This is a genomic window from Cyanobium sp. ATX-6F1 (genome assembly GCF_047395825.1).
In the GTDB taxonomy this organism is placed as follows: Bacteria; Cyanobacteriota; Cyanobacteriia; order PCC-6307; family Cyanobiaceae; genus ATX-6F1.
The window spans coordinates 108952-163857 of record NZ_JBCEBF010000001.1 but is presented as its reverse complement, the minus strand read 5'-3'; the positions used below and the strand labels follow the sequence as shown (position 1 = coordinate 163857).

Below are 54906 nucleotides of genomic sequence, written 5' to 3'. Positions count from 1 at the left end.
GTGGTGGCTGAGGTGCTGGTGGAACGCAGCTGCCGCTGTGCCCGCGACCAGGGCCTCGGCACCGTGGTGATGGTGGGTGGCGTGGCGGCCAACCAGCGCCTGCGCGCCTTGATGGAGAAGCGTTGCGCTGCTCTGGGGCTGCTCTGGCGTGTGGCCCCCTGGCCTACTGCACCGACAACGCGGCCATGGTGGGGGTGGCGGCGGCCCAGCGGCTGGCGGCCGGGTCGCGCAGCTCGCTCAAGCTCGGGGTGACCCCGCGGCTGGCCCTGGAGCAGGCCGATGACCTTTACGAACCACCCACGGGCCTTTCCTTGCCCATCCCCTTAGGGTGAATCTGCCAACCCTGCGGCCGGCCCCATGGCCCCTGCTGACATGCGTGAGAACGGCGAGGGCCCCACTCCCGTGGGACGGGACGAGCTGAACGCCTGGCGGCGGGGATTCACCCCCAGGCCGAGATCTGGAATGGCCGGCTGGCGATGCTGGGTCTGTCGTTGGGCATCGGGGTGCTGCTGCTGGTGCGCCTGCTGAGCAGCTCACTGACGGCCGCGAAGTGACTGGGCCAGTTCGTTCGGTTTGAGGCTCTGGGCCAGGGCGTCTTCAGGGTCGACTTTTCCGGTTTGCACCAGTTTCAGCAGCGCCTGGTTGGCGCTCTGCATGCCGTCGAAGGCACTGCGCTCCATGATCTGCTCCACCTCGTCCATCTTGGCCTGCTGGATGTAATCCCGGCAGGCATCGGTGTTGATGAGGATGTCGTGGAAGGCGGCCCGTTTGCCGTCAGTGGTTTTGATCAGCCCCTGGGAAATCACCGCCAGCAAGGCTTCGGAGACGGAGCGGCGCACATTGTCCTGGTCTTCAGGGGGTACATGCCCAGCACCCGTTCCACCGTGCGCACGGCGGAGTTGGTGTGGAGGGTCCCAAACACCAGGTGACCGGTCTGGGAGGCTTCAAGGGCGGTGGTGAGTGTTTCCCTGTCCCTGATTTCACCGATCAGGATCACATCGGGATCCTCCCGCAGGACTGCCCGAAGGGCATTGTGGAACAGCTTTGTGTGGTGCCCCACTTCCCGCTGGCGCACCATGGAGCTCTTGCTCTGGTGGACGAATTCGATCGGATCCTCGATCGTGACGATGTGACGTTTCTGGTTGCGGTTGATCCAGTCGATCATCGCCGCCAAGGTGGTGCTCTTGCCCGAACCGGTGGGCCCGGTCACCAGCACCAGGCCCTTGGGCCGCTGACAGACCTCCTCAAGCACATCGGGCAGGTTGAGGTCCTGGATTGTGGCGATTTTCTGGGGGATCAGCCGCAGCACCATCGCCGGCCCAAGCAGGGTTTCCAGCAGGTTGATCCGCACCCGCACGAAGGGGAACGCGAAGGAACCGTCAAATTCCTTGTCGTTCTGGAATCGATCGATTTCCACCGGAGTGAGCATCTCCCGAAGCCAGCCGTTGAAGGTGGCCTGATCAGCCACAGGCCAGCCGGTGTGCCGCATGTCACCCCGCACCCGGTAACGGGGTTCTTCCCCCACCCCGAGGTGGACGTCGGAGAAATTGCGTTCGTGGGCGATGCGCACGATCTCCTGCAGGTTGCTGGGCTCAGGGGGCAGGTCGAGACCCTTGGACGCTTCCTCGCTGGAGGTGATGGCCTGAGTGGAGACCGCCTCGGGGAGCGGCGCGGCCGGGGAGGGGATCGCCGGGATGGAGGGAATGGGCGGCAGATCCGGCACGGTCGGCGCCGCCAGGGGGGGGAAGAGGGAGGAGGGAGCCCCTGGTTCGTTGGCGGACATGGTGACGGCGTGCTCAGTCGTTGCACCAAGCTTTGCTTGAATTCGCGCCGTTGTCATGGGTCTGCGGCGCCCATCTTTAGGATCCGCCCGATTGCTGCGCCGTTTTGACCCCTCTTCCCCTGGTCACCATCGTGCTCGGCACCCGGCCAGAGGCGATCAAACTGGCGCCGGTGATCATGGCCTTCCGCGCGGCCACTGATCTGCGCACCCGGGTGGTGCTGACCGGCCAGCACAGGGAGATGGTGAGCCAGGTGATGGATCTGTTCGGGCTCACGGCCGATCTGGACCTGGCGCTGATGGCCCCGAAGCAGACCCTCACCCACGTCACCTGTGCGGCCTTGCAGGGGCTGCGTGAGGAGTTCACGGCCCATCGGCCCGATCTGGTGCTGGTGCAGGGGGACACCACCACCGCCTTCGCCTCGGCCCTGGCCGCTTTCTACGAGCAGATCCCCGTGGGCCACGTGGAGGCGGGCCTGCGCACGGACAACCTGCTGGATCCCTTCCCCGAGGAGGCCAACCGACGTTTGATCTCCCAGGTGGCCCAGCTGCATTTCGCTCCCACCCGCGTCTCTGAGGCCAATCTCAGGGCCTCCGGCGTGGTGGGGCGCGTGCTGGTCACCGGCAACACGGTGATCGATGCCCTGCTGCTGATGGCCGAGCGCGCCCCCAGCTGGTGATCCCCGGCCTCGACTGGCAGCGGCAGCGGGTGATCCTGGCCACGGTGCACCGGCGCGAGAACTGGGGCCCCCGTCTGCAGGACATCGGCCATGGCTTCCTGGAGCTGCTGGAGCGCTTCCCCGACACCGCCCTGCTGCTGCCCCTGCACCGCAATCCCACCGTGCGGGAACCACTCGAAGCGCTGCTGGGCAGCCACCCCAGGGCCTTCCTCACCGAACCGCTCGACTACGACCGTCTGGTGGCGGCGATCCGTGGCTGCACGCTGCTGCTCACAGATTCCGGTGGTCTGCAGGAGGAGGCACCGGCCCTGGGCAAGCCCGTGCTGGTGCTGCGGCGCACCACGGAGCGGCCTGAGGCGGTCGATTCAGGCACCGCCCGCCTGATCGGCACCGACACCGCCGACATCGTGCGCGAAGCCTCACAGCTGCTGGAGGATCCGGCCGCCTACGCGGCGATGGCCCAGGCCCACAACCCCTTCGGCGATGGCCAGGCCAGCGGCAGGATCCTGGAGGCCAGCCGGGCGCTGCTCAACTCCCGGGTCGCTTCTTAGCCCAGGGCGGCAGGTCGATGAACACCTTCGTGCCGGGGTTCAGGCCGCTGAGGATCTGGGTGTTCCGGCCGCTGCTGTTACCCAGTTCCACGGGCTGGAAGGTGGGTTCGTTGCCCTTGCCCACCAGCAGCACCCCCGGCTTGCCGCCTTCGGTGACCACGGCCACGGTGGGCACCAGGGTGCGCACCGCTAGCTGGCCGGTCTGGAAGTCGATGTCGGCGGTCATGCCGATGCGCAGCTCCGGCGGCGGATTGATCAGCTGAAGCTTCCACCTCGAAGGAGGTGACGTTGTTGGTCTTGACCGCCCGCGGGGCGATCTGTTTGACCTGGGCGGCGAAACGCCGGTCGGGGAAGGCATCCACCCGCAGGCTGGCCGCCTGACCCACCCGGATGCGTCCGATGTCGTTCTCGGGCACCTTGGCCACCGCCTCGAGGCCCTGGGCCAGTTCCACCACCGAGGAGCTGCTGGCCCCGGCGTTGGCCGAGGCCGCCGTGGTCGGGGTGACGAAGGCGCCAGGATCGGCGAAGCGCTGGGTGATCACCCCGTCGAAGGGGGCGCGGATGGTCAGTTCGGAGCGTTCCACGCCGCGTTGGCCGCTCCGCTGCCGGGCGGCGTCGAGGGCGGCCTGGCTGGTGGCCAGGCGGGTGTTGAAGGAGATGAAGTCGTCCTGGCTGATGGCGCCCTGGGCGTAGAGCTTGCGCCGCCGTTCGAACTCCGAGCGGCTGCGGCGGTATTCCGCCTGCGCCTGGCGCACCTGGGCCTGGAATTCGCTTTCGCGGTCCTGGAGATCGCCGCTGTCCATCAGGGCGATGGGCTGGCCCGCCTTCACCCGCTCACCCTCGTCGATGAAAAGGGTCTGCAGCACGCCACCGCGCTTGGGGCTGACGTTGACGCTGCGCACGGCCTTCAGTTCACCGCTGGCGCTGACGATGCCGGGCAGGCTGCCGCGCTCGGCGCTCACGGTGTAAGTGCTGAGGTTTTTGGAGCGCTCAGCGCTGCGCCGGCTCGACCAGAGGCTGAAGCCGCCGATGGCGACCGCCAGGGCCAGGGCGCCGGCGGCCCAGACACGTTGGCGTTGCCGGCGAGGGCGCTTGATCGGACCCGTTGGCTTGGTCTCCCCAGCGACCCTCGGGGCTGGTTGGAGCATGGAGGAAGGAATGGGTCGGATGCGGCGGTGGCCCCAGTCTTGATGGTTCCGGCCGCGAATGGCGAGCCCGAAGGTGGCGAAGACCGACCCGTTTAGATTCCGGCCCATGCTCAAAGCCGGAATCGTGGGGCTGCCCAACGTGGGCAAATCCACCCTCTTCAACGCTCTGGTGGCCAACGCCCAGGCCCAGGCCGCCAACTTTCCCTTCTGCACGATCGAGCCGAACGTGGGCATCGTGGCCCTGCCGGATGCGCGCCTGGCCAAGCTCTCGGCGATCTCCCGCTCCAAGGAGCTGATCCCCACCCGGGTGGAGTTCGTGGACATCGCCGGGCTGGTGGCCGGCGCCAGCCAGGGGAGGGTCTGGGCAACAAGTTCCTCGCCAACATCCGCGAGGTGGACGCGATCGTGCACGTGGTGCGCTGCTTTGAGGACGACGACGTGATCCACGTTTCCGGCAGCGTTCAGCCGGTGCGGGATGCCGAGGTGATCAACCTGGAGCTGGGCCTCTCGGACCTGGCCCAGGTGGAGAAACGGCGCGAGCGACTCAAGAAGCAGGCCCGCACCAGCAAGGAGGCCCAGGCCGAGGATGCCCTGCTGGGGCGCATCCAGCTGGTGCTGGAGCAGGGGGCGCCGCCCGCAGCCTGGGGCTGAGCGAGGAGGAGCAGAGCCTGATCCGGCCCCTGGGGCTGCTCACCCTCAAGCCGATCATCTACGCCACCAACGTCAGCGAAGACGACCTGGCGGCCGGCAACGACCACAGCCGCGCGGTGCTGGAACTGGCGGGCCGTGAGGGGGCCGAATCCGTGCGCATCTCCGCCCAGGTGGAGGCCGAACTGGTGGATCTGGGCGAGGAGGAGCGCGCCGATTACCTGGCGGGCCTGGGGGTGAGCGAGGGGGGCTCAAGAGCCTGATCCGCGCCACCTACCAGCTGCTGGGCCTGCGCACGTACTTCACCACCGGCGAGAAGGAAACCCGGGCCTGGACGATCCACGCGGGCATGACCGCCCCCCAGGCCGCCGGCGTGATCCACACCGATTTCGAGCGGGGCTTCATTCGCGCCCAGACCGTGGCCTACGAGCAGCTGATCGAGGCCGGTTCCCTGGCCGAGGCCCGCAACCGCGGCTGGTTGCGCAGCGAGGGCAAGGAGTACGTGGTGGCCGAAGGAGATGTGATGGAGTTTCTGTTCAACGTCTGAGTCGGCCGCGGCCGGCTCAGCTCCTGTCGAAGCGATCCAGGTTCATCACCTTGCCCCAGGCGGCGCCGAAATCGCGCACGAACTTCGCGCCCGCATCGGCCTGGGCATAGACCTCCGCCAGGGCGCGTAGCTGGGAGTTGGAGCCGAACACCAGATCCACGCGGGTGCCGCTCCAGCGGAGTTCGCCGCTGCGGCGGTCACGCCCCTCGAACAGATCGCCGGCCTCCGATGTGGGGCTCCAGACGGTGCCGATGTCGAGCAGGTTCACGAAGAAATCGTTGCTGAGCACACCGGGCCGATCGGTGAACACCCCATGGGGGAGGCCTCTGTGTTCGCCCCCAGCACCCGCAGACCACCGATCAGCACGGTCAGCTCGGGGGCGCTGAGGGTGAGCAGCTGGGCCCGATCGATCAGCAGGTGCTCCGCCGCCACGCTGAAGGCCCGTTGTTGGTAATTGCGGAAGCCATCGGCCTGGGGCTCGAGCAGCGCGAAGGAGTCCACATCCGTCTGCTCCTGGGTGGCGTCGCTGCGGCCAGGACTGAAGGGCAGCTCCAGGCTGTGGCCAGCGGCCCGGGCGGCCGCTTCCACGGCGGCATCACCGGCCAGCACGATCAGATCGGCCAGGGAGACCCTGGTGCCATCGCCCTGGGCGCCGTTGAACGCCGCTTGGATGGTTTCGAGCACCCCGAGCACCCGCTTCAGCTGCCCGGGCTGGTTGACGGCCCAGTCTTTCTGGGGCGCCAGACGCAGGCGGGCGCCGTTGGCACCGCCGCGCTTGTCGGAGCCCCGGAAGGTGGAGGCCGAGGCCCAGGCGGTGGCCACCAGCTCGCCCACCGACAGCCCCGAGGCCAGCAGCTGGGCTTTTAGCCCGGTGAGGCCGGCGGCATCGATCAGGGGGTGATCGACGGCGGGGATCGGGTCCTGCCAGAGCAGCACTTCGGCGGGAACCTCCGGGCCGAGGTAGAGCGTCTTGGGTCCCAGATCGCGGTGGGTGAGCTTGAACCAGGCGCGGGCGAAAGCGTCGGCGAAGGCCTGCTGATCCTGGTGAAAGCGGCGGGCGATCGGCTCGTAGATCGGATCGAAGCGCAGCGAGAGGTCGGCCGTGGTCATCATGGGCCGGTGCTTGATGCCGGGGTCGTGGGCGTCGGGGATCAGGTGCGCCTCGCTCACGTCCCTGGCCTGCCATTGCCAGGCGCCGGCGGGGCTTTTGGTCAGCTCCCACTCGTAACCGAACAGCATCTCGAAGTAGCCCCGGTCCCAGCGGGTGGGGTTGGGTTTCCAGGCCCCTTCGAGGCCGCTGGTGGTGGTGTCGGCACCCTTGCCGCTGCCGTGGCGGTTGCGCCAGCCCAGGCCCTGCTCCTCCAGCGGCGCCCCCTCCGGCGCCGGGCCCACCAGCTCGGTGGAGCCGGCGCCGTGGGCCTTGCCGAAGGTGTGCCCGCCGGCGGTGAGCGCGACGGTTTCTTCGTCGTTCATGGCCATGCGCTTGAAGGTTTCGCGCACATCGCGGCCCGAGGCCACCGGGTCGGGCACCCCATTCGGGCCTTCCGGGTTGACGTAGATCAATCCCATCTGCACGGCGGCCAGGGGCCGCTCCAGATCGCGGTCGCCGCTGTAGCGCTGATCGCCCAGCCAGGTGGTCTCGTTGCCCCAGAAGATGTCCTCCTCGGGCTGCCAGATGTCAACGCGGCCGCCGCCGAAGCCGAAGGTCGCCAAACCCATCGATTCGAGGGCGCAGTTGCCGGCCAGGATGATCAGATCGGCCCAGGAGATGGCATTCCCATAGGCCTGTTTGATCGGCCAGAGCAGCCGGCGGGCCTTGTCGAGGTTGCCGTTGTCAGGCCAGCTGTTGATCGGTGCGAAGCGCTGGTTGCCGGTGCCGGCGCCGCCGCGGCCATCGGCGGTGCGGTAGGTGCCGGCGCTGTGCCAGGCCATGCGGATGAACAGACCGCCGTAGTGGCCCCAGTCCGCCGGCCACCAGTCCTGGGAGTCGGTCATCAGCGCCACCAGATCGCGTTTGAGGGCGGCGTAATCGAGGCTTTTGAAGGCTTCGGCGTAGTCGAAGTCGCGCCCCAGGGGATTGGAGGCGGGGGCGTGCTGGTGAAGGATGCTCAGATTCAGCTGCTGCGGCCACCAGTCGCGGTTCGAGGGGCCCCGGCCGGCGGCGCTGCCTCCCCCATGGCCGCTGAAGGGGCACGGACTGATGGCGGTCATCGTTCTGGGTCCTCTGGGGCGGAGGAATCGTCCGCTGCCTGGACCGTAGGCAGACCCCCCGGCGCAGTCAGGCCGGTGTCACATCCCTCAAGGGCGCTGGGCCGCCAGCAGGGCCGCCAAGCGCCGAAATTCCTCAGCGCCGGGGCCCCACCGCCGCTCCTGGGTGGCGAAGTCGACGCCATACAGACCGAAGCGCAGCGTGTAGCCATCGGTCCACTCGAAGTTGTCGAGCAGCGACCAGTGGAAGTAGCCCTTGACCGGGATTCCTTCCGCCATCGCCCAGGCCATGGCGTAGGCATGGGAGCGCAGGTAGGGGCCCCGCAGGCGGCCGGCGGCATCGGCCACGCCGTTTTCGGTGATCATCACCGGCAGCTGGTAACGGTTCCAGACCCGCCGCAGGATCGTCAGCAACCCCTGGGGATGGATCTCGACGCCGGCGTCGCTGAGCGGTCCCGGGCCCGATCGCAACTCCACCATCGTCGGGGCCTCAGGAGCGAAGCGCACCAGGTGGCGCCGGTAGAAGTTGACGCCCACGAAATCGGCGGAACCGGCGAGCTCGGCCATCGCCTCATCGAGCACGGGGAATCCCGGCAGCCTCAGCTGCAGGGCACCCCGCTGGATCGAGTCGTAGAAGGCCCAGTTGAAGCCGGTTTCCAGCAGGCGCGTCGCCAGGCGATCCAGCGGCCACCAGCGCCGAAGGGGCTCCGCGACCACCAGATGCATGGCGGCGCCGATCTGCGCCCCAGGGCAGGCCGCCCGCAGGGCACGGGCGGCGAGGGCATGGCCCCGCAGCAGACCGGCGAAGGCCCGGACCGCCAGGGCTTTATCCCGCAGACCCGGCGGCCATAGGCCGTTCACATAGCCGTAGAACATCTGCACATTCGGCTCGTTGAGGGTGCACCAGAAGCGCACGTCCGCACCGAGGCGACGCCCGGCCTCGGCGGCGAAGCTCTCCAGGCGCTGGGGAAACTCCTCAGCCACCAGCCCGCCGCGCTCCGCCAGCCATCCGGGCAGGGTGGAAGTGCAGCAGGGTGAGCATCGGCTCGATGCCAACCGCACGCAACTGGGCGATCTCGTCGGCGTAGTGGTCCCAGGCCCGCTGATCCCAGTGGCCGGGGGCGGGCTCAAGGCGGCTCCACTCGATCGAGAACCGGTGGGCATTGGCCCCCAGCGCCTTGATCAGCCCGACGTCTTCGGAGACACGGTTCCAATGGTCGGCGGCGGCTCCACTGCGGGCGCCGCCCTTGATCATTCCTGGAATCGTCTCGAAGCGGGCCCAGTCATTGCCGCTGGTGTGACCCTCCACCTGATAAGCCGCCGTGGCCACGCCCCAGAGGAAGTCCGTTGGGACCGGTGTGATGAAGGGGTTGGCCGGAATCGACTGAAAGGAGGGATCGTCCATGACCTGAATGCTTCACGCCTGCGGATGGCGCCGATCGTCGGTGAGAATCGGTGCAACAGATCCCGGCTGGCCATGAGTGTGAATCACGAACCCGCTGCGTCCAGATCAGCTGCCTCCGAACCCGCTGCCCCGGAAGAGCATCCCCACAACTTCGAGGTGCAGAAGGAACTGCACCAGCGCATCCGCAACGACCCCGATTACGACGACTGGGAGTACGGCACCGAACCGCTGCCCCACGAAGCCTGGGTGCCTGGTTCAGGTGCCAAGCCTGACCCTGGGGCGTAACTGCCTCACCAGCCCCAGCCCCGCCAGACAAAGCACCCCCATCAGCGACCAGAGCCCCACCCCGTGGCCCTGGCGGTCCAGCAGTTGGCCGGCCACCAGGGGCGCCACGAAGGCACTGAGGGCAAAGCACTGGGAGAACAGGGCCATCGCCAGACCCTTGTGCTCCGGCGGGCTGAGTTCCACCACCGCCTCGGTGGCGGTGGGGAGGAACGCCGCCTCCCCCAGGGCCAGGGGCAGCTGGGCCAGCAGCAGCACCGCGGTGCTGGCCTGCCCAAAGGCGGAGAGGGCCAGCAGGCCATTGCCGAGGGCGAAACAGATCAGGCTCAGTCCCAGGCCGAAGCGCACCGGCCGGTCCGCCAGGGCACGGCCCACCGGCCACTGGAGCAGCAGCAGCAGGACCAGTTGCAGTCCGATCAGCAGGCTGCCCAACTGCTCGGCCATCGGTGCACGCGCAAGCCCGCCGCGCAGCAGGTCGAGGGGCAGGGCGCTCTGCAGCAGGACCGGCATCGCTGTGGCCAGCACCGTCACCCCCAGCATCGGCAGCAGCGCCAACCACCAGCGCCCTGAACGGCCGGCGGCGGCGGCCAGGGGTTGGGCCACAGGCAGGGGCCGCAGGGCCAGCACCAGGATCAGCACCACCATGCAGGCGATGTCCACCAGGTAGATGCCCCGCAGCTTCCCGAGCTGCGACAGCAGTGCCCCCGCCAGTGCCCCCGTGGCGATGCCGGCGGCATCGGCGCTGCGGGCGAGGGCGAAGCCCCGGCTGGAGGGGAAGGATCCACAGCTCTGGGCGACGGCCAGTTCGATCGCGGGCCAGTAGAGCCCCATGGCCACCCCCAGCAGCAGCTGACCGCGCAGGTAACCGCCGAACCCGTCGGCCAGCAGCAGTTGCGTGTCCGCCAGCAGGGAGAGCAGCGCCGCCAGCTGCACCGGCACGGCGCCGTTGAGACCCCGGTCCAGCAACCAGCCACTGAAGAATCGGCTCAGGGTGCCGGCCAGGGCCGCCGCCGCCAGACCGCTGCCCACGCCGGTGGCGGAGACGCGCACGGCGTGGAACACCATCGGCGTCAGATAAAGCACCCCGCCCGCCCCCACACTGGCGATCAGTCGGATCAGGGCGACTTCACGCAGCGGCACGGGAAACTGGGACCACCAGGCCCTGGCCCTGGTTCCCGCATGAGGCTGTGTCAAACCGCTCCCGCTGGCTGCCTATCGCGCTCAGCAGTCTGCTGCTGGGGGGCTCGCCCGCAGGGGCCGCCGAGCATCTCGATGTGCGCCTCGATGGGCTCACCCTGCCCCTGGACCTGCGTCAGCTGGAGGCCTGGAGCCGCTCCCCCGACAGCCGCCAGGGGGATCTGGGGGTGTGGATGGAGGTTCTGGACGCCCGCAGCCGCCAGGACCTGGCACGGCTGCTGCGGGCGCCCTTGCTGCGGGATCGCACCTTCGGCCAGCAACTGCTGCAGAGCTGGGCGGGACGCCAGGTGGCGGCGGAGGTGGGGGAGCTGATCAGCGCCGAGGGCGACGGCGGCGGTGACGTGCTGCTGTCCTCGTTGCGGGAGCTGTTGGGGCGCCAGGCGGAGGTGAACGTGCTCGATCTGCTGCGGGCGGTGCCGGTGAACCGGCTGACGCTGCAGCTCGATGGTTTGATCGTTCTGGCGGCCGAGTGGCGCCAACAGTTGCGCGACCAGGGACGGGCCATGGAGCGGCTGCGCCAGCTGCCCCTGCCGGCGGCCCCCGCCCTTGCCGAGGCTCCTTGGAACCCGCCGGTGTTCCCCGCCCGCAGGGCCAGGGACGCCAGGCTGTAGCCCCCGGCAGCCGGAGCGGCTGCTGCTGCCCGTGGCCCACCGGGCGGTGCCCCTGCCCCTGGAGCTCTGGCGCGCCCAGAGCACCCGCCATCGCAGCTGGGTGGTGCTCATGCCTGGGCTGGGTGGCAGCGCCGAGCAGATGGGCTGGCTGGGGGCTGAACTGGCCGCCCGGGGCTGGTCGGTGCTGGCCTTGGAGCACCCCGGCAGCGATCAAAAGGCCGTCAAGGAGCTGCTGGATGGTCGCCGGCCCCTGCCTGGGGCGGAAACCCTGCCCGATCGTCTGGCGGACCTGGAGGCGGTGCTTTCCGCCGAGCGCAGCGGCCGGCTGCCCCGGCTCGGCGACTCGGTGGTGTTGATGGGCCATTCCCTCGGCGGTCTCTCCGCGCTGCTGGCGGCGGGCCTGCGTCCGGAACCGGGCCTGGGCCGCCGCTGCCGTCGGGCCCTGAACTCGATCCCGCTGATCAACCTCTCGAGGCTGCTGCAGTGCCAGCTGAATCAGGTCAGCCTGCCGCCAGCCAGGTCGACCGTGCCGGTGGCGGGGGTGGTGGCCTTCAACAGTTTCGGCAGCCTGCTCTGGCCCCATCACGGCCTGGAGCGCCTTCCGGTGCCGCTGCTGCTGCTGGGGGCAGCCTCGATCTGGTCACTCCGCCCGTGTCCGAGCAGCTGGATCAGTTCCTGCCCGGCAACCATCCCCTCAGCCGGCTGGTGCTGGTGGATGGGGCCAGCCACTTTTCGCCCGTGCGCCTCCCCTCCGCGGATCAGGCCCTGTTCAAGATCGGTGACGCCTTCGTGGGGGTGGAACCCCGGCAGGCCCAGGCCCTGATGCTGCAGCTCACCGGTGATTTCCTTGCGGGCCTGGAGCTCGGCCAGCCCCTGCCCGCCCAGAAGCTTCAACGGGAGTCCGTGACGGCCTACGTGCTCGATGCTGGGGCCGCCCAGCGTTGGCGTCAGGGGCTCTGAGCCTCAGAAGCGGATGCGCGGATCCAGCAGGGCCACGAGCACATCCACCGCCACGCTCACCAGCACCACCAGAGCCGCCACCACCACCACGATCCCCTGCACCAGGTTGTAGTCCCGCTGGCTGATCGCCTCCTGCAGACGGAAGGCGATGCCCGGCCAGGAGAAGGTGACCTCGATCAGCAGGGCGCCGCCGATCAGTGAGGCCACGGTGATGCCGGTGATCGTGAGCACGGGCAGCAGGGCGTTGGGCAGGGCATGGCGCAGCACCACCTGCAACTCCCCGATCCCCCGGCTGCGGGCCGCCTCCACGTAGTCGGAGCGCAGGGCGCGGCGCAGATTCAGGCGCAGGGCGTTGTCAAAGATGCCGCTGAGCAGCAGTCCGAGGGTGGCCGCCGGCAGCACCAGGTGGCGCAGGCTGCCGAGCAGCTGTGGGCCGTTGCCCGCCAGCAGGCTGTCCAGCAGGTAGAAGCCCGTGCCACTGGGGGGCACCAGGGTGGGGAGAAGCGGCCGCCCACGGGAAACCAACCCAGGCCCACCGCAAAGATCAACTGCACCACCATGGCGGCCCAGAAGGGAGGCAGGGCATAGGTGCCGATGCCATACAACCGGCCGGCCAGATCGAGCTTGCCCTCCGGCCTGGCGATGCCGCTGAAGCCGGCCGCCAGACCCAGCACCGCCGCGATCAGCAGCGCCACCACCCCCAGCTCCAGGCTGGCGGGCAGGCTCTGGCGGATCACCTCGGCCACGGGGGTCTGGTTGGTGAGCGATTCGCCCAGGTTGCCCTGCACCAGATCGGCCAGGAAATGGCCGTACTGCACCAGCAGCGGTTGATCAAGCCCCAGCTGGTGCCGCAACGCGGCCCGGGCCGCCTCCGGGGCGCGGGTGCCCAGCAAGGCATCGATCGGGTCGCCCGGGGCCACCCGCAGGAGCAGGAACACGAGGCTGGCGATCAGCCACAGCATCACCGGCGCCAGCGCCAGGCGGGCGCCGACGTAGCGCAGCAGTTCCCGGCGGCGGCTCATGGCGGGGACCCTCCAGGCCCGCGTCTCTGCAGGCGGCTGAGCACCACCCGGCCGGAGCCATCGAACTCCGGCGCGCTGATCCGCGGCAGGCTCCAGGCCCGTGGTGACACCAGCCACACCGGCAGGTAGGGCACGGCCGCGGCGGCCTCGGCCTGGATCGAGCGCAACAAGACCGCCCGCGTCGGCCCCGTGAGCCCTTCGCTGCGGCGCAGGTCAGCGTCGAGGCCGGGCCGGGTCCAGAAGCTGCCGCTGGCGGCGCTGGCCCCCTTCAGGCAGCGGTTGCCCTGGGCCTGATCGCAGCCCAGCAGGGGGGTCAGGTAGTTGCCCGCATCGGGGAAATCCCCCATCCAATCCAGCAGGATCATGGTGAACGCCCCATCCCCCAGCTGGCGGTAGGCGGTGGTGGCCTCCATGCCCGTGATCTCCAGGCGCACGCAGTCGCCCAGATCACGCTGCAGCTGGGCCTGCCAGATCAGGGCGAACAGGCGATCGGAGGGGACGTTGGAGCGGAAGGTGAGGGGCAGGGCCAGGGCCCGTCCGCCGCAGTAGCCCGCCTGGCGGTAGAGCCGGCGCGCCCTGGCCGGGTCGTAGCTGGGCCAGGCCCGGGGGCTGGAACCTTTCAGGCTCGGCGGCACGAGGTCCCGCAGGGGGCACGCAGGCCCTGGCTGACCCGTTCGCTGATCAGCCTCCGATCCAGGCTCAGGGCCACTGCCTGGCGCAGGCTGGGGTTGTCGAGGGGGGATGGTCGGTGAGCAGGCTCAGGTAGCCGATCTCCAGGGCGGGCCCCACCCCTCGTTCAGCTGGCCCCGCTGGGCGGAGTGGTGCAGGGCCATCTGCTGGTCCCCGTCGAGGCTGGTGGAGAGCAGCACATCCACCTCGCCGCTGCGCAGGGCGCCATAGAGGGCGGTGGAGTTGGCGAGGCTGACCAGATCCAGGCCCCCATTGGCGGGACGCTGGCCCCAGTAGTGCTCAAAAGGCTCCAGCCGTTGCTGCTGGTCGTTGGCGCTGGTGAGCTTGTAGGGGCCCGTGCCGACGAAGCGGTCGTTGAGGAAGCGTTGGCCCAACGGCCCGTAGGCGGCGGGTGAGAGGGGCGTGAGGTTGATGGCGCTGAGCAGCTCCGGCAGGGCCGAGAACGGCCGCTTCAGCCGCAGCTCCAGTTCGTAGGGCCCACTGGCGCGCACGGCGGTGAGCCGATCGCCCACCAGGTAACTGAGCTTGCCGATCGCCATGAACCGCTTCAGCGTGAACACCATGGCGGCGGCATCGAAACGGCTGCCGTCGTGGAAGCTCACGCCCCGGCGCAGGGGCACCCAGGCGGTGAGGCCATCGGCGCTCAGCCGCGGCAGGGCCGTGGCCAGCCGGGGCTCGATCCGGCCCTCGGCCGTGATCACATACAGGGGATCACCAATCGCACTGAGCAGTTGCATGGCCCCGAAGCTGTAGGCCTGGGCCGGATCCACCGAGTCGATGCGGTTCTTGCTGGCCACCACCAGCCGACCGGAACTGCGCGGGGTCTGGCAGGCCGCCAAGGGGACGAGCAAGGCCCCCACCATGGCCATTCGGGCCAGCCTGTTCAGCGCGCGCAAGCCCGGAGGTTCAACAGGCCGCCATTCAAGACGGCTGCAGGCTGCGGCGGGGCAGGGGGTGGCGTTCGTTGGCCAGCTGTTGCAGGGAAATTTCAAACACGGGCGACCCGTCGGGGGCCAGGGGCCAGGCGCGGACCCAGCAACGGTCGTGGCGGTCATCGACGCCGATCACCTGGTACAGCTGGTCGTCGGAGTGGAGGCGGATGCAATCGCCTTGGTGGAGCGTCATAGGGCGCGTCGCGCAAAAGAGCCTGGGCTCGTGGGTGGGTGGACGGGAACGGGGTAGAGAGTGCTAAGGCCGGGTGGGTCGTTCGGCGGCGGGACCGTTGAACGGACCGGGGCTTGTCAACGAACTCTTAAGGATTGCTTCCATCGTGCCCCACGACCTGGGAGGGCGGCCACTCCAGGCGCCTTATGTCAGAGAGTCCTGAGCGTTGCGGCCACCGCCTGCACCTCCGGAAGCTCGTCGATGGCGCTCAGGGCGGAGCGGAAGCGGGCCTCGCTCACCTCATGGGTGATCACGACGATTTCGGCGGCCCCGCCAGAGGTTTCGAACTGCACAATCGACTGGATCGAGACCTGCTCGCGGCCGAAACAGGTGCCGATCTGCCCGATCACCCCCGCCTCGTCGCTGGTTTGCAGGCGCACGTAGTTGCGGTGCTGGGTGCTGCCGCTGTCCACCAGTCGGCACTGGCGCCAGCTTCCGGCCGCCAGCAATGGATCGAGGGCACCGTCCGCTCCGGAGGCCTGACGGATGCCGGCGATGTTCAAGATGTCCGCCACCACCGCCGATGCCGTGGGCCCGGCGCCGGCCCCGGGCCCGTAGAACATCACCCGGCCCACGGGATCCCCCTCCACAAGGATGGCGTTGTTGACCCCATCGACCCCCGCCAGGGGGTGCTCCTTGGGCAGCAGGGTGGGATGGACACGCACGTCCAGCCTCTGGGTGCCGTCGGGGTCACTGCCCAGGTGCTCGGCCACCGCCAGCAGCTTGACCACGAACCCCAGCTGGGCGGCGTAGTCCACATCACGGCCCTCCAGGCGGCTGATGCCCTCCGTGGGAATGGCGCTGCGCTCGATGCTGCCCCCGTAGGCCAGGCCGGCCAGGATCGAGATCTTGTCGGCGGCGTCGCCCCCTTCCACATCGGCGGCGGGGTCGGCCTCGGCGTACCCCAGCCGCTGGGCATCGGCCAGCACCTCGCCATAGGCCGCCCCTTCGGCGGCCATGCGGCTGAGGATGTAGTTGGTGGTGCCGTTGATGATGCCGCTCACCCTCTGAATGCGGTTGGCCCCGAGCGATTGCTTCAGCGGTTCGATGATCGGGATGCCGCCGCCCACGGCGGCCTCGATCAGCACGTAGACCCCGCGAGCGGCGGCGGCGGCGGCGATCTCCTGGCCGTACCGGGCGATCACGGCCTTGTTGGCGGTCACCACCGGTTTGCCGGCGGCGATCGCGCGCAGGATCAGGCTGCGGGCCGGCTCCAGCCCACCGATCAGCTCCACCACAATCTCCACGGCGGGATCGTCCACCACCGCCTCGGCGTCGGTGCTGAGCAGGTGCTCGTCCAGCGCCAGGGGCCTGGCCCGACCCGGATCACGCACGGCCACCCGGCGCAGCTCCAGCTGCTCCACCAGCGGATGGCGCCCGGAGGGGTTCAGCAGGATGTCGGCCACGCCGGCTCCCACCGTGCCAAGACCGAGCAATCCGACGCCGATGGTCATGCCTGTGGAGCCTTCAAGCCCCTGATCCTAGAAATCGACCGGCCGGTGGGAAGCCCAGCGGCTCAGGCGACCGATTCCAGGCCACGGGCCTGGGCCTGCATCAGCTTGAGGATGTTCAGAAAGCCGTTGGCCCTTGAGGGGGTGAGGCTCGCCTGCAGGCCGGTCTCGGCCAGGAAGGCGGGGTCGATCGCCGCCGCCTCGGCTGGGCTGAGGCCCTCGAGCCCCGCCATCAACAGGGCCAGCAGCCCCTTGGTGATCTGGGCGTCCGCATCCCCCTGCCAGTGCAGACGGCCGTCCACCAGCTGGGCCACCACGTACACCTGGGAGACGCAGCCGCGCACCTTGAAGACCTCCTGACGCAACTCCTCGGGGAAGGGGGCGAGCTTGCGCGCCAGCCAGAGCACGTATTCGTAGCGACGTTTGGGGTCCGTGCTGCCCTTGAGCCGCGCCACGATCTGATCGAGAGCCTCACTGCCGGTGGCCATCGCTCAGGCGCGGGGGGACGACCGGCGCCCCTGGCGATGGGCGATCAGCACGCCCCCGAGGCTGCCCAGACCGCCCAGCATCAGCAGGCCATGCAGGGGCGAGAGACCGAAGGGACCGCCGGCTGGGTTGGGCTGCTGGCTGAGTCGATCGAGCTGGGCCTGACCCTTGCGCACCGGCAGTTCGAGGTAGTCGCGGTGGCCGGGCCCTCCATCCACCTGCACCTCCCAGGTGCCGTTGCTCCCCTTGGGCAGGGCGAAGCTGAGGCGGCCACTGGCGTCGGTGCGGCCCACCTCCACGGCCTCGGCACCATCGGGGGGCACCAACCGCACCAGGGCATTCGCGGTGGGTTCGCCACTGGAGAAGTGGCTCTGCAGGGTGAGCCCATCGCGCACCGACTGCAGGCGCTCCAGACTGCTTTCAATCGCGTGGGCCCGGGCGGCCCCGCCTTCCACCGCCGTGATCAGGGCCACCCCCAGGACCAGGACGTTGATCAGGCCGGGGCCAACGCGAGGTGGGCCGCCAGGGCTGACTCCGTGGCAAAACGATCCGACCAATGATGATGGGCGGGACATCGGGCGGCTCACGCTGTTCCTTGAACCAGTCAAGCGCAGCTCAGGAGGTGGACCAACGGCCGTTGCTGGTCTTGCCGGCCTGCACCATGCGCACCATGGAGCTCACCATCATCGAGAGCGCTTCGCTGGTCTGATCCCGGTGGCGCAGTTCCGAGGCGATCACGCGATCGGCGACCGAACCCATGCCGCTGAAGGCTGTGGAGATGCGGGCGGCCGGGGAAAGCTTCGGATCGACCGACGGTGAATCCACAGAGGAAACCATTCGTGCAGCCACGATCTTGGCAAATGTCGGGCCCAAGCGCCGCTGGGCCACCAGCAGTTACACAGGTTGCAACCAATGGAGCCCCGTTTCGTCCAGCCAGCCATCGAAGGGCACATCCCATGGATCGGCCGGCAGCGCAGCCAGTCGGCAGAGCGAGGGGGCGACGATCAGGGCGGGAACGCCGCGCCAGCTGGGGTCCTGGCGCAGGCGGTCATACCAGCCGCCGCCCGTGCCGAGGCGCAGGCCGCGGCGATCCAAGGCCAGCGCCGGCACCAGCAGCAGGGCGAGTTCATCCGCCCCCAGGGCCATCCCCCTAGCCGGGGCCGGCACGCGGCAGGCATCCGCGGCGAGCGGCGTCGTGGGGTCCCAGGTGCGGTAGATGAGCTGCCGTTCGGACTCCGAATTTCCTTGAACCACCGCCGGCAGGGCCAGGCGCCCGCTCAGCTGATCCGCCAGGGGCCGCAGATCGGGCTCCCCGGCCAGGGGCCAGTAGAGCCCCAGGCGCCGGCCCGGCCCCACCAGGGGCGGCACCAGGGCCATCGCGACGTTCAACAACGCCTCCTGGGCTTCCGCCACCAGGGCCAGCCGGCGCGATCGCCACTCCCGGCGCAGCGCGGCTTTGCCGGAGGCGCCGGCCAGCGGCGGGCCCTCGCTCATCGCTGGAACCAGCCGGTGAGGGCCACCGCCAGGGCGTCGGCGGCATCATCCGGGCGGGGGTTCCTGAAGACTCAGCTCCCGCATCACCGCTTCGAGCACCTCATCTTTATCGGCGTGGCCGGAGCCGGTGAGGGCCAGCTTCACCTGCATGGGGGAAACTCCACCGCCGGCACGTTCAGGCGGGCCAGGGTCATCATCACCACCCCCGGGCCTGCACCACGGAGATCGTGGTGCTCGAGCGGTAAAAGAAGAACTTCTCCACCGCCGCCAGCTCGGGGCGCCAGGTGCGCACCAGGGAGCGCAGGTCCCGGGCGATCTCCACCAGCCTTTCCCCTCCGGCCGACCGGGCAGGGTCTGGATCACACCGCAATCCACCAGGGCCTGGCGGCCGCCGCCGGTGTCGATGACCCCGTAGCCGACCCGGGCCAGGCCGGGGTCGATGCCCAGGATCCTCACGCCACCACAGGGGCCTTCACCCCGTCAGCACGAGGCTGAAGGCGCTGCGGTCGCTGGGTTCGGGCCGCTCGAACACCTTGCAGAACACCTTCACCACCCGATCGCCCGAGTCGATCTGCTCCAGCGGGTCCTTGCGCAGGCGGTGGCGCAGGCAGCAGGCCACCACCCGGGCCACGTCGTCGTCGGTCACCTCGGTGCGCCCCTCGAAGGCGGCCAGGGCCCGGGCCGCGCGGTTGGTGACGATGTCACCGCGCAGGCCGTCCACGTCCAGCTCGCCGCAGACCGACGAGATGCGGATGCGCAGGTCGGGGTCAAGGGCCACCAGGGGCAACCGTTGCTGGGCCTCCACCACCCTTTGCTGCAGGGCGTCCTGGTTGGGTTGCACCAGGTCGTTGAAGCCGTCGGGGTCGGCGTCGAAACCCGTGCGCTGGTCCACCACCTGCACCCGCAATTCCGGATCGCGCACGGTGCGCACCTCCACGCTCATGCCGAAGCGATCCAGCAGCTGGGGCCTGAGTTCCCCCTCCTCGGGGTTGCCCGAGCCGATCAGCACGAACCGGGCGGGGTGGCGCACGGAGACCCCTTCGCGCTCCACCGTGTTCCACCCCGAGGCCGCTGAATCCAGCAGCACATCCACCAGGTGGTCATCGAGCAGGTTCACCTCATCGACGTAGAGCAGGCCGCGGTTGGCCTTGGCCAGCAGACCGGGCTCGAAGGCGCGGATGCCCTCGCTCAGGGCCTTTTCGATGTCGATGGTGCCGCAGAGCCGGTCTTCGGTGGCCCCCAGGGGCAGGTCCACCATCGGCACCTGACGGGGCTCCACGGCCAGGGTTTCGCCGTTCTCGGCCCGCTGGCGCACCTCGGCGCTCTGCAGATCGGGATCCGTGGGCGAGCTGTTGTAGGGATCGCCCGCCACCACGTCGATCTCGGGAAGCAGGTCGGCCAGGGCCCGGATCGCCGTGGATTTGCCCGTGCCCCGGTCTCCCATGATCATCACGCCGCCGATGCGGGGATCGATCACGTTCAGCAGCAGCGCCAGCTTCATCTCCTCCTGCCCGACGATGGCGGTGAAGGGGAAGACCCTGCGCTTCCGGTTCGGACTCACGGCGTGCCTGGAGAAACTCCGGATTGTTTCACAGCCGGCCTTGGTTCTCCGGCCGGGGGCGACTCAGCGATCGGCAGCAACGTCAGCGCCTGGGGCGGGGTGGCATCGGCGGGGTAGATCAGGCGCACGCGCAGGCGCCGCAGCTCCCGGGGCGCCAGGCTGACCGTGCCCAGGGCTGGCCCGCTCTGGCCCTGGCGCAGCACCAGATGGAACCCCTTGGGACCACTGGCGCGGCCGGAGGGTCCATCGAGGCCCTGCACCTCGATCAGGCCCCGGAAGGTGACCGCCCGTGGCGGGCTGACGTTGAAGCGCAGGCCGCCGATCGGGGCATCCCCCTTGAGGGGGAGTCGAGGGCCAGCTGTAGGCGCACCGGGGCGCTGGTGTCGTTGAGCAGGGGCAGGGTGAGGTCGTATTCGATGCCGTAGTTGCCGTGGGCGGCCCAGGCGGTCTCGGGGTAGCGGCGTTTCAGGAGGGCGGTCTGCACCTGGCCGCTGCCCAGCCGGCCCCGTTCCAGGCTGCTGATCGGCCAGGACACCGGCGCGCTGCGCACCGACAGGGTGGTCTTGCCCGGATCGCTGAGGCTGGCGCGCCAGAGGCTGCCCTGCTGGAGGCCACTGACGCGCGAATAGATGATCGGCCCAGGGCTGCCCAGGGGGAGGGGATGCTCCTTGGGGCTCAGATCCCCCTGCAGCAGCAGCGCCCACTCCGCTTCGGCCGGCGGTTGATCCCCGCCCAGGCTGGCCAGGGTGGCCACCGACACCGGTCCGTCACTCTCCAGGCGCAGCTGCAGGTTGCGGCCGTTGAGCAGGGGATCGAGGCCCCGCACCGGCAGGGGCAGGGCCAGCAGGGTGGTGAGCTGACCCGGCAGCAGCGTCCACTGCTCGCTCAGCAGCGGGTTGCGGGGCTGACGGGTCAGCAGTTCGCCCGCCACACGGCTGCCGGGACCGGCGTAGGGGCCCTCGCCGTTCTGGCTCAGCAGGGGGGCAGGGGCAGGAAAGGGGCGGCCGGTTGGCGTGGATCATTCGACTGGGACAACGCCGTGGCCCCGGCCACCAGCCGCAGGCGAACGGGTCGGGTGCCCCGGGGGCGGCCACCACCCCCAGCCAGAGGGTGGAATCGGCGCTTTCCGGCCGGCCGGCATAGACATGGTGACTGAAGAGCTCGAAGCGGCCCTGCAACGGCAGATCCAGGTGGGCACCGGGCACCGCGAGGGGCTGCCCGGCGATCACGGCCTTCGGCTCGAAGCTGGAGAGCAGGATCCCCTGGCTGCGGATCAGTTCGGGGTTGTTGTCGTTCAGCACCAGCACCGAATCGAGGCCGCCCGGCAGCGGCCGCACCTGCTGGGGGCGCAGCACCACCTCGGGCGGAGCCTTCGCCGGGGCCACGGCAAGGGTGCCCTGGGCCGCGGCGCCGGGCGGGCCCGTCAGGGACGCCGGCAGCAGGGCCAGCAGCAGCCCTGGAGTCAGGAGGCGCCAGGTCATGGGGTCGCGGCGGTGGCTGCGGCAGGCCCCACCAGCGCTTTGGCGGCGGCGGCGGCCATGGCGCGGATCAGGTCGGTGGAGCGGGGATCGTTGAAGGGGCCCTTGACCATGAAGGCGGCCACCGCCCGCTGGCCGTTGGGCAATTCGATCAGGCCGGCATCGGCGTAGGCGATGCCGATGTCGCCGGTCTTGTTGTAGATGGTGATGCCCTTGGCCAGCAGCTCGCCGTCAGGGTCGGAAGAATCTCCCCCAGACCCTGCAGCACCCCCAGGGGGATCAAGGTGTTGGTGCGGGATTTCCCCATGATTTCCCGGAAGAGGTCCCGGGCCCGGGGGCTGAGTTTGTCTCCGGTGTCCACCAGGGCGATGGTGCGGGCCAGGTCGTGGGCACTGGTGGTGTTGGTGCCATCGAGATCCGGCAGCCAGTTGTTGATCACCGAGGCCCCCAGCCCCAGCCCCTGGAAGCGGGCGTTGACGGCCAGCTTGCCCCCCAGCCGCTTGATCAGAAGGTTGGTGGCGCTGTTGTCGCTCACCCGGATCATCTCGGTGGCCGCCTCATAGAAGGGGAAGCGCGTGCCCAGCGGTTTGTTCGCCATCCAGCCGGCGCCGGCGCCGATCACCTCCTTGCTGAGGATCAGGGGCTCGTTCCAGCGCAGCTTTCCGGCATCGAGATCCTCCAGGGCCGCCAGCAGGACCGGGCTTTTGATCGAACTGGCGGCCGGCAGGGGGTGTCGGCATTGAGCTGGGCGTAGCGCCCGTCATCGAGCACCAGCAGGTAGCCCGAGACCTTCAGGTCCTTCTGGGCGGCGGCCAGGGCGGCCCAGCTTTGGCTCAGGGCGGTGAGTTCGGTTCTGGGCTCGAAGCGGCCCAGGGGGAGACCCCGCTGCAGGCCCTGCAGGGCCCCGGACACGGGCGGGAGTTTGGTTGTCGTCAGCGCACCGATTCCCCCCAGCCCCCCTTGGCCAGCCGCGGTGCCAGCAGCTTCAGGGCGGTGCCGGTGATCACCCCCAGACCGACCCCGATCACCAGGAGCCTCAGCACCAGGCGCAGGGGGCGTCCCCAGCTTCCGGATCCAGGGCGGGTGGGGCGGCCGGAACTCACGGGCGAAGAGGTTGCCAGGAACTGGGGCGACCCTAAGAGGTTGGCCTGCGGCTCGCCCAGCGCAGTTGCCGGACCATGCCCCGGACCAGGGCCACTTCCTCACTGGTGATCCGGGCCCTCTGCAGCAGGGCGCGCACCTTGGCCATGCGGGCATGGCGGGTGTGGGGCAGCAGAAACCCCACCTCCAGCAACAACTCTTCGGCATCGCTCAAGGAGGCCTCCAGATCCCCCGCAGGGCGGGGTCGCTGGTGTCAGGTTCAGCCCCGCCATGGGCCGCCGCCGGCGCAGCGGGGTCCACCGCCGCGAGGCGCCGCAGTTCGTGCAGGGCGATCGCCACGGCGTGGGAGAGATTCAGCGAGGGATAACCGTCGTCGGTGGAGAGCTGAAGCACGCGCCCGGCCAGCAGCAGCTCATCGGTGCTCAGGCCCCGATCTTCGCGGCCGAACACCAGGGCGGTGGGGGCGGCTTCCTCGGCCGCCAGCAGCCAGGTCAGGGCGCCCGACGGTGGTTCCATCGGCACGGCGTCGGAATCCACTCGCCCGCTGCAGGCCACCACCCGACGGCAGTCGGCCAGGGCGGCGGACAGATCAGCGAAAAGCTGGGCGCGCTCCAGCAGCGGCTGGGCATGGACCGCCATCCGGCGCGCCTCCTCCCCCAGGTGATCGCAGCGGGGAGCCACCAGACGCAGCTGCTGGAGCCCGAAGTTGGCCGCCAGGCGGGCGACGCTGCCCACGTTCAACGGACCGGCCGGCTCCACCAGCACCAGCAGCGGTTGGGCCGCGCTGCTCAAACCAGGCTGTGCAGGTAGGCCAGCAGGTCGGCCATGGCCTGGGGTTCGGGCTGGAACTTGGGCATGGGTGGGGTGCTGCCGCTGACCACCTGGCGGATCAATCTGGCGTCGGTGCGCCTCTGGCTGACCCCGTGCAGGTTGGGCCCGACCACCCCTGGGCGGCGATGCCATGGCAGCCGGCGCAGTTGATCAAAAACAGGCGGCCGCCATTCTCAGCCGAGCCGCTGAGCTCCAGGGTGCTCACGGTGTAGGGGTCCCTGCGGGCGGCGGGCAGCACCACGATCACCAACAGGATGCAGGCGGTGGTGGCGAGCAGCACCAGGGCGGCGATCAGGCCCCGACGCTGCGGCGGCAAGGGAGCGGCGACGGGTGGGCTGGTCACAGTTGCGCGGGTCTAGGGGACAAGCCTGCCTCGGCCATGGAAGAATTGTGGACCGAAGACCTCACCGGCCGCCTCCATGATCGAACCCCTGCTCTGCGGCATCGTGCTCGGTCTGATCCCCGTGACCCTGCTGGGGCTGTTCGTGGCCGCCTGGAACCAGTACCGCCGGGGCAGTGCCCTGGGCGGCTGATCTCCTGGTCTGGATTCCGCTCGTCTGGTTCCGCCGCAGTCCACTTCAGCGGCTGAGGATCAGCACGCTGGTGCCGCCATAGCGGCGTTGGTCCTGCAGCGTCCAGCCCTTCGGTAGCTCGGGGATCGCCTTGCTGGAGCATTCCCACAGCATTCGCCCCCCTCCACCAGCCAGCCGCGCCGGGCCACCCATTCCGCCACGGGCCCGTAGAGCTCCGTTGCGTAGGGCGGATCGGCATAGATCAGATCAAAGGGGGCGACCGGCGCTGATTCCAGCCAGCCCAGGGCCTCCTGCGCCACCAGTTGGGTGGAGGGGGTTCGCTCGCGAGCGAGCGAGCGAGCGCCACCGCCTCCAGATTGCGGCGGGCGGCGGCGGCCACCCGCCGGTCGCGCTCGATCCCCACCACGGCGGCGGCCCCCGCTGCAGGGCCTCGCAGCCCATCACGCCGCTGCCGCAGAACAGATCCAGCCAACGGGCCCCGGCCAGATCCGGCGCCAGCAGGTTCATCACCGCCAGGCGCACCCGCGCGGTGGTGGGGCGGGCGATCTCCCCGGGGGACTGATCAGCTTGCGGCCGCCACTGAGCCGCAGACTCATCGGGCTTCAGCTGTGGACCGCTCCACCCAGTCGAGCCAGCGCCGCAGCAGGGCCTGGCCATCGCTGGAGGATTTTTCCGGGTGAAACTGGCAGGCGGCTATCGGGCCCTGCCAGAGCGCCGCGGTCACCTGGGTTTCGCCAAAGGCCACCCGGGCGGTGACGCAGGAGGCCTCGCTGGGGTCGGCGGCGTAGGAATGCACGAAGTAGACCCACTCAGCTGCGCCCCCGCTGGCAGCAGCGGGCTTGGGGTCGCCGGAATCAGGGGCGCCCAGCCCATGTGGGGCACGGGGTGGCCGGGGCTGCGGGGCAGGGCCCGCACCCGTCCCTTGATCAGACCGAGGCCCTTGGCTTGTCCTTCATCGCTGCCCTCGAACAGCAGCTGCAGCCCCAGACAGATCCCCAGCAAGGGGCGGCCGGCGCTGGTCCAGGCCTCCAGGGCCGGCACCAGGCCCGAGCGGTGCAATCGCTCCATGGCCGGATCGAAGGCCCCCACCCCCGGCAGGATCAGCGCCTGGCAGTGCGCGAAGGCTTCGGCCCGCTGCAGCGGCACCACCTCGGCCCCGAGGCGCTCGAAGGCCCGGGTGACGGAATGGAGGTTGCCCATGCCGTAGTCGATCAAGCCGATCCGGCTCATGACTCGACGGCGCAGAGGCGCTCGCCAGGATGCTCCAGCGCCTGGCTGGGGGGCAGATCCAGGGCATTGAGGTGGTCGATCAGCTGGTAGAGCCGGCCGATGCGGCGCTTGTCGATGTGCAGCCGCAGGCAGGGCCGCAGGATGCCGCGGTCGTCGCAGCTCTCGCCGGCCTGGATCGATCCCTCCTCGAGCAGGTCGGCGAAGGCGTGGTTCAACGGGGGGAGCAGGGCCGTGGGGAAGGGCACGTGCAGCAGCAACTCCAGCCGATCAGCGCCGAACTGGGCCGCATGGAAGACCCGGTAGAAGCGGCAGATCAGCGCGATCGCCTCGGGGGCGGTGCGGGCCCGCATCAGCAGGGAGTGGTCCTCGGGGGAGATCAGCCCCCGCTTGGCGAGGCCTTCGTGCATGTGCTGTTCCCAGCCTTCCCAGAAATCGTCCCCCGCCGGGGCCAGGAGCACCAGGGGGATCGGCGGGGTGCGGCCCGTCTGGATCAAGGTGAGGGACTCGAACAGTTCATCGAGAGTGCCGTAGCCCCCGGGAGCACCACCAGGGCATCGCTCTCGCGCAGGAAGAAGAGCTTGCGGGTGAAGAAATAGCGGAAGTGCAGCAGGCGGCCATCGCAGCCACTGACGTAGCGGTTGGCGTGCTGCTCGAAGGGCAGATCCACGTTCAGGCCGATGCTGCTCTCACAGCCCGCCCCCGGTTGGCCGCCTCCATCACGCCGCCGCCGGCACCGGTCATCACCTCGAAACCCTCAGCCACCGCCGCCGCCGCCAGCTCTTCGGCGACGGCATAGGCGGGATCGCTGGGCCCGGTGCGGGCCGAGCCGAACACGGTGATCTTGCGGGTGGCTCGCCGGGAGTGGAAGACCGCAAGGGCCTCGCTGATGTCGGCGAGGGCGCCACTGATCAGGCGCCAGCTGTCTTCGTCGGACTCACCGCGGCTGATCTCAAGCAAGCTCACCAGGGCCCGCTCGATCAGCCGGCGCTGGGGGTGACCCCGCAACTGGCGGTCCAGGGCCTCAAGGGGCCCTGGCCGGGCGGCAGGGGCGGGGTGGAGAGGGAACTCAGAGGTATTTGGAGATGGTGCCGGAGAGGGTGGTCTTGGGCACGGCCCCGACGACGGTGTCGACCTTCTGGCCGCCCTTGAAGACCATCAGGGTGGGGATGCTGCGGATGCCGTACTGGCTGGCGACGTTGGGGTTTTCGTCGGTGTTGAGCTTGAACACCTTGATCCGGCCTTCGAACTCCTTGGCGATCTCCTCGACGATCGGAGCCACCATGCGGCAGGGGCCACACCAGGGGGCCCAGAAGTCCACCAGCACGGGCACATCACTCTTGAGCACGTCGAGCTCAAAGGAGGCGTCGGTGACGGCAGCAGCGCTGGACATCCGAGGGGAGATCAGGGTTTCGCGAATCTAGCAACCCCCTATCCGCAGATCCCCGCGCCGGTGCCAAGGTGAAAGACAAAAGGCCCGGACGCGCCGGGCTGGGGGGTGTGAGGAGTGTGCGAGCCGTAGCCCCCACGTCCTCAGGTTACGCCCGTCTCGTGTGGTTTAGAAGCTGTCTTTGGGTGAGGATCACTTGCCCATGCCCAGTTGCTGGGCCTTCTGATACACCTTGCCTTCGGTGAGCAGTGATGGCGCCACCACCACCTCCACCTGTTGCATCTCCTTAAGGTTTCGGGCCCCCAGGGTGCCCATGGAGGTGCGCAGCGCCCCCAGCAGGTTCTGGGTGCCGTCGTCGAGGCCGGCCGGGCCGCGCAGGATTTTCTCCAGCGAGCCCGTGGTGCCCACCTTGATGCGGGTGCCCCTGGGCAGCACCGGACTGGGGGTGGCCATGCCCCAGTGGAAGCCCCGACCGGGGGCTTCGCTCGCCCGGGCGATCGGGGAGCCGATCATCACCGCGTCGGCGCCGCAGGCGATGCACTTGCAGATGTCGCCCCCGGTGACGATGCCGCCATCGGCGATCACCGGCACGTAGCGGCCGCTCTCGCGCTCGTAATCGTCTCGGGCGGAGGCGCAGTCGGCTACGGCCGTGGCCTGGGGGATGCCCACGCCGAGCACCCCGCGGGAGGTGCAGGCGGCTCCGGGGCCGATGCCGACCAGCACCGCCGCAGCTCCCGCTCGCATCAGTTGCAGGGCCACCTCGTAGGTGACGCAGTTGCCGATCGCCACCGGGACGCCCAGGTCGCGGCAGAGAGCACTCAGGTCGAGGGTTTCCCGGCCCTCGGGACCGATGTGCTCGGTGGAGACCACCGTGGCCTGCACGAACAGCAGGTCGGCGCCGGCCTCGGCGATGGCCTGGCCGAAGCGCAGGGCGGCCACGGGGGTGGCGCTGACGGCGGCAATGCCACCACCGGCCTTGATGTCGGCGATGCGCTTACGAATCAGGTCTTCGCGCACGGGTTGGCTGTACAGCTCCTGCATCAGAGGCACGAACTCCTCCTTGCCCACCGCCGCGATCCGATCCAGGACGGGGTTGGGATCGTCGTAGCGGGTCTGGACGCCCTCAATGTTGAGGACACCCAGGGCACCGAGGCGGGAGAGCTCGATGGCCACGGCCACATCGACCACGCCATCCATGGCGCTGGCGATGATCGGAATCTCCCGCCGGAAGCCGCCGATGCTCCAATGGCTGTCGGTGACCTCGGGGTCAACGGTCCGTCCGCCCGGCACAAGGGCGATTTCGTCGATGCCATAGGCACGACGCACGGTTCGCGAACGACCTAGCTGAATGTCCACCGGTGCGCGCTGTGACAGTCGCGCCAAGCTATCAACCGGCCTGGCTACAAATCGCAAGGCAACCGATGCGGCTGGACGCCTCAGTCGTTGCCGAAAAACGCCTTCCAGCGCCGCTGCAGCCCGCTCAGGAGCCTCTGGCGTTCGCTGCTGCGCACCAGGTTGGCGGCGGCAGAAGCGGGCCAGCCAGATCACGCCGGCGAGCTCCAGCAGACCGCTCACCAGGGGCAGGCTCTCAATCGCCCCCAGCAGGGCCCCATAGACCCGCAGCACCAGCACCAGGCCCATCAAGGCCCCAAGGGCCAGCAGGGGGTGCGCGCGCTTTGGAGGCTTCTCTGTAGTTGGCCGCCCTCCAACCACTGGCTGATCTTGCTGGTCAACAGCTCCCATTCGCCCCCTCGCCAACGGCCGTGGGGCTGGCGGGCACCTCGATGCTGCTGATGAAGGTGGGTTCGCCCGTGGCGACTGGCTCCGGGCTGACCTGGAGGCCGGGGGATTCGGCTTCGGGCTCGATCGGCGGTTCACCCGTCGGCTCAGCGGTGGTCGCTTCAGGGGCGGTCGCGGTGCCCCCATGGGTGCCGGCCAGGGGTTGGCCAGGGTCTGCCGCTTCGACGGATTCGATTTCTGGGGTGGCGGGCGTTGGGGAGGGCGTCGAGGGGGAGGTGGGCGGAGTGGACTCCCCGTTCCCGGGGGCGCTGGATTCGACCATCGGTCGCCTGGGGTGCCGTCGCCGGGGAGCTTACGGCGTTTCCCCGCTTTGGCCCCCGGCCATGGATCAGCTTTCCAGGGGGATCAGGGCCGAGCGACGGCTCAGCGGCCATGCCGGCAGTCGCAGGGGAAGTGCCCCGCCCGCAGCCGTTCGATCAGCTCGGCGGCAATGCCCTCGGCGAGTCGCGGGCTGTGGGCTGGGGCACAGCTGAGCTCATGGCCATCCACCTGAATCCGGCCCGTGAGCAGCTGGCTGTAGGGCAGTCCGCCAAAACCGGGTTTGACCCGCCGCGGGATCGAGAAATCCAGCACCGGGGCTTCCAGCTGGTCGTTCTCCGCCGCCGCCTGCAGCGCCACGGTGGCGTTGATCAAGGGGACGGGGGCGGCGATCGCCACCAGCAGGCCGCTGCCGTGGCCCTCGAAGAAGGTGGGCCGCACCCATTCGGCGCGCAGCTCGTGCAGGTCGGCGCTCACGGCCGCCACGGCGCCGGGCACGCGGGCGTGGCCGCTGGGCAGCCGCCGGGTGTCCGGCAGATGGCCGCTGCCGGCGCCGCTCACCCAGCCCAGGGCACCACCCACCAGCACCGGCGAGCCCGGCCCCAGCAACGACAGCCCCGGCATGGTCAGACCGATGCTGCCGCTTCCCCCACAGCTGTAGAGGGCCGTGATGTAGGGGCCCAGCAGGGGGCCGAACGGGCTGCGGGTGATCCCCTCGGCGCTGCTCACCGCCACCACCCCGTTCTCGCCGATCGCCCGATGCAGCAGCAGCCGGCCGGCGCCGATGCGCTCCAGGCTCAGGCGGGTTTCCAGTTCCCGGCGGGGATGGAGGGCCGTGGCCTCGCCGCTGGCCAGCAGTTCCAGCTCCTCACCGGCCAGCAGGGCCGCCAGCACCTGGGCACCGCCCTGTCGCTGGGGCTCGCTGAGTCCTCCACCGATCGGCAGCAGCAGGTCGGTGCCGCCATGGCCACCCCCTCCCTCCACATTGCCGAGGCGGAACGCGCGCACCCGAATCGGCGGGTCCGTGGGCCCCAGGCTGAGCTGCAGCGTGGCCTGGTCGGTGAATTCCGCGTTGCTGGCCACGACCACATCGGTGCTGGCGTAGGCCTGCTCCAGCCCCAGCTCGGCCACCAGGGCGCGGTAGGCGGCCGCCGGACGCACCTGCAGATCCCCTCGGCGCTGGCGCTCCTGCAGTTCGGCTTCCGTGCGGGGCAGCAAAGGCATCGGCGCAGGGTTTCGTTAAACTGATCGTTGGTTCAGATGGTCATGCATGGCGGATCCAACCGGTCCCGGCGAATCCGACGGGCGGATCATCCAGACCGACCTTCGCATTGAGATGTCGCGCTCCTATCTGGAGTATGCGATGAGTGTGATCGTTGGACGGGCCTTGCCCGATGCCCGCGACGGCCTCAAACCCGTGCATCGCCGCATTCTCTATGCGATGTACGAACTGGGCCTCACCAGTGATCGCCCCTACCGGAAATGCGCCCGGGTGGTGGGCGAAGTGCTCGGCAAGTACCACCCCCACGGAGACACAGCCGTCTACGACGCCCTGGTGCGCATGGCCCAGGACTTCTCCATGCGCATGCCCCTGATCGATGGGCACGGCAATTTCGGCTCGGTCGACAACGATCCCCCAGCCGCGATGCGGTACACGGAATCCCGCCTGCAGGCCCTCACCACCGACAGCCTGCTTGAAGACATCGAAGCTGAAACGGTCGATTACATCGACAACTTCGATGGTTCCCAGCAGGAACCCACCGTGATGCCGGCGCGGGTGCCCCACCTGCTGCTCAACGGCTCCTCCGGCATTGCCGTGGGGATGGCCACCAACATTCCCCCCACAACCTCACCGAACTGATCGACGGCCTGCTGGCCTTGATTGAGAATCCGGAGCTCGACGATCGCACCTTGATGGCGATCATTCCCGGCCCCGATTTTCCGACCGGCGGCCAGATCCTGGGGCGCCGAGGCATCCGCGAGACCTACCTGACCGGCCGCGGCTCGGTGACCATGCGCGGGGTGGCAGCGATCGAAACGATTGAGGTCCCAGGGCGCCCCGACCGCGACGCGGTGATCATCACCGAACTCCCTTATCAAACCAACAAGGCTTCGCTGATCGAGCGCATCGCCGAGATGGTCAACGACAAGAAGCTCGATGGCATCTCCGACATCCGTGATGAGAGCGACCGCGACGGCATGCGGATCGTGATCGAACTGCGCCGCGATGCCTACCCCCAGGTGGTGCTGAACAACCTGTTCAAGCTCACCCCGCTGCAGAACAATTTTTCGGCCCATCTGCTGGCGCTGGTCAACAGCGAGCCGGTACTGCTCACCCTGCGCAAGATGCTCGAGGTGTTCCTCGATTTCCGCATCACCACCATCGAGCGGCGCACGCGTTATTTCCTGCGCAAGGCCGAGGAGCGCGACCACATTCTGCTGGGCCTGCTGCTGGCCCTCGAGCAACTCGATCCGATCATCGCCCTGATCCGCGCCGCCGCCGACACCGCCACAGCGCGGAAACAGCTGCAGGAACGCCACGGCCTCAGCGAAATCCAGGCCGACGCCATCCTGCAGATGCAGCTGCGACGGCTCACGGCCCTCGAGGCCGACAAGATCCGTCTGGAACACGCGGATCTGGTCGCCAAGATCGCCGACTACACCGACATCCTCGGCCGCCGGGAACGGGTGCTGGGGCTGATCACCGAGGAACTGGGCCAGATCCGCAGCCGCTACGACTCCCCCGCCGCACGGAGATCCTGGATCTCGAAGGCGGCCTCGAAGACATCGACCTGATCGCCAACGAGCGTTCGGTGGTGCTGCTCACCGAAAACGGCTACCTCAAGCGCATGCCGGTGAGCGAGTTCGAGGCCACCAGCCGCGGCACCCGCGGCAAGGCCGGCACCAAGAGCCAGGGGAGGAGGCGGTGCGGCTGTTCATCAGCTGCAACGACCACGACACCTTGCTGCTCTTCTCCGACCGCGGCGTGGCCTATGCCCTGCCCGCCTACCGGGTGCCCTTCTCCAGTCGCGCCGCCAAGGGCACCCCGATCGTTCAGCTGCTGCCGATCCCGCGCGAGGAGCAGATCACGTCCTTGCTGGCGGTGACTGCCTTCGAAGACAACGTGCAACTGCTGATGCTCACCAGCGGCGGGTACATCAAGCGCACGCGCCTGTCGGCCTTTGCCAACATCCGCTCCAACGGTCTGATCGCCATTGGTCTTGAGGAGGGCGATGACCTGCGCTGGGTGCGCCTGGCCCTCCCCGGCGACAGCGTGCTGATCGGCTCGGTCAAAGGGATGACGATCCATTTCCGCATCACCGACGAAGAATTGCGGCCCCTGGGGCGCACGGCGCGGGGGTGCGGGCCATGGCCCTGCGGCCGGGGGATGAACTGGTGAGCATGGATGTGCTCCCGGTGGAACTCGCCGATCAGATTGCCAACAGCTCCGGCGATGGAGCCGATGAGGAGCTTGATGGCGAGTCTGAAGAGACGACCGCCAGTGAGGGGCCCTGGGTGCTGGTGGCCAGTGCCAGCGGCCTGGGCAAGCGTGTGCCGGTGAACCAGTTCCGTTTGCAGAAGCGCGCAGGACTGGGTCTGCGGGCGATCAAGTTCCGCCGCGACGGTGACGTGCTGGTGGGGCTCAAGGTGCTGGGGGCCGGCGAGGAATTGCTGCTGGTGAGTGAGAAGGGTGTGATTGTGCGCATGCAGGCCGATGCGGTGCCACAGCAGTCGCGGGCGGCCACCGGCGTGCGTCTGCAACGGCTCGATTCCGGCGACCGGCTCTCCGAGGTGGTGCTGGTGCCCCCGGCGGCCGAGGAGGAGCCCGGCGAGGCCGCGGGCGGCGAAGCCACAGGTGACGAGGCGACGGTGGCTGGGCCGATGGATCCTGGGGCCACCGATGGCGAGCCCAGCGGTTCCCAGGACCCTGACGCGTTGCCGGACGCCTGAGCATCCAGGCCTTGAGCTCAAACGCCCCAGGGGCTCCCGCCACCAACGGCGATCAATCCGCTGGGGCCGATGTGCTTGTGGTGGGGGCGGGACCCGCGGCCCTGGCCATCGCCACGGCCCTGCTGGAGCGGGGCGTCACCGTGGCGGCACTCGCGCTCGGGGATCCCAGGGCGCCCTGGCCCAACACCTACGGCATCTGGGGTGAGGAGGTGGACCGGCTGGGGCTGGCCCATCTGCTCGGCCACCGTTGGTCGAACACCCTCAGCTGGTTCGCAGAGACCCCATGTCCCCATGGCCGCGACTACGGCCTCTTCGACAAGGACAAGCTGCAGCGCCACTGGCTGGAGCGGGGTGAGGAGGCGGGGCTGGTCTGGCACCGGGGCCGGGCGGCGTCGATTCACCACGCCCCATGCCATTCCGTGGTCACCACCGCAGAGGGCAAAGAGCTCTCGGCGCGATTGGTGGTGGATGCCAGCGGCCATGATCCGGTCTTCGTGCACAGGCCCAGCGAGGGCCCGGTGGCGGGCCAGGCCGCCTACGGCATCGTCGGGCGCTTCTCGGCGCCGCCGGTGGAGCCGGGGCAGTTCGTGCTGATGGATTTCCGCACCGGCCACCTCACCCCAGCCGAGCGCCTTGAGCCCCCCACCTTCCTGTACGCCATGGATTACGGCGATGGGGTGTACTTCGTGGAGGAAACCTCCCTGGCCCTGGCCCCACCGCTGCCCTTCGCCGCGCTGAAGGAGCGGTTGAGGCGACGTCTGGCGGCCCGGGGGTGGAGGTGCTGGAGGTGCAGCACGAGGAGCACTGCCTGTTTCCGATGAATCTGCCCCTGCCGGATCTGCATCAGCCTGTGGTGGGCTTCGGTGGGGCGGCCTCGATGGTGCACCCTGCCTCCGGCTACCTGGTGGGCGCCCTGCTGCGGCGGGCCCCCGACCTGGCCGGCGCGATCGCTGAGGGGCTGGCCGATCCCCAGCGGCCCACCGCTGAGTTAGCACGCAGGGCCTGGGCGGGGCTCTGGCCGCTGGAGATGCGGCGCAAGCATGCCCTCTACCGCTTCGGGCTGGAGAAGTTGATGCGCTACCCCGAGGGTGAGCTGCGGGCTTTCTTCGCCACCTTCTTCGCCCTGCCAGCCGAGCAGTGGTATGGGTTTCTCACCAACAGCCTGCCCCTGCCGGCCCTGGTGGCGGCGATGCTGCGGCTGTTCGCCAGCGCCCCGGGTTCCGTGCGCTGGGGGTTGCTGGAAGCGAAGGGGCGGGAGCTGGCCTTGCTGGGTAGGGTCCTTAAACCGTGATCGATGGAGATCCCTGGATCCGGCGCAACAGTCGGTCGTAGAGCCGCTGGCCCAGCCAGGCGGTCGTGATCGCCGCCGGCAAGCAGACGACCAACAGATAGATCAGTTGCAGCGTGGCGCCTGAGGGAGAGATCAGGGAGGTGAACACCCAGAAGACCGGCCGGTGGAAGAGATAGAGGAAGTAACTCGAAAGGCTCAGCTGTAGAAGAAATCCCGGCAATCGAAGCCTCGTTTCCAGGCGGTTGACAACAAGGAACAGGGCCCAAGGTCCGAACAGAGCCAGGGGGAAGATGGCCAGATTGTTTTCGTTAAAATCCCCATGCCCGAACGACACCACCACCGCAGCGATGCAGGCAGGAATGATGTAGGTCAGGGTGCTGATCCTTGTAGGTAAGGGGCCATCGATTGGTTGTGTGGATGGCCAGCTGGCGCTGATCACTCCAGTGGCGAAGGCGGGGAAATAAAAGAACAACCTTGGATCCGAATGAGGGATCATTCTGGATAGCAGTACATCGGCGCCGATGAGCATCATCAGTAGGGCAGCACCCTTCAGCCGTGACGCTCCAGCACCAGTGCTTTGCCTCAGGAGCAGAAGAAAGGGAGCCAGCAGATAGAACACCACCAGAACCTCAACGAACCAGAGGGTTCGCAGCTGGTGGCCGATCAGACTGGAGACCAAAAAGACAGCTGGAAGGAGCTGGCCACTCTCAAGAAGGCCGCATAACTTGAACAGCAACAGGGCCAGCAGATATGGGGGATAAATCCTGATCAGTCGACGCTTGTAGAACTTGGGAATCGAGCTCCAACCTTTGGCTGCAGCGTTTCTCGATCGTCCGATCAGATGGCCAGAAACGAACATGAAGAGCCCGAGGACCACCAGGGTCAGGCGATGGGTCAGATCGTTCTTGTAGCCGTCGATGGCAGGGGCGTAGCCGAGCAGGTGCCAGAAGCCCACGATGTAGAGGATGCAGACGCTGCGGATCAGGTCGATCCCCGGGTTCCTTGCTCCTTGGGTCGTCATGCCGCCGTGGCGCCGGCGCAGGAGCTGCCCTGGCCGGCGGTGCAGCCATAGCAGTGGTTGCCCCAGGTGATCGGGCTCCCCTCCAACTCGGCGTTGGTGATCGAAGCGAGGCTGGTTCCGCCCTTCCCGTCAGCGGCGCGGGGCAGGTCGAGCATCTGGTTGAAGTCGCAGTCGTGGAGGCGGCCATCGGGGGCCACCGAGAGGGTGTCGCGGCACATCAGGCCGCCCAGGGCCCCGGGGTTGAAGGCCCCCTGCAGCAGCTTCAGGTAGCAGTTGACGTGGCCATCGCGCTGCAGCTGCTGCAGGAAACGGGCGATCGGCATGTTGTTGAGGCCGATCAGGCGATCGAAGCGCACCCCATGGGCCTCGAGCAGCTGGCGCTGCCAGCGTTGCTCGTCACAGGATGTGAGCTGCTGCAGCCGGGTGCCCGCTGGGTTGCTCATCAAGGTGAGCGCCCGGGCGGGATCGCCCTGGCCGTAGCCGAGGGCGTTCAATTTCTGGAGCGCCTCGATCGAGGCGGCCCAGGTGCCTTCGCCCCGCTGGGCGTCGGTGGGACCGGCCTCGGGATCCGGCAGGCTGGCCACGATCTCCACCGATTGCGCCGCCAGGAACGCCCCCAGATCCGCCATGGCCGGCAGCAGCAGCACCGTCAGGTTGCAGCGGTCGATCACGTGGCAGCCCAGGGAGCGGGCCGCACGCACCAGATCGCGGAAGCGGCCGTGCAGTTCCGGGGCACCGCCGGTGAGGTCCACCACCTCGGGGCGCAGGCGCTCGATCGCCGAAAGGCACTGCTCCACGACCGCATCGCCCATCTGGGTGTGGCCCTGATCGGGCCCCGCATCCACGTGGCAGTGGTGGCAGTGCATGTTGCAGAGGCGGCCCAGATTGAGCTGCAGCACCCGCAGCCCTCCCCGTCGGGGGGCTCCAGATCACGGCCGGCGAGGTTGGCCGTGAAGCTCGCTTCCTGCGGCAGCGCGTCCCGCAGCAGCTGGCGCTGCTGGTTGGCTTCGAGGGCGGGAGAACGGCGCATCAGTGGCTGGCCCAGTCGGCGCCGCTGAGCAGCGGGAAAAGGCTGTCCTCGGCCTTCACGGCTTTCAGCCACTGGGCCGGTGGATCCACACCCCGTTCGATCGCATCCAGCAACCGCCAGAAGCGATCGAGGTGGCGCTGGATCCGCGTGCGCGCCAGCTCGGTGGTGGTGCCCGCCCGCAGGATGAAGCTCCAGTCGGAGCTCTGGGCCAGCAGCAGCTCCCGGCCCGCCTGGGCGAGCAGTTCCTGCTCGCGGACGTTGCGCACCCCGCGGTTCACCCGACTGACCATGGCGCCCGACGCCCGGTGCCATTCCGGCACCACCCAGGCGTTGCTCTCATTGAGCCAGTAGTGGTGGTAGCCCCCCTGGCCCCAGCTCGAGGGTGAGGGGCGGCAGAGCTGCAGATCACTGGAGCGCTCCAGCACCTGTCGCAGGGTCACCAGGCCCACGCCGGCGGCCGGGGCCTGCCGGAACAGCTCGGCGAGAAAGCTGGGGCCCTCGTACCACCAGTGACCGAACAGCTCGGCGTCAAAGGGTGCCACCAGCACGGGCGGCCGTTCCATGGCCTGCCGTAATCCTGCCAGCTGCTCGGCGCGTCCGGCCAGGTAGCGGGCGGCGTGGTCGGCGGCCTTGGCCTGGGCGGCGGCGGGGTCGTAGGGCTGCTTCTGATCGAGCGGACAACCCTGGGCGGTGACCCGGTGCAGCTTGAGCCCCAGGGGGCGGCGGCTGGTGATGCCCTGCTCCGCCAGAACCGCGTCGCTGAGGTCCCAGCCCAGGTCGCGGTGGAACTCCCGGTAGGCACCATCGCCGGGGTAGCCGCTGCTGGCGGACCAGACCGGCAGGGTGGAGTCGCCGTCACGGGCGAAGAAGGCGACGCCGCCGGGGGAGCAGATGGGGGCATAGACCCCATAGCGCGGTCGGGGCAGGCCGTGCAGCAGGCCGTGGGCGTCGAGCACGGCGTAGCGCAGGCCGCAGCTGGCGAGCAGCTGGTCGAGACCCTCGTAGTAGGCGCATTCCGGCAACCAGATCCCCTGGGGGGTACCCCGAGCAGGCGCTCGTGTTCCCGCACGGCGTTGAGCAGTTGGGCGCGTACCGCCTCGGGGGTGTGGCGCAGCAGCGGCAGGTAGCCGTGGGTGGCGGCGCAGGTGAGCAGATCGAGCACGCCCTGGCGCTGCAGACGCCGGAAACGCGGCAGCAGGTCGCCCTTGCAGGCGCGCCACTGGCGGACGCTGCGCTCCAGCTGCGCCGCCAGGGCGCTGGCGGCCCCGTGGTGCTGGGCGGGGGCCCGCTTGAGCAACTCCAGGCGCCGTTTCAGCCAGGGGGTGAAGCGCTCGCGCAGGTCGGGGGCAGACAGCAGTGAGAGCAGCGTGGGCGAGAGCCCGAGGCTGAGGCGCGGGGCTTGGGCACGGTCGGCGGCGCTGGCTTCGAGCACCTCCAGCAGGGGCAGGTAGCTTTCCAACAGGGCCTGGAAGTACCAGTCCTCCTCCAGGGAGCCGGGCTCACTGGAGCGCACGTAGGGGAGATGGGCGTGGAGGACCAGGGCCAGATCGCCTGCGGCCATGGACATCCGTTGCAGGGTCTGCACTTTAAGGGCGCCCGGACCGGGGCCGGTTTCGGGGCGCCCACCGGCCCCTAGACTGACTTAACTCATACTCACTTCGACTTGTAGCGGTCATGGCTTCCGCTGTTGCCTCCAGCTCCCCTGGCCCCACTGGCTTCGCGCCGCCCCGGGCCCGCGATCCAGGCCGGGTGTTGATCTTCGACACCACCCTGCGCGACGGCGAGCAGTCCCCCGGTGCCAGCCTCAATCTTGAAGAAAAGCTGGCGATCGCCCAGCAGCTCGCCCGCCTCAAGGTGGACATCATCGAGGCCGGGTTTCCCTTCGCCAGCCCGGGCGATTTCAATGCCGTGCAGCGCATCGCCGCCACTGTCGGCACCCCGGAGGGTCCTGTGATCTGCGGCCTGGCCCGGGCCGCCCGTGGCGACATCAAGGCCTGCGCCGATGCCGTCGCCCCGGCCGCCCGCAGGCGCATTCACACCTTTCTGGCCACCAGCGACATCCACCTGGAGCACAAGCTGCGCAAAAGCCGCGCCGAGGTGCTGGCGATCGTGCCCGAGATGGTGGCCTACGCCCGCTCCCTCGTCGACGACGTGGAGTTCTCCTGCGAGGACGCCGGCCGCAGCGATCCGGAGTTCATGTACGAGGTGATCGAGGCGGCGATCGCCGCTGGGGCCACCACGATCAACATCCCCGACACGGTCGGTTACGCCACCCCGGCTGAGTTCGGCGCCCTGATCGCCGGCATCGACCGCCATGTGCCCAACATCGGTGGGGCCGTGATCTCCGTCCATGGTCACAACGACCTGGGGCTGGCGGTGGCCAATTTTCTGGAGGCTGTCAAGAACGGCGCCCGCCAGCTGGAGTGCACGATCAACGGCATCGGCGAGCGGGCCGGCAACGCCTCGCTCGAGGAGCTGGTGATGGCGCTGCATGTGCGCCGTTCCTACTTCAACCCCTACTTCGGCCGCAGCGAAACCAGCACTGAACCGCTCACGGGCGTGCGCACCGAGGAGATCTACAAGACCTCGCGGCTGGTGTCGAACCTCACCGGCATGGCGGTGCAGCCCAACAAGGCGATCGTGGGCGCCAATGCCTTCGCCCACGAGTCGGGCATCCATCAGGACGGGGTGCTCAAGAACCGCCTCACCTACGAGATCATCGACGCCCGCACCATCGGCCTGGCCGATAACCGCCTGTCGCTGGGCAAGCTCAGCGGCCGCAGCGCCTTCCGGGCCCGCCTGGAGGAGCTCGGCTACAACCTGGAGCGCGATGACCTCGATGACGCCTTTGCCCGTTTCAAGGAGCTGGCCGACCGCAAGCGCGAGATCACCGACCGCGACCTTGAGGCGATCGTCAGCGAGCACATCCAGCAGGCCGAGGCACGTTTCACCCTCAAGCTGGTGCAGGTGAGCACGGGTACCAACCTGCAGCCCACCGCCACCGTCACCCTGATCACCAGCGATGGCGCCGAGCTCACCGAGGCCTCGATCGGCACCGGCCCCGTGGATGCGGTCTGTCAGGCTCTGAATTCCCTGGCGCGGGTGCCCAATGAGCTGGTGGAGTTCTCGGTCAAGAGCGTCACCGAAGGCATCGACGCCATGGGCGAGGTGACGATCCGCCTCCGGCACCAGGGGTGCTCTACTCCGGCCACGCCGCCGACACCGACATCGTGGTGGCGGCGGCCCAGGCCTTCGTGAACGCCCTCAACCGGCTGGTCCAGGGTCAGCAGAGCGTTCCACTCCATCCCCAGAAAGCGCCCTTGCCCGTGGCCGAGCGCCAGGGGGTCTGATGGGGACGGGCCGGATCGGGTCGAGTCAGTTGCGAGCGGGTCAGTCGGGAGGGGTGCGCATGGGCACGAGCCTGGGCCGGGCCCTGCAGTTGGTGGCGCTGCTGCTGGTGGCGCTGCTGATGCTGTTGCCGCTGCTGTGGCTGCTGAGCACCTCGCTCAAGGGTCCAGCCGAAGACATCTTCACCACTCCGCCGGCCCTGCTGCCGCAGCAGCCCAGCCTGGAGGCCTACGGCCGCCTCTTCAACGACAACCCCCTGGGCCAGTACCTGCTCAACAGCACGGTGGTCAGCGCCCTAGCGGTGATCGCCAATCTGTTGTTCTGCTCCCTGGCGGCCTACCCCCTGGCGAGGTTGCGCTTCAAGGGGCGCGGCCTGGTGCTGGCCCTGGTGGTGGCGACGATCCTGATTCCCTTTCAGGTGGTGATGATCCCGCTCTATCTGCTGATGGTGCAGCTGGGGCTGCGCAACACGCTCTGGGCCCTGATCCTGCCCCAGGCGGCCACCGCCTTCGGCATCTTCCTGCTGCGCCAGAGCTTCATGGGGGTGCCGGTGGAGCTGGAGGAGGCGGCCCGGATCGATGGCTGCACGCCCCTGGGGGAATGGTGGAACGTGATGATCCCGGCGGCCCGGGCCGATCTGATCACCCTGGCGATGTTCGTGTTCATCGGCACCTGGAGTGATTTCCTCTGGCCGCTGATCATCCTGGATGATCCCAAGCTCTACACCCTGCCCCTGGGACTGCAGCAGCTGGCCAGCAGCTTTTCGCTCGATTGGCGTCTGGTGGCCGCCGGTGCGGTGGTCTCGATCCTGCCGGTGCTGGCGCTGTTCATCGGCCTGCAGCGGTTCATCCTGCCCAGCGCCAGCGGCGATGCGGTCAAAGGCTGAGGCTGAAGGGCTGAGCTTCCGGCCTCAGCTGCCGTTGCCGTAGGCCACCAGGCAGGCGGCATTGAGAAGCTGGGCCTGATCGGCCGAGCTCGGTGGCGCGCCATTGAGCCACCCCTGCTGGCAGTCCACCTGCCCGGCAAGGGGAGCCCCCTCCAGGTAGGTGGAAGCTGGCGCCGTAGGGGGCCACCGCCTGCAGGGAGGCGTAGTCAAGCTGATAGCTCGTGCTGGGCACCGTGAAGGCGGTGGCCTGGGCCGCCACCGCCTGATCCACCATGGAACTGACCGCGGCGGCGGTCGCCAAACTGGTGGCGCCCCAGGTGAGGGAACTGGGTCCCCACCAGTTCCAGGCCACTGGATTCACCCGATACCAGCCGACCCTCCAGGGCCGGGAGCCCCAATACCCCCTCTGGCCCCAGGCGGGATTCCAGGCGCCCCGGGCCCCGGGCGCCCGGGTGAGCCCCACCCCCGGTGCACCGAAGCCCGCACCGGGTCGCACCCCAGCGCCTGAGGCCGGTCCGCCCAGACCGCCAGGGTTGACGCCAGGGGCCCGGGTGAATCCGGCACCGGGGGCGCCAACGCCCGCGCCTGGCCGCACACCAGCGCCTGAGGCCGGACCTCCCAACCCTCCTGGGTTGACGCCCCTGCCTCCGCCAACACCCGCACCGCCGCCGCCTCTCCCCCGCCCCCGCGGGCCTGGACGGCGATCGGCGCACAGAAGCTGGCCACCAGGGCGGCCAGGGTCAGGGTTCTCCAGCAGGTGAATGCGGTGGGGATCCTCATGGCACGGCCTACGGTTCTTCCTTCGTCCTAGCCGGGTATCGGGCTGGTGGGAGGCGAAGTGAGAAGCCGAAATGCTTCGCGGCGATGGAAATCGGGCTCAGGGGCTGGGTGGGCCAGGGCCCAGTAGCCGATCGGGCCCGAATGGGGCTCGATCACGGCGCAGATCGCCGCCTCCAGCTGGACCGGGGCGGCCAAAGGCTCAGGCAGCGTGCAGTTCAGCGTCAGTTCCAGACTTTCTTCCCTGTGGCTGACTTCGAAGGGGAAGGTGCTGAAGGTCGCCTCTGGTTTGAGATCGCGCCGGTAGCCCTCCAGGCGGTAGACGTTCCAATCGCCGCCGGGCGAGAGGTTGAACTCCCAGTAGGGCTCCTGCCCCGCCGCGGCCAGGAAGACCTCCAGGCAGGTGGTCTGCCAGAGGCCATCGCGGCGCTCGGGCCGGGCGGCACTCGGGGCGATCACGAGCTCAGCAAGGTCACCGCGGAGCAGGAACCGTACGGAGAGATCGGGGCCCTCACACCGAAGTTGGCCGCTGATCGCGAGCGAGGGGAACGACAGGCCATCGTCGAAGCGCTGGAGCTGGAAGGAAAGCTCGCTCATCGCAGCCGCTCGATCAGGGAGCGAATCGCCTCCTCCTGGGCCTCAATGCTGGCGGTGAGCTGAAATTGCACCAGGGCTCGATCGAGATTCTGCCCCGCCTCTCGCGTCTTGAAGTAGACGTCGCCTTGCAGGTGATCGGTGAGGAAGCGCAGGCCCAGCTCGAAGGCGATCAGGCGGATCGCATCGAACAGGTAGGCGATGTCCCCAGTGGTGAGGAGCCCCGGGCGGCGTTGAGGTAGCCCGCCAGGATCGCCTCGCAGCGGCCGGGATCGAAACACACGGCTTGCCAGTCCTTGGTTTCCTCCCCCAGGGGGTTGCAGCCCGAGCGGCAGCAGTCGCCGATGTCGTAGTGGATCAGACCGGGTTTGACCGTGTCCAGGTCCACCAGGGCGATGGCCGCGCCGCTGGCCGTATCCAGCATCACGTTGTTGACCTTCGGATCGCCGTGGATCGGCCGCAGCCGAAGGACGCCTTGGTCCTTGGCGGTCTCGAGCACCCCTGCCAGGGCGCTGCGCTCGGCCACGAAGGCCTGGCAGAAGCTGAGTTCCTCGCAGGAGGCCGCCGTACTGCAGGCCAGGGCCCGTTCGTAGGCCGCCAGGTACGCGGGGGTGATGTGGAAGCCTTCGAGGGTGTCGGCCAGAGCCTCGATCGGCAGATCGCTCAGCAGCCGATGGAAGGTGCCCAGACCGAAGCCCAGCTGCCAGGCCTGGGCCTCGGTGGCCACGGTCTCCAGGCTTTGGGCGCCTTCGATGTAGGTGGTGAGGCGCCAGACGTCGTCGCCGTCCTGCACCCAGTGCTTCTCTGCGCCAAGGGGGGCGATCAGCCGCGGCACCTCCCAGCGGCGGCCGGGGCCGGCAGCCTCCTGGGCCAGGCGGCCCTCCAGGTGGTTCCCCAGGGCCGCGATGTTGCCCATCACCCGCTCCGGATGGGGGAACACCGTGGTGTTCAGGCGCTGCAGCACGAAACGGCGCGCGCGGTCCCCGCTCAGGGTGACGCGGTAGGTGTCGTTGACGTTGCCGTTGCCCAGGGGCTCGATCGCGGCGATGGCGCCCCCGAGGGCAAAGCGTGCGGCGATCCGCCGGAGCTGGGCGCCCTGCTGGTCGACGGATCCTGACCCTGGCCCGGCCATGGCTGCGCTGCGCTCGGAGATCGGAGCCTGGATCATCGCAGCGCCGCTGGATCGCCCCTGTTCTCGCCCCAGTCTTCGCCCCGGCTCGTGCCCGCTCCGGCACGCCAGTGGTCGAGAACGGCCAGGCCCGCCACCGCCGCGGTGGAGCAGCGCAGGATGCGGGGCCCCAGGCTCACGAACCGCCAGCCGCTGGCGCCGGCGGCCGCCTCTTCGGCCCCACTCCAGCCCCCTCCGGTCCGCAGGCCAGGGAGAGGGTGGCGGGAGGCTGCGGCCCAAGCTCACTCAGCACCTCACCCAGCAGCGGCAACCCCTGCTGACGGGTGGTGCTCAGCAGGCGCAGCGCACCCCTTGGGCCGCGGCCCCCAGCCAGGGGGCAGCCGGCACGGGTGGCGCCAGCTCGGGCAACCAGAGCCGCTCGCACTGCTCGCTGGCCTCCCGCAGGATCGCCTCCCAGCGCTCGCTTTTTTGGCTGCCCACCAGGGCGCTGTTCTCCGCCCGCAGGGGCTGCAGCCGGTCCACCCCCAGCTCACAGGCCATGCGCACCACCAGGTCCATGTCCCGCTTGGGAACCGCGATCGCCAGCTCCAGGCGCAGGGCCGGCGGCGGTTCCCGGCGCAGGGGCCGCCCGAGCGGCTGCTCCAGAGCCAGGCGATCCTTGCCGATCAGGACCGCGCTCCAGAGGCCGCCGGCCCCATCCGTGAGTTCGACCCGATCGCCCGGGCTATAGCGCAGCACCCGCGTCAGGTAACGGATTTCCTCAGGCCTGAGCGGCAGCTCGGGGGCGAGCCGCGCTGGATCGATCAGCAGGCGCCGCAGTTCACGGGCCACGCTCAGCCCTGGTCGCTGTTGCGGTTGGCAGCGCCGGCGGTGCCTGGCTCGTCATCGTCGTCGTTCTCGTCGTCGTCGTCGTTCTCGTCCTGGTCCTCGTCCGAGCGCGGGTTCAGGCCGATGAAGGGGCTGTCGGGCTGGTCCTCCACCGGCCAGTCCTCGTTGACGCCGCCGACCACCAGCTCCTCGATCCGCACCAGGTCGTTGTCGAGCTGGCGCAGCACGTTGAACAGCACATCGAGGGCCAGGGCGTCACTGGTGCCCAGGTCCACCCAGCAGCGGCCCCAGTTATCCCGGTACTCCAGGGGCCCCAGGTTGTGCATCAGGGCCGGCAGGGCCGCTTCAGCTTCGTCGTTGTCGTAGGCCATCCAGCCCAGGTCGACCCCCTCCTCGTGGGCCTGCAGGGTCTCGGCGTTGAAGCCGCCGAGCTTGCCGAGCACGAACCAGCTGTCGAACACGGTGTCGAGGTAACCGCGCTCTCCGGAGCCAGGCGGGTGCTCAAAGCGCAGCCACAGCCAGCAGTTGAACGGATCGATCGAGCGGAAGCGGACCTCCACGGCGGGGCATCGGCAGCGCCCCCACTCCAACACGGCCGGCAGGCAAGCTGGGACCACGACGGCCGCGCCATGCTCGAACTGCGTTCGGTGGGTTACCACCCGGCCACCGCGGCTGAGCCCGTGCTCGCCGGCCTGAACCTGACGCTCCAAGAGGGGGAGCCGGCCCTGGTGGCGGGTCGCAGCGGCAGCGGCAAGACCACCCTGCTGGAGCTGCTCAGCGGCCTGGCGGAGCCCAGCAGCGGCTCGATCCTCTGGAACGGCGAGGCCCTCAAGGGCCGCCAGCGGCGCTGGCTCTGCGGCCTGGTGTTTCAGTTCCCCGAACGCCATTTCCTCGGGCTCACGGTGGGCCAGGAGCTGAAGCTCGGCCAGCGGCGCCTGGCCAGCGAGCGCGTGCAGGAGGTGCTCGAGCAGGTGGGGCTGGGGGCGCTCTCGCTGCAGCAGGCGCCGGAGCGGCTCAGCGGCGGCCAGCAGCGGCGGCTGGCCCTGGCGGTGCAGTTGCTGCGCGAGCCCAAGGTGCTGCTGCTCGATGAGCCCACCGCCGGCCTCGATTGGTCGGTGCGCGATGAGGTGCTGCAGCTGATCGGGAAGCTCAGCAGCGGCCGGGTGCTGCTGGTGGTGACCCACGAGCCGGAGCTGTTCCGGGGACTGATCGAGCGGGGCTGGGAGCTGCGGGGCGGAGCGCTCAGGCCCCTGCCGGCGCTCCGTACGATGCCCTGAGAGCGGGCAGCGTCGATGGCGGATCAGTTGGTGCGGGCCACCGCGGCCGGTGGCGGGATCCGCCTGGTGGCCGCCAACACCACGGTCACCAGCCGCTACGCCCGCCGCCGCCATGGGCTCTCGTTCCTGGCCACAGTCCTGCTGGGCCGGGCAATGACCGCCGGCCTGCTGCTGGCCAGCTCGATGAAGGTGCGCCACGGGAGGGTGAACCTGCGCATCCAGTCGGATGGGCCGCTGCGGGGGCTGACGGTGGATGCGGGCCGCGATGGCACGGTGCGCGGCCATGTGGGCAACCCCGGCCTGGAGCTCGACCTGGTGGAGTCCCCCGCAGGGGAGAACGGCGAGGGGCCGGTGCGTTTCGATTTCCGCAAGGCCACCGGCACTGGCTACCTGCACGTGGTGCGGGATCTGGGCACGGGTGAACCGTTCAGCAGCACGGTGGAGCTGGTGAGCGGCGGCATCGGCGACGACGTGGCTTCCTACCTGCTGCACTCCGAGCAGACCCCCTCGGCCCTGTTCGTGGGCGAGCAGATCGACAGCAGTGGTGTGCGCTGTGCTGGCGGGGTGCTGGTGCAGGTGCTGCCCAAGGCAGCCCAGGAGCCGGCCCTGGTGGCCCTGCTGGAAGACCGCTGCCGCGAGATCCGCGATTTCAGTGCCCGGCTGGCCGCCAGCACCGGTGATCTGCAGCGCCTGCTGGAAGACATCTTTCCCGACCTGGATCCCCAGCTGCTGGAGGACGCCGAGGCTCAGCAGGCCGTGAGTTTTCACTGCCCCTGCACCCGCCGCCGCAGCGTCAACGCCCTCAAGTTGCTGGGCCGTGATGAACTCGGCGAGATGCTCCGCGATGAGGGCCACGCCGAGCTCACCTGCCATTTCTGCAACGAGGTCTACCGGGTGGACGAAGGCGAGCTGCGCGAGCTGATCGCCGAGCTGGAGCCCTCAGTGACCTGACCAGTTGAGTTGAGGCGTTCAGCCGGGGTCCTGCGGCTGGGCGGCCTCGATCCGCTCCGCCAGGGCGAGGCAGGCGTCCATTTCGGCCCAGAGCAGCTCCCGCCGGCTGGCCTCGACGCCATAGGAGCGGTGGTGCAGATCCCGGCCGAGGTAGCGCAGCGCGTCGCGCACCCGGCGCCAGTCGGCGGGATCGAGATCGAGGGAAGGGGTCGCCATCGGGCGATCATCGGCCATCGCCCCAGTGCCTTCCCCTCAGCGGCCCAGCACCATCTCGGTCAGCTCCAGGTCGGCGCCGATGCCGTCGTCCTCGACGTGGCGGCACACGCGCAGCCGGTGTCGGCCGGCCTCGACCACGAAGGCATCGCGCCCCTCATCGAAGTAGGCCAGGTGCCGCAGGGGGATCAGCACCACCACCCGCTCGGCTGTGCCGGCCTCCAGCCGCAGCCGCTGGAAGCCCACCAGCATCCGTCTGGGACGCTCCACCGCCAGGGCGGGGACGCCTGCGTAGACCTGCACCACCTCATCGGCCGCCATCAGGCCGGTGTTGCGCACCGTCAGCTCCACCTTCAGCTGCCTGGTGGAGCCGTCGTTGCACGCCTCGTTGCTCTCGAGCGTCACCACCACGTCGGTGTGCTCGAAGCCGACATAGGAGAGCCCGAAGCCGAACGGGAAAGCCGCGGTGTGGCCATCGCGCCCCAGGCGCCGGTAGCCGTGCCAGAGGTCGTAGGTGATCCGCTGGGCGCGGGGATCGAAGTCGGGAAGATGGTCGTGGTCGGTGGGCACGCTGAAGGGCAGGCGGCCCGAGGGGGACACCTGGCCGAAGAGCACATCGGCGAGGGCCGCGCCCCCTCCATGCCGGGGTAGCCGAGCAGCACGATCGCGGGCACCGCCAATCGCCAGCGTTCACAGAGGATCGCGCCGCCGCCCATCAGCACCACGACCGTGCGCGGGTTCGCGGCCGCCACGGTCAGGATCAGCGCTTCTTGCTCCGGCGCCAGGCCCAGCTCGGTGCGATCGCCGGCGGCGAAGCCGGGAATCGCATGGCCGGAGCCGTGGTGAGTGAAGGCGGCGATCGCCCGGGCGATGCGCGACCACACCGGCGCCAGCCGGGCGCGCCCGAACCAGCGCAGCAAGAGCCCCGGGGGTGGCAGGTGCTGGAGGATCGGGGCGATGTCGCCGGGGTTGAAGTGCTCGCCCTCGTCGTTCCAGTTCAGACCGACCACCACCACCGCCGCCTCGCACCCCGCGGCCAGGGCGGCGGCCCGTTGCCGCTCTGAGCCGTCGTCGTAACGGATCGCCGTGGCTGGATTGGCGGCCCGCAGACCCTCCAGCGGCGTCAGCACCGAAGCCGGTCGGGTGTCGGAGGAGCCGTGATCGCCCAGGTTGGGCACGGCCGCCAGCCGGCCCAGCACCGCCAGGGAGCGCAGTCCGCTGAACGGCAGCGCCGCGTCTTGATTTCGGAGCAGCACGATCGCCTTGGTGGCGGCTTCCCGGGCCAGGGCGCGGTGGGCGGCGCAGCCCCGCAGGGAGGGCGGGTAGTCACCGGCGGGAACGGCGAGCTGGGCGCGCAGTTGGCGCAAGACCGCATCGTCGATGCGGCTGATCGGCACCGTTCCCTGGGCCACCGCTTCGGCCAGGCTGGCGGCCAGCACCATCTTGAAGGGCATCTCCAGGTCGAGGCCGGCCAGCACGGCCCCGGGCCCATCGCGCAGGCCGAAGATGAAGTCGGTGAGCACGAATCCCCGGAACCCCCAGCGCCGCTTGAGGATGGTGCTGAGCAGCTCCGGGTGCTGGCCGCACCACTGACCATTGACACTGTTGTAGGCGCTCATCACCGCCATCGCTCCAGCCTCGATGCAGGCGCGGAACTGGGGCAGATACAGCTCGTGCAGCACCCGCGCGCGGGCGCTCACGTCGACGCGGAAGCGGGCACTGTCGATCGAGTTGAGGGCGAAGTGCTTGACGCAGGCGATGGCGTGGCGCTGCACGCCGCGGCTCAGGGCCGCCCCCATCGATCCCACGTGCAGCGGATCTTCGCCGTAGGTCTCCTGGGCCCGGCCCCAGCCGGGGTGGCGCAGCACGTTGACACATACCCCGCCGAACAGGTTGGCGCCAAAGCTGCGGGCCTCCCGGCCCATGGCCGCTCCGATGCGCTCTTCGAGCTCCGGATCCCAGCAGGCGCCGCGGCTGATGCTGGCCGGAAAGGTGGTGGCGCCGCCTTCGAGGATCACGCCGCGTGGTCCGTCGACGAAATGCAACCCGCCGATCCCCAGGCGCGGCACCACGCCAGCGGGCCAGCTCTGGCGATGACCCGCATCGCGGCGGATGATCGCCTCCATCCCCCGCCAGAAGGAGGTGCCGCCATCGAGCATGGCGAGCTTTTCGCTGAGGCTCAGCTGCTCCAGCAGGCGGAGGGCTTCAGCCTCGATGGAGGCCAGCGGGGCGCCCGAGCGGATGGTGGTGGAGCTCACGTTTCAGCGTAGAAAGCCCGGTGGTGGGTGGAGGGGCGTGGGGCCTGGCCCAGGCATAGCCAGGCTGGCTTGGGTTTGTGCCGGTGGAGCGCAGGCTGGCGGCTTCCGCGGACCGGCTTGGGACTGAAAGCAGTTCCCGGGTTGAGATCCGCTGCTCGGATCGAGGCGCCTGAACCGTTGGGACTGGAAGTGCCGGCAGCTTCAGCCGCAGCGATCAGCGATCACCCTGCCTTCGGCCTGTTCAGACACTCCAGGGCCTTGCGCCCAAGGTGGATCAGGTGTCAGGGATCGTCTCCCCTGCGCTGAGCCAGCGACGGATCTGCTTGCGGCGATCGCCCCACAGTGCAACAGCCAGATCGCACAGCTCCTCGGCTCTCTCGAGGCCCGGCCACCAGGCCAGCGCCATCACCGTGCCGCCCTCGTCGTCGTCCAGCTCGAGCGTCTGCAGCAGGCCGCTGTCTCGCTCGACGTTGACGCTCATGCTCCCTTTCTCCCGGCCGATGATCAGCACCAGGGTCGGGTCGTCGTCCGCTTCGTAGATGGTCCAGCAACCTTGGCCGAAGTCACGGCCATCACCGGGAGCGAAATCCACCCGCTGGCCGCCGCGGCCGACGAGCAATGAGGTCAGCTCAGCAATCGTGCGCTCCATCGCTTCCACCTCCTGTTGGCGCTCCACCGGCCCAGCGAGCTGATCCAACTCTGACGTGGGATCGATCCAGGTCGCAGGGGAGGACGCAGGACCCATAGGCTCTGCACCGCTGCGTGCACACCCCTTGGCCAATGATTCGTTCCGCTACGAGCCGCTGGAGCGCTTCGGGGAGGGCCTCACAACCCGCAGGCCCTGGAACACCACGGCGCTGGCGGGGGTGGAGCGGCTCAATGGGCGCGCCGCCATGCTCGGCTTTGTTGCCGCCGTGGTGGGCGAGTTGATCACCGGCCGGGGGCCGGCCGGTCAACTCGCCGCACTGCTGCGCTGGTACCTGGAGCTGGGCTGAGCTGTGGCGGCTGGTCGTCGGGCGTCTGTTGGCTCTCCCGCAGGCGGTTTCCAGCCAGTGAGTGCTCCCTGCGTCAAGGGCCCCGGCCTCCACTTTCGCCCGCTGATCAAGTCGGGAGCTCAGCGCCAAGATGATCGCTCGGGCGAATTCAGCGTGCCAGGGAGCTTCTGACGCCATGGGACTGACCCTGATTCTTGGCAACCAGCTGCACCCCGAGTGGCTCACGGCCCCGCCCTTGCGGCTCGATCCCTCCAGCCGGGTGCTGATGGTGGAAGACCTCGGCCTGGCGTCGCGGTTTCGTTATCACAAGCTGCGGCTGCTCCATTGTTTCGTGGCGATGCGGGCCTTCCGCGAGGCCCTGCGGGCCGCCGCGATTCCCGTGCACTACTTCGAGCTGGGCGACTCCATCGGCCTCAGTTTCTGGGGGCGCCTGGAGCAGGAGCTTGCCCAGGCCGCGGCGGATGGGTTCCAGCCGGAGCTGCGGATCGCCGAAATTCCCGATCCCGGTGTTCAGGCCGAGCTGGTGGCGTTCTGCCACCAGCGCCAGGTGGCGTTGGTGGTGCTGCCGTCGCCGGCTTTTCTGGCCAGCGCGGCGGAAAGCCGCGCTGAGTTCGAGGGGCGGCGGCGGCCGTTCATGAAAACCTTCTACGAGCGCCAGCGCCGGCGCCTGAATCTGCTGATCGAGGCCGACGGCAGCCCCAGCGGTGGCCGCTGGAGTTTTGATGCCGACAACCGCCGCAAGCTGCCCAGGGGCTACCGGGAACCGCCGTTGCCCCAGGTGTCGCCCAGTGCCGAGGAGCCGGCGGTGCGCGCCCTGATTGAGACCCACTTCCCGCAGAATCCCGGCCAGCTGGGGCCCCTGGTGGTGCCCTTCGATCACGCCGGCGCCCAGGACTGGCTGGATCAGTTCCTGGCGGTGCGCCTCCATGACTTCGGACCTTTTGAGGACGCCCTGAGCTCCAGTGACGATGTGCTGCAGCACTCCCTGCTCGCGCCCCTGCTCAACATCGGCCTGCTCAGCCCCGCGACCGTGGTGAGGCAGACCTTGGATCACGCCGCCGTCGCCGCCACGCCGATCGCCTCGTTGGAGGGATTCCTGCGCCAGGTGGTGGGCTGGCGGGAGTTCGTGCGCGGCATCGATCTGGTGTACGGCGAGCGCCAGGCAGGGGGCAATTTCTGGGGTCACCAGCGCCGTCTGGCCCCCTGCTGGAATGCCGGCGAAACGGGTCTGCCGCCCCTGGATCAGGCGATCGAGAGGCTGAACCGTCTCGCCTGGAATCACCACATCGAGCGCCTGATGGTGATCAGCAACCTGATGTTGCTCTGCGAGATCCACCCCGGCGAGGTCTACGGCTGGTTCATGGAGCGCTATATCGATTCCTACGCCTGGGTGATGGGTCCCAACGTGTACGGGATGGGTCAGATGAGTGATGGGGGGATCTTCGCCACGAAGCCCTACATCTGCGGTTCCAACTACATCCTCAAGATGGGTGGCGGTCCCCGGGGCCCGTGGTGCGAGATCTGGGATGGGCTCTACTGGCGCTTCATTGATCTCCACCGGGATTTTTTGCCGCCAACCCCCGCCTTTCGATGATGGTGGCGCTGCACGATCGGATCGAGCCGGCCAAGCGTGCGCGGCAACGGGAGCAGGCGGAGGCGTTCATCGCCCGGGTCACCCTTGCGCCTGAACCGGAGCGTTCGGGAACCCAGGATCCAGCTCAACCCACGGCCCAGGGAACGGGCTGACAGACTTGCTGAGGTTCCGTTACAAAAAGTCATGACGGTTGGTGAGCTGTTCCTTGAGTCCCTCTCCACTGGGGTGATCACCCCCTCCGAGCTGGGCTGGATCACCCGGCAGCAGAACCGCTTTTCCCGGCTCGAGGAGGCGACGGCCCTGCGCCTTGGACGCCTGCTGGATCAAGGGGCCATTCGGCTGGGCTGCCGCCTGCCGGCCTTGAAACTCCATCACGATCAGGTGCGCGTGTCCTGGATCGAGCCCCTGGGGCGACGGCGGAATCGCCCTTCCCAGGCCTAGTGCGCTCGGAGGGTTGAGACCAGGCGGTTCGCCAGTCGTTCGCCGCTGAGCAGGGCTCCCTCGACGCGGCCGAATCCAGGGCCCTCCAGCCCATCGCCGCAGAAGCCGATGCGGCTCTGCGGGCACAGCATCAGCTCGGCGGGCAGCCCTGGCGGCTGGGCAAAGGCGGCACCCCAGCGCATCAACTTGCTCGGACCATCCCCCAGATCGCAGGGGCTGATCCAGTGCTTCAGCACCTGCTGCAGGGCTGCTGTGAGCTCCGCGATCACCGCCTGCTCCCGTTCGCCGCTGGGCTGCGTGGGCTGCAGCCGGGCGATCGCCGAGCCTGCGCCGTAGACGCTGAGATGCCGCGAAGCGAAGGCGTCTGTGGAATGCACCACCACAGCGCAGCGTCCATCCTCGAGCGGTTGGAGGGCCAGCCTTTCAAGGCCCCAACGCTGCCGGGCCGCAGGCTGGAATTCAAGCAAGCGAAACGGCAACTTGCGCCAGTGATCGGCCCTGCTCGCGTCGATCAGAAGCAGCAAGACGCAGCGGGGCTCGTAGCCAAGGGCCGCGATCGAGGCCATGGCTTCCGTGAGCTGGGGGTCCCCCAGGCTTCGGGCCACCGGCTGCAGGGGAGGCTCCTCCCAGCCCAGGAGCTGCTGGCTGCGGGGATGGGCGAGCAGGGTGCCGCTCAGCACCAGCCAGTCGGCCTCGTCCAGCAGCTGCTGGCCGTCATCAAGTAGCTGCCAGGGCCCCGTGGGGGTCACCGCCAGGTGGCGCACCAGGGTGCCGAAACGCAGCTCGACCCTGCCGCCCGCCAGTTCCAGCAGTCCTTGGCAGAGCTGATCCATGCCGCCACGGCCACGGAAGAGCCGTCCCCCATGGAGGCGATCACCCGGGTGGGGATGCAGAGCGCCGTCGACATCGAGCTGGGCGAGGCGGCCGGGCCAGGGCTCGATCCAGCCCCCTCCAGCAGCGGCGCCAGTAAGGCCGGCTCAGGGCTGGAGCTGATGTTGAACAGGGGAGCTCCGTGATCGAGGCGCCGTCCGCCGTCGCTGCGGGAGCGACGGGTGCTGGCCCGACCACCCGGGCCCCGTCCTGTTTCCCAGACGCTCAGGTCACCGTGCCAGCCCAACCGCCGCAGCTGGGCCACGAGCGCGCAGCCGGAAACCCCGGCACCGATCACCGCAAGCCGGTCTGCCGGTGAGCCAGTCATCAGGCACCCTCGCCCGGCGAGCCTGATCAGGATGACGGATGCTGGGGCATGGATCCCAGCCAGCGAGCAGCGTCCACGGGCCTTACGGTGAGCCCCCGTTCCATCTGGGGGGCCGCCGTGTCGTTGATCAACACCGCCGTCGGTCTGCTGGCGATCAGCTCGCCGATCAGCGTGCTGCCGGTGGTGGCCAAGGCCGCCGGCAACGACCCGAGCCGTGTGCGGCGCATCAGCCGCCTGGCGGTGCTCACCTTTCTGCTCACGCTGCTGGCCGCCTGCTGGTGGGGCCAGGCGCTGCTGGATCTGTTCGCGATCACCCTCGATTCGTTTCGGGTGGCCGGCGGCCTGATCCTGCTGCCGATCGGCCTGCGCCTGATCGATGGCAAGGAGGTGAGCAGCTCCGAACTCGACCTCGATGAGGGCCTGCTGGGGGTGGTGCCGATCGGCCTGCCCTTGCTGGCCGGGCCTGGCGCCATCTCTCTGGTGGTGTCGGATGCCCCGCCGAATTGGCAGGGGCGCCTGGCCCTGAGCGCGATCATCGCCCTGCTGGCGCTGGGGATCTACCTGGTGCTGCTGGTGTCGATGCCCCTGCGCCGGGCCCTGGGGGAGCTGCAGGAAAAGGTGATCAGCCGGCTGATGGGCCTGTTGCTCACGGCCATCGCCGTGCAGATGCTGGTGGGTGGCCTAAGGGGCTCGTTTCCAGCCCTGGGCTGAGCGGCCCCCGCTGGACGAGCATGGGGAGGCCCGACCTCAGGCGATCAGCAGCGCCCCCAGGAGGAGCAGCAGCAGCGCCGGCAGCGCCTGCACCTGCAAGGCGTTCAGGGGCAGCCCCAGGGGCAGGCCGGGGTGGAGAAGACCGAGCAGCAGGGCCCCCAGTGCCAGGCCCACGCTCAACAGCAGAAAGCTCCAGCCCACGGCCGCCAGGAAGCGGCCGTTACGGCGTTGCAGGTTGATCACGGTCACGCCTGTGGACATGGCCAGCAGCAGTTCGGGTGAGGCGCCGGGGGCGAGCAGAACCAAGGTCAGCAGCACCCCGTCGGCGGCCAGGGGGAACCAGCGTTCCCGCCCTTCGGCCAGTTGCAGTTGGGGCAGGCTGAAGCGTGGGGCCTGGAGCCTCCCGGCGGGGAGCCGCGGCAGGGAGGGGAAGGACGGAAGCGCTGGCCGGCTGGGGGCTGTGGCGGTGGGCCTGGCCGCTTCCCTTTGGGAGGCATTGAGGGCGGCACTGCTGACCTTGCCCTGCTGGCGCTCCTTGAGCCGGTCCATCAGCACGCTGTCGTAGGCGGCCTCGATCAGGGCCTTGGCCTGGGGATCGTTGCCCAGGTCCTTGAGACGGGCCAGCTTGGCGGCCTGCACCTCATCGAAGCTGGCGTCGGCCGTGACACCGAGGCGTTCGTAGGGCCCCGGAGCGGCGGCATCACTGGAGGGCTGGTCAGAGGCCTGGTTCATGGGTCCCGGCGCGGGACGCGCTGTGCTGGCCTGAGCGTATCGAGGCGGCGCTCAAAACAGGGGCTCACTGCAGCGATAGCCACCTTCCTGTTGCAAGTGGAGGCTCTGGGCTTCGGCTTCCGCCCGCTGCACCCATTGGCGGTGTTTGAGCAGGGGCATCTGGGGTGGCAGGTGGCTCCCTTCACGCACCTCGACCCGCTCCTGGGTGGGCAGGAAGCGGACGTAATCGCAACCTCCATCGCGGCGGGGGCGAACCAGCCAGAGCGGCTCAGCCATGACTGTGACCTTTCGTTGCAAAGATTCTGGCGCGCCGCTTCTTACAACGCGATCGGCTCCACCCCACTCACCACCGGTGCCACCGCGGAGAGCTCAAGCCTGGGGTGATCCTCGGCCAGCTGGTGCAGGTTCCAGTCGTTCTTGAACAGCAGCACCGGCCGGTCCCAGGCGTCGCGAACGGTCTTGCAGTTGAACAAACGCCCGACCGCCTCCAGGGCCCCCCAGCCCCCCACCACCCAGCGGGCCACGGAGTAGCCCAGGGGCTCCAGGCGAGTGGGCACGCCGTATTCGTTCTCCAGGCGGTACTGCACCACCTCCAGCTGCAGCTGGCCCACGGCCGCCAGGATCGGATCCCGTTTGCTGGCGTCGGTGTCATAGAGCACCTGCACGGCCCCCTCCTCGCGCAGCTCGTTCACCCCTTGCGAAAACTCTTGAACGCCGAGGGGTTGGGGTTGCGCAGCCAGGAGAAGATCTCCGGGCTGAAGCAGGGGATGCCCTCGTATTCCACCTTTCGCCCCACGTACAACGTGTCGCCGATGGCGAACATGCCGGGGTTGTTGAGGCCGATCACATCGCCCGGGTAGGCGTCCTCCACCACCTCGCGGTCGGCCCCGAACAGCTTCTGGGGCCGCGAGAGCCGGATCGTCTTACCCGTGCGCGCGTGGCGCACGGTCATGTCCTTTTCGAAGCGGCCCGAGCACACGCGCACGAAGGCGATGCGGTCGCGGTGACGGGGGTCCATGTTGGCCTGGAGCTTGAACACGAAGCCGCTGAACTCCTCGCGCAACGGATCCACCGGGCCATCGCTGCCGCTGCGGGCCACCGGGCGCTGGGCCAGCTCCAGGAAGGCATCGAGGAAGGGACGCACCCCGAAGTTGGTCATCGCTGAACCGAAGAACACC

The 54906-nt window shown here is 69.2% G+C and carries 49 protein-coding genes and 20 pseudogenes (2 of these 69 cut by a window edge); 20 read left to right on the top strand and 49 right to left on the bottom strand.

Translation table 11 applies throughout. The features are described from left to right. Both tsaD and AAF143_RS01010 read left to right on the top strand, forming a co-directional pair. Nucleotides 1-332, top strand: a pseudogene (gene tsaD, locus AAF143_RS01015) (tRNA (adenosine(37)-N6)-threonylcarbamoyltransferase complex transferase subunit TsaD) (it extends 744 nt beyond the left edge of the window). Between the two features lie 25 nt (nt 333-357). Beyond that, nucleotides 358-554: pseudogene (locus tag AAF143_RS01010) on the top strand (high light inducible protein). Here the strand turns inward: AAF143_RS01010 and AAF143_RS01005 are convergent. Both AAF143_RS01005 and AAF143_RS01000 read right to left on the bottom strand, forming a co-directional pair. Beyond that, a complete protein-coding gene (locus AAF143_RS01005) occupies nt 534-839 on the bottom strand; it encodes a hypothetical protein (RefSeq protein WP_414026392.1) in 306 nt (101 codons plus the stop codon). The pseudogene AAF143_RS01010 and the gene AAF143_RS01005 overlap by 21 nt on opposite strands. Then, nucleotides 803-1783 (bottom strand): type IV pilus twitching motility protein PilT, encoded by a 981-nt coding sequence (locus AAF143_RS01000; protein ID WP_414026391.1) that lies wholly within the window; start codon nt 1781-1783, stop codon nt 803-805. The genes AAF143_RS01005 and AAF143_RS01000 overlap by 37 nt, the downstream gene beginning before the upstream one ends. Before the next feature lie 176 nt (nt 1784-1959). Between AAF143_RS01000 and wecB the strand changes: the two are divergent. Then, a pseudogene (gene wecB, locus AAF143_RS00995) lies at nt 1960-3011 on the top strand (non-hydrolyzing UDP-N-acetylglucosamine 2-epimerase). Here wecB and AAF143_RS00990 read toward each other — a convergent pair. Further along, nucleotides 2989-4159, bottom strand: a pseudogene (locus tag AAF143_RS00990) (efflux RND transporter periplasmic adaptor subunit). The pseudogenes wecB and AAF143_RS00990 sit on opposite strands and share 23 nt — an antisense overlap. Before the next feature lie 106 nt (nt 4160-4265). On the opposite strand from AAF143_RS00990, the pseudogene ychF reads away from it, so the two are divergent. Beyond that, nucleotides 4266-5354, top strand: a pseudogene (ychF, locus tag AAF143_RS00985) (redox-regulated ATPase YchF). A 16-nt stretch (nt 5355-5370) separates the two neighbouring features. Here ychF and katG read toward each other — a convergent pair. The 3 genes and pseudogenes from katG to AAF143_RS00970 all read right to left on the bottom strand — a co-directional run bounded on the left by katG (nt 5371) and on the right by AAF143_RS00970 (nt 8967). After that, a pseudogene (gene katG, locus AAF143_RS00980) lies at nt 5371-7565 on the bottom strand (catalase/peroxidase HPI). Between the two features lie 87 nt (nt 7566-7652). After that, nucleotides 7653-8546: a family 1 glycosylhydrolase gene (locus AAF143_RS00975; RefSeq protein ID WP_414026390.1), complete on the bottom strand. Its 894-nt coding sequence runs from the start codon at nt 8544-8546 to the stop codon at nt 7653-7655. Beyond that, the gene (locus AAF143_RS00970) at nt 8539-8967 is read right to left on the bottom strand and encodes a family 1 glycosylhydrolase (RefSeq protein ID WP_414026389.1); all 429 of its coding nucleotides are present in this window, start codon (nt 8965-8967) and stop codon (nt 8539-8541) included. The genes AAF143_RS00975 and AAF143_RS00970 overlap by 8 nt, the downstream gene beginning before the upstream one ends. A 72-nt stretch (nt 8968-9039) precedes the next feature. Here AAF143_RS00970 and AAF143_RS00965 point away from each other — a divergent pair, with 72 nt between their 5' ends. Further along, nucleotides 9040-9252 carry a hypothetical protein gene (locus AAF143_RS00965; protein ID WP_255005088.1) on the top strand — a complete coding sequence of 71 codons (213 nt, stop codon included), beginning with the start codon at nt 9040-9042 and terminating at the stop codon, nt 9250-9252. On the opposite strand, the gene AAF143_RS00960 is transcribed toward AAF143_RS00965, so the two are convergent. Further along, nucleotides 9223-10389 (bottom strand): MFS transporter, encoded by a 1167-nt coding sequence (locus AAF143_RS00960; RefSeq protein ID WP_255005087.1) that lies wholly within the window; start codon nt 10387-10389, stop codon nt 9223-9225. The two genes, AAF143_RS00965 and AAF143_RS00960, sit on opposite strands and share 30 nt — an antisense overlap. A gap of 47 nt (nt 10390-10436) precedes the next feature. On the opposite strand from AAF143_RS00960, the gene AAF143_RS00955 reads away from it, so the two are divergent. From AAF143_RS00955 to AAF143_RS00945, 3 genes are read left to right on the top strand one after another with little or no spacing between them, the layout of a single operon-like run. Then, a complete protein-coding gene (locus AAF143_RS00955; RefSeq protein ID WP_414026388.1) occupies nt 10437-11057 on the top strand; it encodes an alpha/beta hydrolase in 621 nt (206 codons plus the stop codon). 31 nt (nt 11058-11088) lie between these two features. Then, nucleotides 11089-11880, top strand: a complete 792-nt coding sequence (locus AAF143_RS00950; RefSeq protein ID WP_414026387.1) for an alpha/beta hydrolase family protein — start codon at nt 11089-11091, stop codon at nt 11878-11880. Beyond that, nucleotides 11853-12017: a hypothetical protein gene (locus tag AAF143_RS00945; protein WP_414026386.1), complete on the top strand. Its 165-nt coding sequence runs from the start codon at nt 11853-11855 to the stop codon at nt 12015-12017. Before AAF143_RS00950 ends, AAF143_RS00945 begins: the two co-directional genes overlap by 28 nt. 3 nt (nt 12018-12020) lie before the next feature. Here the strand turns inward: AAF143_RS00945 and AAF143_RS00940 are convergent. The 15 genes and pseudogenes from AAF143_RS00940 to AAF143_RS00870 all read right to left on the bottom strand — a co-directional run bounded on the left by AAF143_RS00940 (nt 12021) and on the right by AAF143_RS00870 (nt 23638). Next, nucleotides 12021-13039: pseudogene (locus AAF143_RS00940) on the bottom strand (ABC transporter permease). Then, nucleotides 13036-13782 carry an ABC transporter substrate-binding protein gene (locus tag AAF143_RS00935; protein ID WP_414026868.1) on the bottom strand — a complete coding sequence of 249 codons (747 nt, stop codon included), beginning with the start codon at nt 13780-13782 and terminating at the stop codon, nt 13036-13038. The pseudogene AAF143_RS00940 and the gene AAF143_RS00935 overlap by 4 nt, the downstream one beginning before the upstream one ends. Nucleotides 13783-13797: 15 nt before the next feature. Next, nucleotides 13798-14625 (bottom strand): ABC transporter substrate-binding protein, encoded by an 828-nt coding sequence (locus AAF143_RS00930; protein ID WP_414026385.1) that lies wholly within the window; start codon nt 14623-14625, stop codon nt 13798-13800. Between the two features lie 25 nt (nt 14626-14650). Continuing rightward, a complete protein-coding gene (locus tag AAF143_RS00925; RefSeq protein WP_255005084.1) occupies nt 14651-14854 on the bottom strand; it encodes a hypothetical protein in 204 nt (67 codons plus the stop codon). Nucleotides 14855-15042: 188 nt separating this feature from the next. After that, the gene (locus tag AAF143_RS00920; protein ID WP_255005083.1) at nt 15043-16347 is read right to left on the bottom strand and encodes a homoserine dehydrogenase; all 1305 of its coding nucleotides are present in this window, start codon (nt 16345-16347) and stop codon (nt 15043-15045) included. 62 nt (nt 16348-16409) lie between these two features. After that, the gene (locus AAF143_RS00915) at nt 16410-16832 is read right to left on the bottom strand and encodes a SufE family protein (protein WP_255005082.1); all 423 of its coding nucleotides are present in this window, start codon (nt 16830-16832) and stop codon (nt 16410-16412) included. Nucleotides 16833-16835: 3 nt separating this feature from the next. Continuing rightward, nucleotides 16836-17303 (bottom strand): hypothetical protein, encoded by a 468-nt coding sequence (locus AAF143_RS00910; RefSeq protein WP_255005081.1) that lies wholly within the window; start codon nt 17301-17303, stop codon nt 16836-16838. 142 nt (nt 17304-17445) lie between these two features. Continuing rightward, nucleotides 17446-17667 (bottom strand): hypothetical protein, encoded by a 222-nt coding sequence (locus AAF143_RS00905; RefSeq protein WP_255005080.1) that lies wholly within the window; start codon nt 17665-17667, stop codon nt 17446-17448. 57 nt (nt 17668-17724) lie between these two features. After that, nucleotides 17725-18324 carry a 5-formyltetrahydrofolate cyclo-ligase gene (locus AAF143_RS00900; protein ID WP_255005079.1) on the bottom strand — a complete coding sequence of 200 codons (600 nt, stop codon included), beginning with the start codon at nt 18322-18324 and terminating at the stop codon, nt 17725-17727. Beyond that, nucleotides 18321-18780, bottom strand: a pseudogene (gene ruvC, locus AAF143_RS00895) (crossover junction endodeoxyribonuclease RuvC). Before ruvC ends, AAF143_RS00900 begins: the two are co-directional and overlap by 4 nt. 16 nt (nt 18781-18796) lie before the next feature. After that, nucleotides 18797-19885 (bottom strand): magnesium chelatase ATPase subunit I, encoded by a 1089-nt coding sequence (bchI, locus tag AAF143_RS00890; protein ID WP_255005077.1) that lies wholly within the window; start codon nt 19883-19885, stop codon nt 18797-18799. Further along, nucleotides 19882-21366, bottom strand: a pseudogene (locus AAF143_RS00885) (DUF3370 domain-containing protein). Before AAF143_RS00885 ends, bchI begins: the two are co-directional and overlap by 4 nt. Continuing rightward, nucleotides 21363-22466 (bottom strand): annotated as a pseudogene (locus AAF143_RS00880) (serine hydrolase). Before AAF143_RS00880 ends, AAF143_RS00885 begins: the two co-directional pseudogenes overlap by 4 nt. Nucleotides 22467-22498: 32 nt before the next feature. Next, a pseudogene (locus tag AAF143_RS00875) lies at nt 22499-23256 on the bottom strand (RNA methyltransferase). Beyond that, nucleotides 23253-23638, bottom strand: a pseudogene (locus tag AAF143_RS00870) (c-type cytochrome). Before AAF143_RS00870 ends, AAF143_RS00875 begins: the two co-directional pseudogenes overlap by 4 nt. Nucleotides 23639-23714: 76 nt before the next feature. Between AAF143_RS00870 and petG the strand changes: the two are divergent. Beyond that, nucleotides 23715-23828, top strand: coding sequence for a cytochrome b6-f complex subunit V (gene petG, locus AAF143_RS00865; RefSeq protein WP_006041770.1), 114 nt, complete (start codon nt 23715-23717; stop codon nt 23826-23828). Between the two features lie 241 nt (nt 23829-24069). On the opposite strand, the gene AAF143_RS00860 is transcribed toward petG, so the two are convergent. The 9 genes and pseudogenes from AAF143_RS00860 to AAF143_RS00820 all read right to left on the bottom strand — a co-directional run bounded on the left by AAF143_RS00860 (nt 24070) and on the right by AAF143_RS00820 (nt 29727). After that, complete coding sequence (locus tag AAF143_RS00860; protein WP_414026921.1) at nt 24070-24300, bottom strand: hypothetical protein; 231 nt, start codon at nt 24298-24300, stop codon at nt 24070-24072. A 120-nt stretch (nt 24301-24420) separates the two neighbouring features. Further along, a pseudogene (hisH, locus tag AAF143_RS00855) lies at nt 24421-25058 on the bottom strand (imidazole glycerol phosphate synthase subunit HisH). Next, nucleotides 25055-25552: a hypothetical protein gene (locus AAF143_RS00850; RefSeq protein ID WP_414026384.1), complete on the bottom strand. Its 498-nt coding sequence runs from the start codon at nt 25550-25552 to the stop codon at nt 25055-25057. Before AAF143_RS00850 ends, hisH begins: the two are co-directional and overlap by 4 nt. Then, nucleotides 25549-25725, bottom strand: coding sequence for a hypothetical protein (locus AAF143_RS00845; RefSeq protein WP_414026383.1), 177 nt, complete (start codon nt 25723-25725; stop codon nt 25549-25551). Before AAF143_RS00845 ends, AAF143_RS00850 begins: the two co-directional genes overlap by 4 nt. A gap of 2 nt (nt 25726-25727) precedes the next feature. Then, entirely contained in the window at nt 25728-26063 is a 336-nt protein-coding gene (locus tag AAF143_RS00840; protein WP_414026382.1) for a hypothetical protein, read from the bottom strand. Nucleotides 26064-26124: 61 nt separating this feature from the next. Beyond that, nucleotides 26125-26448: a thioredoxin gene (gene trxA, locus AAF143_RS00835; protein WP_255005069.1), complete on the bottom strand. Its 324-nt coding sequence runs from the start codon at nt 26446-26448 to the stop codon at nt 26125-26127. Nucleotides 26449-26637: 189 nt separating this feature from the next. Continuing rightward, complete coding sequence (locus AAF143_RS00830; RefSeq protein ID WP_414026381.1) at nt 26638-28188, bottom strand: GuaB3 family IMP dehydrogenase-related protein; 1551 nt, start codon at nt 28186-28188, stop codon at nt 26638-26640. Then, nucleotides 28175-28507, bottom strand: coding sequence for a hypothetical protein (locus AAF143_RS00825; RefSeq protein WP_414026380.1), 333 nt, complete (start codon nt 28505-28507; stop codon nt 28175-28177). The genes AAF143_RS00830 and AAF143_RS00825 overlap by 14 nt, the downstream gene beginning before the upstream one ends. Nucleotides 28508-28608: 101 nt before the next feature. Next, a complete protein-coding gene (locus tag AAF143_RS00820) occupies nt 28609-29727 on the bottom strand; it encodes a homocysteine biosynthesis protein (RefSeq protein ID WP_414026379.1) in 1119 nt (372 codons plus the stop codon). A 46-nt stretch (nt 29728-29773) separates the two neighbouring features. On the opposite strand from AAF143_RS00820, the pseudogene gyrA reads away from it, so the two are divergent. Beyond that, nucleotides 29774-32454: pseudogene (gene gyrA, locus AAF143_RS00815) on the top strand (DNA gyrase subunit A). An 11-nt stretch (nt 32455-32465) separates the two neighbouring features. Further along, nucleotides 32466-33745 (top strand): annotated as a pseudogene (gene crtL / locus AAF143_RS00810) (lycopene beta cyclase). On the opposite strand, the gene AAF143_RS00805 reads toward crtL, so the two are convergent. The 3 genes and pseudogenes from AAF143_RS00805 to AAF143_RS00795 all read right to left on the bottom strand — a co-directional run bounded on the left by AAF143_RS00805 (nt 33735) and on the right by AAF143_RS00795 (nt 37357). Then, entirely contained in the window at nt 33735-34766 is a 1032-nt protein-coding gene (locus tag AAF143_RS00805; protein ID WP_255005064.1) for an acyltransferase family protein, read from the bottom strand. The pseudogene crtL and the gene AAF143_RS00805 sit on opposite strands and share 11 nt — an antisense overlap. Then, on the bottom strand, nt 34763-35665 hold the full coding sequence (arsS, locus tag AAF143_RS00800; RefSeq protein ID WP_414026378.1) for an arsenosugar biosynthesis radical SAM (seleno)protein ArsS: 903 nt from the start codon (nt 35663-35665) through the stop codon (nt 34763-34765). Before arsS ends, AAF143_RS00805 begins: the two co-directional genes overlap by 4 nt. Nucleotides 35666-35795: 130 nt before the next feature. Then, a pseudogene (locus AAF143_RS00795) lies at nt 35796-37357 on the bottom strand (glycoside hydrolase family 57 protein). Between the two features lie 113 nt (nt 37358-37470). Here AAF143_RS00795 and AAF143_RS00790 point away from each other — a divergent pair. Next, a pseudogene (locus AAF143_RS00790) lies at nt 37471-39146 on the top strand (2-isopropylmalate synthase). Between the two features lie 59 nt (nt 39147-39205). Next, a complete protein-coding gene (locus tag AAF143_RS00785) occupies nt 39206-40030 on the top strand; it encodes a carbohydrate ABC transporter permease (protein ID WP_255005060.1) in 825 nt (274 codons plus the stop codon). Here the strand turns inward: AAF143_RS00785 and AAF143_RS00780 are convergent. From AAF143_RS00780 to AAF143_RS00755, 6 genes and pseudogenes are all read right to left on the bottom strand, one after another. Beyond that, on the bottom strand, nt 40020-40625 hold the full coding sequence (locus AAF143_RS00780) for a hypothetical protein (RefSeq protein ID WP_414026377.1): 606 nt from the start codon (nt 40623-40625) through the stop codon (nt 40020-40022). The genes AAF143_RS00785 and AAF143_RS00780 overlap by 11 nt on opposite strands. Before the next feature lie 212 nt (nt 40626-40837). Continuing rightward, complete coding sequence (locus AAF143_RS00775) at nt 40838-41404, bottom strand: DOMON-like domain-containing protein (protein ID WP_255005059.1); 567 nt, start codon at nt 41402-41404, stop codon at nt 40838-40840. Nucleotides 41405-41573: 169 nt separating this feature from the next. Beyond that, on the bottom strand, nt 41574-42569 hold the full coding sequence (locus AAF143_RS00770) for a phosphotransferase enzyme family protein (protein WP_414026376.1): 996 nt from the start codon (nt 42567-42569) through the stop codon (nt 41574-41576). Continuing rightward, the gene (locus tag AAF143_RS00765) at nt 42566-42709 is read right to left on the bottom strand and encodes a hypothetical protein (protein WP_414026375.1); all 144 of its coding nucleotides are present in this window, start codon (nt 42707-42709) and stop codon (nt 42566-42568) included. The genes AAF143_RS00770 and AAF143_RS00765 overlap by 4 nt, the downstream gene beginning before the upstream one ends. Before the next feature lie 151 nt (nt 42710-42860). Continuing rightward, nucleotides 42861-43361, bottom strand: coding sequence for an RsmE family RNA methyltransferase (locus AAF143_RS00760; protein ID WP_414026374.1), 501 nt, complete (start codon nt 43359-43361; stop codon nt 42861-42863). A gap of 122 nt (nt 43362-43483) precedes the next feature. Beyond that, nucleotides 43484-43918: pseudogene (locus tag AAF143_RS00755) on the bottom strand (DUF3531 family protein); the annotation flags it as partial. A gap of 69 nt (nt 43919-43987) precedes the next feature. On the opposite strand from AAF143_RS00755, the gene AAF143_RS00750 reads away from it, so the two are divergent. Beyond that, nucleotides 43988-44635, top strand: a complete 648-nt coding sequence (locus tag AAF143_RS00750; RefSeq protein ID WP_255005056.1) for an ABC transporter ATP-binding protein — start codon at nt 43988-43990, stop codon at nt 44633-44635. 15 nt (nt 44636-44650) lie between these two features. Beyond that, nucleotides 44651-45586 (top strand): Hsp33 family molecular chaperone HslO, encoded by a 936-nt coding sequence (gene hslO / locus AAF143_RS00745; protein ID WP_255005055.1) that lies wholly within the window; start codon nt 44651-44653, stop codon nt 45584-45586. Nucleotides 45587-45604: 18 nt separating this feature from the next. On the opposite strand, the gene AAF143_RS00740 is transcribed toward hslO, so the two are convergent. The 4 genes and pseudogenes from AAF143_RS00740 to AAF143_RS00725 form a co-directional block, all read right to left on the bottom strand. Then, nucleotides 45605-45820 (bottom strand): hypothetical protein, encoded by a 216-nt coding sequence (locus AAF143_RS00740; RefSeq protein WP_414026373.1) that lies wholly within the window; start codon nt 45818-45820, stop codon nt 45605-45607. Between the two features lie 18 nt (nt 45821-45838). Further along, nucleotides 45839-46204, bottom strand: a complete 366-nt coding sequence (locus AAF143_RS00735) for a fibronectin type III-like domain-contianing protein (protein ID WP_414026867.1) — start codon at nt 46202-46204, stop codon at nt 45839-45841. 87 nt (nt 46205-46291) lie between these two features. Next, nucleotides 46292-47925, bottom strand: a pseudogene (locus tag AAF143_RS00730) (glycoside hydrolase family 3 protein); the annotation flags it as partial. Nucleotides 47926-48331: 406 nt separating this feature from the next. Further along, nucleotides 48332-48754 (bottom strand): hypothetical protein, encoded by a 423-nt coding sequence (locus AAF143_RS00725; protein WP_414026372.1) that lies wholly within the window; start codon nt 48752-48754, stop codon nt 48332-48334. Nucleotides 48755-48830: 76 nt separating this feature from the next. Between AAF143_RS00725 and AAF143_RS00720 the strand changes: the two genes are divergently transcribed. The 4 genes from AAF143_RS00720 to AAF143_RS00705 all read left to right on the top strand — a co-directional run bounded on the left by AAF143_RS00720 (nt 48831) and on the right by AAF143_RS00705 (nt 51087). Then, nucleotides 48831-49052, top strand: coding sequence for a chlorophyll a/b-binding protein (locus AAF143_RS00720; RefSeq protein WP_255005051.1), 222 nt, complete (start codon nt 48831-48833; stop codon nt 49050-49052). Nucleotides 49053-49227: 175 nt separating this feature from the next. Beyond that, a complete protein-coding gene (locus tag AAF143_RS00715; RefSeq protein ID WP_414026371.1) occupies nt 49228-50646 on the top strand; it encodes a cryptochrome/photolyase family protein in 1419 nt (472 codons plus the stop codon). Between the two features lie 2 nt (nt 50647-50648). Then, nucleotides 50649-50798, top strand: coding sequence for a hypothetical protein (locus tag AAF143_RS00710; protein ID WP_414026370.1), 150 nt, complete (start codon nt 50649-50651; stop codon nt 50796-50798). Between the two features lie 31 nt (nt 50799-50829). After that, nucleotides 50830-51087: a hypothetical protein gene (locus AAF143_RS00705; RefSeq protein WP_255005049.1), complete on the top strand. Its 258-nt coding sequence runs from the start codon at nt 50830-50832 to the stop codon at nt 51085-51087. On the opposite strand, the gene AAF143_RS00700 is transcribed toward AAF143_RS00705, so the two are convergent. Then, a complete protein-coding gene (locus AAF143_RS00700) occupies nt 51084-51920 on the bottom strand; it encodes an FAD-dependent oxidoreductase (RefSeq protein WP_414026369.1) in 837 nt (278 codons plus the stop codon). The genes AAF143_RS00705 and AAF143_RS00700 overlap by 4 nt on opposite strands. Continuing rightward, on the bottom strand, nt 51833-52285 hold the full coding sequence (locus AAF143_RS00695; RefSeq protein ID WP_414026368.1) for an NAD(P)-binding protein: 453 nt from the start codon (nt 52283-52285) through the stop codon (nt 51833-51835). The genes AAF143_RS00700 and AAF143_RS00695 overlap by 88 nt, the downstream gene beginning before the upstream one ends. Before the next feature lie 87 nt (nt 52286-52372). Here AAF143_RS00695 and AAF143_RS00690 point away from each other — a divergent pair, with 87 nt between their 5' ends. Next, nucleotides 52373-52996: a MarC family protein gene (locus AAF143_RS00690; protein WP_414026367.1), complete on the top strand. Its 624-nt coding sequence runs from the start codon at nt 52373-52375 to the stop codon at nt 52994-52996. 36 nt (nt 52997-53032) lie between these two features. On the opposite strand, the gene AAF143_RS00685 is transcribed toward AAF143_RS00690, so the two are convergent. From AAF143_RS00685 to AAF143_RS00675, 3 genes and pseudogenes are all read right to left on the bottom strand, one after another. Further along, complete coding sequence (locus AAF143_RS00685; protein ID WP_255005046.1) at nt 53033-53728, bottom strand: CPP1-like family protein; 696 nt, start codon at nt 53726-53728, stop codon at nt 53033-53035. 51 nt (nt 53729-53779) lie between these two features. Then, a complete protein-coding gene (locus AAF143_RS00680; RefSeq protein ID WP_255005045.1) occupies nt 53780-54004 on the bottom strand; it encodes a hypothetical protein in 225 nt (74 codons plus the stop codon). Nucleotides 54005-54045: 41 nt separating this feature from the next. Then, nucleotides 54046-54906 (bottom strand): annotated as a pseudogene (locus AAF143_RS00675) (peptide chain release factor 3); it runs 794 nt beyond the window's last position.

What these genes read in the sequence shown, in the direction of transcription:
- trxA (WP_255005069.1), bottom strand. Translation starts at nt 26,448, where the DNA reads ATGTCCAGCGCTGCTGCCGTCACCGACGCCTCCTTTGAGCTCGACGTG.
- AAF143_RS00740 (WP_414026373.1), bottom strand. Translation starts at nt 45,820, where the DNA reads ATGGCCGATGATCGCCCGATGGCGACCCCTTCCCTCGATCTCGATCCC.
- AAF143_RS00785 (WP_255005060.1), top strand. Translation starts at nt 39,206, where the DNA reads ATGGGCACGAGCCTGGGCCGGGCCCTGCAGTTGGTGGCGCTGCTGCTG.
- AAF143_RS00965 (WP_255005088.1), top strand. Translation starts at nt 9,040, where the DNA reads ATGAGTGTGAATCACGAACCCGCTGCGTCCAGATCAGCTGCCTCCGAA.
- AAF143_RS00680 (WP_255005045.1), bottom strand. Translation starts at nt 54,004, where the DNA reads ATGGCTGAGCCGCTCTGGCTGGTTCGCCCCCGCCGCGATGGAGGTTGC.
- AAF143_RS01000 (WP_414026391.1), bottom strand. Translation starts at nt 1,783, where the DNA reads ATGTCCGCCAACGAACCAGGGGCTCCCTCCTCCCTCTTCCCCCCCCTG.
- AAF143_RS00805 (WP_255005064.1), bottom strand. Translation starts at nt 34,766, where the DNA reads ATGACGACCCAAGGAGCAAGGAACCCGGGGATCGACCTGATCCGCAGC.
- AAF143_RS00970 (WP_414026389.1), bottom strand. Translation starts at nt 8,967, where the DNA reads ATGGACGATCCCTCCTTTCAGTCGATTCCGGCCAACCCCTTCATCACA.
- AAF143_RS00685 (WP_255005046.1), bottom strand. Translation starts at nt 53,728, where the DNA reads ATGAACCAGGCCTCTGACCAGCCCTCCAGTGATGCCGCCGCTCCGGGG.
- AAF143_RS00830 (WP_414026381.1), bottom strand. Translation starts at nt 28,188, where the DNA reads ATGGGAGCTGTTGACCAGCAAGATCAGCCAGTGGTTGGAGGGCGGCCA.
- AAF143_RS00705 (WP_255005049.1), top strand. Translation starts at nt 50,830, where the DNA reads ATGACGGTTGGTGAGCTGTTCCTTGAGTCCCTCTCCACTGGGGTGATC.
- AAF143_RS00905 (WP_255005080.1), bottom strand. Translation starts at nt 17,667, where the DNA reads ATGGTTTCCTCTGTGGATTCACCGTCGGTCGATCCGAAGCTTTCCCCG.
- AAF143_RS00825 (WP_414026380.1), bottom strand. Translation starts at nt 28,507, where the DNA reads ATGGTCGAATCCAGCGCCCCCGGGAACGGGGAGTCCACTCCGCCCACC.
- AAF143_RS00900 (WP_255005079.1), bottom strand. Translation starts at nt 18,324, where the DNA reads ATGAGCGAGGGCCCGCCGCTGGCCGGCGCCTCCGGCAAAGCCGCGCTG.
- AAF143_RS00750 (WP_255005056.1), top strand. Translation starts at nt 43,988, where the DNA reads ATGCTCGAACTGCGTTCGGTGGGTTACCACCCGGCCACCGCGGCTGAG.
- hslO (WP_255005055.1), top strand. Translation starts at nt 44,651, where the DNA reads ATGGCGGATCAGTTGGTGCGGGCCACCGCGGCCGGTGGCGGGATCCGC.
- AAF143_RS00920 (WP_255005083.1), bottom strand. Translation starts at nt 16,347, where the DNA reads ATGACCATCGGCGTCGGATTGCTCGGTCTTGGCACGGTGGGAGCCGGC.
- AAF143_RS00695 (WP_414026368.1), bottom strand. Translation starts at nt 52,285, where the DNA reads ATGACTGGCTCACCGGCAGACCGGCTTGCGGTGATCGGTGCCGGGGTT.
- AAF143_RS00700 (WP_414026369.1), bottom strand. Translation starts at nt 51,920, where the DNA reads ATGGATCAGCTCTGCCAAGGACTGCTGGAACTGGCGGGCGGCAGGGTC.
- AAF143_RS00775 (WP_255005059.1), bottom strand. Translation starts at nt 41,404, where the DNA reads ATGAGCGAGCTTTCCTTCCAGCTCCAGCGCTTCGACGATGGCCTGTCG.
- AAF143_RS00820 (WP_414026379.1), bottom strand. Translation starts at nt 29,727, where the DNA reads ATGCCTTTGCTGCCCCGCACGGAAGCCGAACTGCAGGAGCGCCAGCGC.
- AAF143_RS00915 (WP_255005082.1), bottom strand. Translation starts at nt 16,832, where the DNA reads ATGGCCACCGGCAGTGAGGCTCTCGATCAGATCGTGGCGCGGCTCAAG.
- AAF143_RS00925 (WP_255005084.1), bottom strand. Translation starts at nt 14,854, where the DNA reads ATGACGCTCCACCAAGGCGATTGCATCCGCCTCCACTCCGACGACCAG.
- AAF143_RS00770 (WP_414026376.1), bottom strand. Translation starts at nt 42,569, where the DNA reads ATGATCCAGGCTCCGATCTCCGAGCGCAGCGCAGCCATGGCCGGGCCA.
- petG (WP_006041770.1), top strand. Translation starts at nt 23,715, where the DNA reads ATGATCGAACCCCTGCTCTGCGGCATCGTGCTCGGTCTGATCCCCGTG.
- AAF143_RS00715 (WP_414026371.1), top strand. Translation starts at nt 49,228, where the DNA reads ATGGGACTGACCCTGATTCTTGGCAACCAGCTGCACCCCGAGTGGCTC.